The organism is Bradyrhizobium sp. LTSP885, from assembly GCF_000938305.1.
Lineage (GTDB): Bacteria > Pseudomonadota > Alphaproteobacteria > Rhizobiales > Xanthobacteraceae > Bradyrhizobium.
In genome coordinates this window covers 1-57,349 of sequence record NZ_JYMT01000034.1, presented here as the reverse complement: position 1 = coordinate 57,349, position 57,349 = coordinate 1, and the positions used below count along the sequence as shown (strand labels likewise).

Annotated in this window: 52 protein-coding genes, 1 tRNA gene and 1 pseudogene (1 of these 54 cut by a window edge); 35 read left to right on the top strand and 19 right to left on the bottom strand. The window is 62.5% G+C overall.

The features are described from left to right. The 8 genes in view from UP09_RS21045 to dhaK are tightly spaced (at most 45 nt apart) and all read left to right on the top strand, a layout consistent with a single transcriptional unit that may run on beyond the window. Positions 1–322, top strand: the end of a protein-coding gene (locus UP09_RS21045; RefSeq protein WP_044540199.1) for an ABC transporter ATP-binding protein. 776 nt of this gene lie to the left of the window's left edge; only the last 322 of its 1,098 coding nucleotides appear in the window; its start codon lies beyond the left edge, outside the window; the stop codon is at positions 320–322. Next, on the top strand, positions 315–1,340 hold the full coding sequence (locus UP09_RS21040) for an ABC transporter ATP-binding protein (protein ID WP_044540198.1): 1,026 nt from the start codon (positions 315–317) through the stop codon (positions 1,338–1,340). Before UP09_RS21045 ends, UP09_RS21040 begins: the two co-directional genes overlap by 8 nt. Positions 1,341–1,352: 12 nt before the next feature. Further along, positions 1,353–1,976 (top strand): dihydroxyacetone kinase subunit DhaL, encoded by a 624-nt coding sequence (gene dhaL / locus UP09_RS21035; RefSeq protein ID WP_044540197.1) that lies wholly within the window; start codon positions 1,353–1,355, stop codon positions 1,974–1,976. Next, positions 1,973–2,365, top strand: coding sequence for a dihydroxyacetone kinase phosphoryl donor subunit DhaM (gene dhaM, locus UP09_RS21030; protein WP_044540196.1), 393 nt, complete (start codon positions 1,973–1,975; stop codon positions 2,363–2,365). The genes dhaL and dhaM overlap by 4 nt, the downstream gene beginning before the upstream one ends. Before the next feature lie 31 nt (positions 2,366–2,396). Continuing rightward, the gene (locus UP09_RS21025) at positions 2,397–2,699 is read left to right on the top strand and encodes an HPr family phosphocarrier protein (protein ID WP_245302098.1); all 303 of its coding nucleotides are present in this window, start codon (positions 2,397–2,399) and stop codon (positions 2,697–2,699) included. A 1-nt stretch (position 2,700) separates the two neighbouring features. After that, a complete protein-coding gene (gene ptsP, locus UP09_RS21020; RefSeq protein ID WP_044540194.1) occupies positions 2,701–4,320 on the top strand; it encodes a phosphoenolpyruvate--protein phosphotransferase in 1,620 nt (539 codons plus the stop codon). Continuing rightward, on the top strand, positions 4,313–4,735 hold the full coding sequence (locus tag UP09_RS21015) for a hypothetical protein (RefSeq protein ID WP_044540193.1): 423 nt from the start codon (positions 4,313–4,315) through the stop codon (positions 4,733–4,735). The genes ptsP and UP09_RS21015 overlap by 8 nt, the downstream gene beginning before the upstream one ends. Positions 4,736–4,780: 45 nt before the next feature. Then, positions 4,781–5,764: a dihydroxyacetone kinase subunit DhaK gene (gene dhaK / locus UP09_RS21010; protein WP_044540192.1), complete on the top strand. Its 984-nt coding sequence runs from the start codon at positions 4,781–4,783 to the stop codon at positions 5,762–5,764. A gap of 83 nt (positions 5,765–5,847) precedes the next feature. On the opposite strand, the gene UP09_RS21005 is transcribed toward dhaK, so the two are convergent. The 3 genes from UP09_RS21005 to UP09_RS20995 are packed head-to-tail and all read right to left on the bottom strand — an operon-like array spanning position 5,848 to position 9,137. Continuing rightward, positions 5,848–7,254 carry an MFS transporter gene (locus tag UP09_RS21005; RefSeq protein ID WP_044540191.1) on the bottom strand — a complete coding sequence of 469 codons (1,407 nt, stop codon included), beginning with the start codon at positions 7,252–7,254 and terminating at the stop codon, positions 5,848–5,850. A gap of 44 nt (positions 7,255–7,298) precedes the next feature. Next, entirely contained in the window at positions 7,299–8,342 is a 1,044-nt protein-coding gene (locus UP09_RS21000; protein ID WP_044540190.1) for an L-idonate 5-dehydrogenase, read from the bottom strand. A 60-nt stretch (positions 8,343–8,402) separates the two neighbouring features. After that, on the bottom strand, positions 8,403–9,137 hold the full coding sequence (locus UP09_RS20995; RefSeq protein ID WP_245302096.1) for a GntR family transcriptional regulator: 735 nt from the start codon (positions 9,135–9,137) through the stop codon (positions 8,403–8,405). A 114-nt stretch (positions 9,138–9,251) separates the two neighbouring features. Here UP09_RS20995 and uxuA point away from each other — a divergent pair, with 114 nt between their 5' ends. Beyond that, positions 9,252–10,469, top strand: coding sequence for a mannonate dehydratase (gene uxuA / locus UP09_RS20990; protein WP_044540188.1), 1,218 nt, complete (start codon positions 9,252–9,254; stop codon positions 10,467–10,469). After that, on the top strand, positions 10,466–11,941 hold the full coding sequence (locus UP09_RS20985) for a mannitol dehydrogenase family protein (RefSeq protein ID WP_044540187.1): 1,476 nt from the start codon (positions 10,466–10,468) through the stop codon (positions 11,939–11,941). Before uxuA ends, UP09_RS20985 begins: the two co-directional genes overlap by 4 nt. Here UP09_RS20985 and UP09_RS20980 read toward each other — a convergent pair whose 3' ends face one another. Then, entirely contained in the window at positions 11,942–12,922 is a 981-nt protein-coding gene (locus UP09_RS20980) for a phosphotransferase enzyme family protein (RefSeq protein WP_245302095.1), read from the bottom strand. Beyond that, positions 12,922–13,737, bottom strand: a complete 816-nt coding sequence (locus UP09_RS20975; protein ID WP_044540185.1) for an HAD-IIA family hydrolase — start codon at positions 13,735–13,737, stop codon at positions 12,922–12,924. The genes UP09_RS20980 and UP09_RS20975 overlap by 1 nt, the downstream gene beginning before the upstream one ends. A 359-nt stretch (positions 13,738–14,096) precedes the next feature. Between UP09_RS20975 and UP09_RS20970 the strand changes: the two genes are divergently transcribed. The 4 genes from UP09_RS20970 to UP09_RS20955 all read left to right on the top strand — a co-directional run bounded on the left by UP09_RS20970 (position 14,097) and on the right by UP09_RS20955 (position 19,473). After that, complete coding sequence (locus UP09_RS20970) at positions 14,097–15,659, top strand: ABC transporter substrate-binding protein (protein WP_044540184.1); 1,563 nt, start codon at positions 14,097–14,099, stop codon at positions 15,657–15,659. Positions 15,660–15,750: 91 nt separating this feature from the next. Then, positions 15,751–16,731: an ABC transporter permease gene (locus UP09_RS20965; RefSeq protein WP_044540183.1), complete on the top strand. Its 981-nt coding sequence runs from the start codon at positions 15,751–15,753 to the stop codon at positions 16,729–16,731. Between the two features lie 2 nt (positions 16,732–16,733). Continuing rightward, a complete protein-coding gene (locus tag UP09_RS20960) occupies positions 16,734–17,651 on the top strand; it encodes an ABC transporter permease (RefSeq protein WP_044540182.1) in 918 nt (305 codons plus the stop codon). 1 nt (position 17,652) lies between these two features. Next, a complete protein-coding gene (locus UP09_RS20955) occupies positions 17,653–19,473 on the top strand; it encodes an ABC transporter ATP-binding protein (protein WP_044540181.1) in 1,821 nt (606 codons plus the stop codon). Between the two features lie 17 nt (positions 19,474–19,490). Here UP09_RS20955 and UP09_RS20950 read toward each other — a convergent pair whose 3' ends face one another. Beyond that, a complete protein-coding gene (locus UP09_RS20950; protein WP_044540180.1) occupies positions 19,491–20,897 on the bottom strand; it encodes an amidase in 1,407 nt (468 codons plus the stop codon). A 199-nt stretch (positions 20,898–21,096) separates the two neighbouring features. Between UP09_RS20950 and UP09_RS20945 the strand changes: the two genes are divergently transcribed. Both UP09_RS20945 and UP09_RS20940 read left to right on the top strand, forming a co-directional pair. Then, the gene (locus UP09_RS20945; protein WP_044540179.1) at positions 21,097–22,053 is read left to right on the top strand and encodes a phosphotransferase family protein; all 957 of its coding nucleotides are present in this window, start codon (positions 21,097–21,099) and stop codon (positions 22,051–22,053) included. Beyond that, a complete protein-coding gene (locus tag UP09_RS20940) occupies positions 22,050–23,009 on the top strand; it encodes a choline kinase family protein (protein ID WP_044540178.1) in 960 nt (319 codons plus the stop codon). The genes UP09_RS20945 and UP09_RS20940 overlap by 4 nt, the downstream gene beginning before the upstream one ends. 24 nt (positions 23,010–23,033) lie before the next feature. Here UP09_RS20940 and hisN read toward each other — a convergent pair whose 3' ends face one another. The 3 genes from hisN to UP09_RS20925 form a co-directional block, all read right to left on the bottom strand. Further along, positions 23,034–23,807 (bottom strand): histidinol-phosphatase, encoded by a 774-nt coding sequence (gene hisN, locus UP09_RS20935; RefSeq protein WP_156164710.1) that lies wholly within the window; start codon positions 23,805–23,807, stop codon positions 23,034–23,036. Between the two features lie 100 nt (positions 23,808–23,907). Further along, positions 23,908–24,927 carry a helix-turn-helix domain-containing protein gene (locus UP09_RS20930; protein WP_044540176.1) on the bottom strand — a complete coding sequence of 340 codons (1,020 nt, stop codon included), beginning with the start codon at positions 24,925–24,927 and terminating at the stop codon, positions 23,908–23,910. A 13-nt stretch (positions 24,928–24,940) separates the two neighbouring features. Then, positions 24,941–25,777 carry a DeoR/GlpR family DNA-binding transcription regulator gene (locus UP09_RS20925; protein WP_082070223.1) on the bottom strand — a complete coding sequence of 279 codons (837 nt, stop codon included), beginning with the start codon at positions 25,775–25,777 and terminating at the stop codon, positions 24,941–24,943. Between the two features lie 370 nt (positions 25,778–26,147). Here UP09_RS20925 and UP09_RS20920 point away from each other — a divergent pair, with 370 nt between their 5' ends. The 5 genes from UP09_RS20920 to UP09_RS20900 are packed head-to-tail and all read left to right on the top strand — an operon-like array spanning position 26,148 to position 32,753. Continuing rightward, a complete protein-coding gene (locus tag UP09_RS20920; protein ID WP_044540272.1) occupies positions 26,148–27,491 on the top strand; it encodes an aspartate aminotransferase family protein in 1,344 nt (447 codons plus the stop codon). A gap of 31 nt (positions 27,492–27,522) precedes the next feature. Beyond that, positions 27,523–28,890, top strand: coding sequence for a glutamine synthetase family protein (locus UP09_RS20915; RefSeq protein ID WP_044540175.1), 1,368 nt, complete (start codon positions 27,523–27,525; stop codon positions 28,888–28,890). Positions 28,891–28,935: 45 nt separating this feature from the next. Beyond that, positions 28,936–30,321: an aldehyde dehydrogenase family protein gene (locus UP09_RS20910; RefSeq protein WP_044540174.1), complete on the top strand. Its 1,386-nt coding sequence runs from the start codon at positions 28,936–28,938 to the stop codon at positions 30,319–30,321. Between the two features lie 9 nt (positions 30,322–30,330). Further along, positions 30,331–31,503, top strand: coding sequence for an iron-containing alcohol dehydrogenase (locus UP09_RS20905; RefSeq protein ID WP_044540173.1), 1,173 nt, complete (start codon positions 30,331–30,333; stop codon positions 31,501–31,503). A gap of 23 nt (positions 31,504–31,526) precedes the next feature. Beyond that, on the top strand, positions 31,527–32,753 hold the full coding sequence (locus UP09_RS20900) for a M20 family metallo-hydrolase (protein ID WP_044540172.1): 1,227 nt from the start codon (positions 31,527–31,529) through the stop codon (positions 32,751–32,753). A gap of 28 nt (positions 32,754–32,781) precedes the next feature. Here UP09_RS20900 and UP09_RS20895 read toward each other — a convergent pair whose 3' ends face one another. Beyond that, positions 32,782–33,975 carry a M20/M25/M40 family metallo-hydrolase gene (locus UP09_RS20895; protein ID WP_044540171.1) on the bottom strand — a complete coding sequence of 398 codons (1,194 nt, stop codon included), beginning with the start codon at positions 33,973–33,975 and terminating at the stop codon, positions 32,782–32,784. 374 nt (positions 33,976–34,349) lie between these two features. Here UP09_RS20895 and UP09_RS20890 point away from each other — a divergent pair, with 374 nt between their 5' ends. Next, positions 34,350–38,204: a caspase family protein gene (locus UP09_RS20890; RefSeq protein ID WP_082070222.1), complete on the top strand. Its 3,855-nt coding sequence runs from the start codon at positions 34,350–34,352 to the stop codon at positions 38,202–38,204. 343 nt (positions 38,205–38,547) lie between these two features. On the opposite strand, the gene UP09_RS20885 is transcribed toward UP09_RS20890, so the two are convergent. Continuing rightward, positions 38,548–39,168, bottom strand: coding sequence for a hypothetical protein (locus tag UP09_RS20885; protein ID WP_156164701.1), 621 nt, complete (start codon positions 39,166–39,168; stop codon positions 38,548–38,550). Positions 39,169–39,215: 47 nt separating this feature from the next. Further along, positions 39,216–39,665 carry a hypothetical protein gene (locus UP09_RS20880; protein ID WP_156164700.1) on the bottom strand — a complete coding sequence of 150 codons (450 nt, stop codon included), beginning with the start codon at positions 39,663–39,665 and terminating at the stop codon, positions 39,216–39,218. Between the two features lie 264 nt (positions 39,666–39,929). Between UP09_RS20880 and UP09_RS37715 the strand changes: the two genes are divergently transcribed. Next, complete coding sequence (locus tag UP09_RS37715; protein WP_156164699.1) at positions 39,930–40,469, top strand: hypothetical protein; 540 nt, start codon at positions 39,930–39,932, stop codon at positions 40,467–40,469. Positions 40,470–41,191: 722 nt separating this feature from the next. Here UP09_RS37715 and UP09_RS20870 read toward each other — a convergent pair. Then, positions 41,192–42,211 (bottom strand): LysR family transcriptional regulator, encoded by a 1,020-nt coding sequence (locus tag UP09_RS20870; protein WP_197082711.1) that lies wholly within the window; start codon positions 42,209–42,211, stop codon positions 41,192–41,194. Between the two features lie 122 nt (positions 42,212–42,333). Between UP09_RS20870 and UP09_RS20865 the strand changes: the two genes are divergently transcribed. Genes UP09_RS20865 through UP09_RS20840 form a run of 6 tightly spaced genes read left to right on the top strand, consistent with a single transcriptional unit; the run spans position 42,334 to position 47,137 of the window. Next, positions 42,334–43,239, top strand: a complete 906-nt coding sequence (locus tag UP09_RS20865) for an amino acid ABC transporter substrate-binding protein (protein WP_044540165.1) — start codon at positions 42,334–42,336, stop codon at positions 43,237–43,239. Positions 43,240–43,289: 50 nt separating this feature from the next. Then, positions 43,290–44,006: an amino acid ABC transporter permease gene (locus UP09_RS20860; RefSeq protein WP_044540164.1), complete on the top strand. Its 717-nt coding sequence runs from the start codon at positions 43,290–43,292 to the stop codon at positions 44,004–44,006. 2 nt (positions 44,007–44,008) lie between these two features. After that, a complete protein-coding gene (locus UP09_RS20855) occupies positions 44,009–44,668 on the top strand; it encodes an amino acid ABC transporter permease (protein WP_044540163.1) in 660 nt (219 codons plus the stop codon). A gap of 56 nt (positions 44,669–44,724) precedes the next feature. Then, positions 44,725–45,453, top strand: coding sequence for an amino acid ABC transporter ATP-binding protein (locus tag UP09_RS20850; RefSeq protein ID WP_156164709.1), 729 nt, complete (start codon positions 44,725–44,727; stop codon positions 45,451–45,453). Positions 45,454–45,464: 11 nt separating this feature from the next. Further along, positions 45,465–45,905 carry a RidA family protein gene (locus tag UP09_RS20845; protein ID WP_044540161.1) on the top strand — a complete coding sequence of 147 codons (441 nt, stop codon included), beginning with the start codon at positions 45,465–45,467 and terminating at the stop codon, positions 45,903–45,905. Beyond that, positions 45,902–47,137, top strand: coding sequence for an aminotransferase class V-fold PLP-dependent enzyme (locus UP09_RS20840; protein WP_044540160.1), 1,236 nt, complete (start codon positions 45,902–45,904; stop codon positions 47,135–47,137). Before UP09_RS20845 ends, UP09_RS20840 begins: the two co-directional genes overlap by 4 nt. Before the next feature lie 134 nt (positions 47,138–47,271). Here UP09_RS20840 and UP09_RS20835 read toward each other — a convergent pair whose 3' ends face one another. Then, positions 47,272–48,216 (bottom strand): MBL fold metallo-hydrolase, encoded by a 945-nt coding sequence (locus UP09_RS20835; protein ID WP_082070220.1) that lies wholly within the window; start codon positions 48,214–48,216, stop codon positions 47,272–47,274. Positions 48,217–48,309: 93 nt separating this feature from the next. On the opposite strand from UP09_RS20835, the gene UP09_RS20830 reads away from it, so the two are divergent. From UP09_RS20830 to UP09_RS20810, 5 genes are all read left to right on the top strand, one after another. Further along, on the top strand, positions 48,310–48,885 hold the full coding sequence (locus UP09_RS20830; protein ID WP_044540159.1) for a TetR/AcrR family transcriptional regulator: 576 nt from the start codon (positions 48,310–48,312) through the stop codon (positions 48,883–48,885). Between the two features lie 15 nt (positions 48,886–48,900). Then, positions 48,901–49,341: a VOC family protein gene (locus tag UP09_RS20825; protein WP_044540158.1), complete on the top strand. Its 441-nt coding sequence runs from the start codon at positions 48,901–48,903 to the stop codon at positions 49,339–49,341. Between the two features lie 125 nt (positions 49,342–49,466). Further along, complete coding sequence (gene serA, locus UP09_RS20820; RefSeq protein WP_044540157.1) at positions 49,467–50,711, top strand: phosphoglycerate dehydrogenase; 1,245 nt, start codon at positions 49,467–49,469, stop codon at positions 50,709–50,711. A gap of 51 nt (positions 50,712–50,762) precedes the next feature. Then, complete coding sequence (locus UP09_RS20815) at positions 50,763–51,443, top strand: NAD-dependent epimerase/dehydratase family protein (protein ID WP_044540156.1); 681 nt, start codon at positions 50,763–50,765, stop codon at positions 51,441–51,443. A 261-nt stretch (positions 51,444–51,704) separates the two neighbouring features. Then, positions 51,705–53,204 (top strand): carboxylesterase/lipase family protein, encoded by a 1,500-nt coding sequence (locus tag UP09_RS20810; RefSeq protein ID WP_044540155.1) that lies wholly within the window; start codon positions 51,705–51,707, stop codon positions 53,202–53,204. Between the two features lie 106 nt (positions 53,205–53,310). Here UP09_RS20810 and UP09_RS20805 read toward each other — a convergent pair. Together UP09_RS20805 and UP09_RS20800 are read right to left on the bottom strand one after the other, a co-directional pair. Beyond that, positions 53,311–53,386, bottom strand: a tRNA-Ile gene (locus UP09_RS20805). Between the two features lie 49 nt (positions 53,387–53,435). Further along, positions 53,436–54,005 carry a DUF4238 domain-containing protein gene (locus tag UP09_RS20800; protein ID WP_044540154.1) on the bottom strand — a complete coding sequence of 190 codons (570 nt, stop codon included), beginning with the start codon at positions 54,003–54,005 and terminating at the stop codon, positions 53,436–53,438. A gap of 250 nt (positions 54,006–54,255) precedes the next feature. Here UP09_RS20800 and UP09_RS20795 point away from each other — a divergent pair, with 250 nt between their 5' ends. After that, the gene (locus tag UP09_RS20795; RefSeq protein WP_044540153.1) at positions 54,256–54,693 is read left to right on the top strand and encodes a hypothetical protein; all 438 of its coding nucleotides are present in this window, start codon (positions 54,256–54,258) and stop codon (positions 54,691–54,693) included. Between the two features lie 27 nt (positions 54,694–54,720). On the opposite strand, the gene UP09_RS37710 is transcribed toward UP09_RS20795, so the two are convergent. The 3 genes and pseudogenes from UP09_RS37710 to istA form a co-directional block, all read right to left on the bottom strand. Next, positions 54,721–54,867, bottom strand: coding sequence for a hypothetical protein (locus UP09_RS37710; RefSeq protein WP_156164697.1), 147 nt, complete (start codon positions 54,865–54,867; stop codon positions 54,721–54,723). A 5-nt stretch (positions 54,868–54,872) separates the two neighbouring features. Then, on the bottom strand, positions 54,873–55,736 hold the full coding sequence (gene istB / locus UP09_RS20790) for an IS21-like element helper ATPase IstB (protein ID WP_044536175.1): 864 nt from the start codon (positions 55,734–55,736) through the stop codon (positions 54,873–54,875). After that, a pseudogene (gene istA, locus UP09_RS20785) lies at positions 55,666–57,235 on the bottom strand (IS21 family transposase). The gene istB and the pseudogene istA overlap by 71 nt, the downstream one beginning before the upstream one ends. Positions 57,236–57,349 lie beyond the last annotated feature (114 nt).

Here is a 57,349-nt window from a genome sequence, read left to right as displayed (position 1 = left end):
TACGCGGATCACGGTCCCAGAGATCCGCGAGGATCGCACCAGCGCCGAGCTGGCGCTCGGGGTGCGCCCAGAGCATATCCGCTTCGCCGACGCGGCGCCGGTCCGCGGCGAGGTGTTCGGCGCGGAATATCTCGGCACCACGCAGATCGTCACCGTCGACACGGCGCATGGACGTGTCGCGGCGCGGCTGCCCTCCAGCGCGTCGGTGCAGGTCGGCGAAACGGTGGGTCTTGAATTCCAGTCCGAGAGGCTCGCGCTGTTCGATGTCGGCAGCGGCCTCGCAATTCGGACCGCTAGTCAGGAGAGCGCACGCCATGGCTGACGTCGTCCTGCGCAACATCAGCAAGCGCTTCGGCGCGATTGAGGCGGTGCGCGAACTCTCGCTGACGATCAACGACGGGGAATTCATGGTGCTGCTGGGGCCGAGCGGCGCCGGCAAGACCACGACGCTGCGGCTCATCACCGGTCTCGAGAGTCCTGATGCCGGCTCGGTCATGATCAACGGGCGCGACGTAACGCATGAAGCGCCAGGGTCCCGGGATATCGCGTTTGTCTTCCAGCAATATTCGCTGTATCCGCATCTCACGGTCTATGACAATTTGGCGTTTCCGTTGCGCTCTCCCGCGCATCGCGTGCCGGAGCCGTTGATCCGCAAGCGCGTTGAACAGACGGCAGAGCTGTTGCATATCGGAAGCAAGTTGAACAACCGCGCAACGCGCCTGTCGGGTGGCGAAATGCAGCGGGTGGCGATCGGCCGGGCGCTGGTTCGCGATCCCGCGATCTATTTGATGGACGAGCCGCTCTCGTCGCTGGATGCGAAGCTCCGCGCCGAGCTTCGCCTCGAACTCAAGCGGATCCAGCGCGAGCTTGGCGCGACCATTCTCTACGTGACCCACGATCAGGTCGAGGCCATGACGATGGCCTCACGGATCGGCGTGATCAGGGATGGTCAGTTGCTTCAGCTCGGCACGCCGCGGGAGATCTACGAAGATCCCTCCAGCCTCTATGTCGCCTCGCGCCTAGGCACGCCCCAGATCAATGTCCTGCCGGCCCGTCTGTTGTCCGACGTGCCGGTGCCGCCGGGAACGGAGACGGTCGGCATCCGCACCGAGCACCTCCAGATCGGTCCACGCAATGGCGGGCAGATGGTTGGCCGCGTCCATCGCGTCGAGCACCTCGGCGAGCAGAATCACGTTCACCTGGACTATAGGGGCGCGATGCTGGTGACGCTTGCGGATCCGCATCAGCCGTTGCAAACCGGGCAGGAGGTCGAATTACACCTGATGCATCCGCTTTGTTTCGATCACGCGGGGCAACGAATCCCTGCGATGATTCACTAGAGGACCAAGTCGATGTCACTGCAACCCGAGACGTTCAGATCGCTGATCAAGGTGGCCGCCGAGCAGGTCATTGCCAGCGCGCCGGAGTTGACGACGCTGGATCAGGCGATCGGCGATGGCGACCACGGATCAAACATGAAGCGCGGATGCGAGGCGGTGCTTGGCAAGCTCGACGCGATCTCCGCGCAGCCGCTCGATGAAGCGCTGAAGATGATCGGCAAGACCCTGGTGATGACGGTCGGCGGCGCCTCCGGGCCGCTTTACGGCAGTTTCTTTCTCGCCGCCGGCGAAGCGCTCTCGCACGACAAGCATTTGCCGGATGATCTCGCCGACGTCTTTGGCAGTGCCGTAGACGCGGTCAGCGCGCGCGGCCGCTCGCACGTCGGCGAAAAGACGATGCTGGATGTGCTTGTTCCCGTGCTGGAGACGCTGAAGGCCGCGGCCGGACAGCCGGATCTGATCGCGCGTATCAGGACCACCGCAACCGATGCGCTCGCACGGACCGCGCCGATGCAGGCCACCAAGGGACGTGCGTCGTTCCTCGGGCCGCGCAGCATCGGACATCTCGATCCGGGCGCACGCTCGAGCTGCGTACTCGTGCAGGCAGTCTGCGCGAGCCTGGAGGGGAAGCAATGACTGAAACCGTGAGTATCGTGATCGTCTCGCATTCCCAGGACATTGCCAAGGGCACCGCCGACATGGTGCGGCAGATGGTCGGTAGCGAGGTCAAGGTGGCGTTCTGCGGCGGCAATCCCGACGGCGGATTGGGCACCAGCGTTCCCCTCATTATGGACGCCATCAACGATGCCTGGTCGGCGAAGGGCGTCGCGATCCTGGTCGATCTCGGCGGCGCCGAGACCAATAGCGAGATGGCGGTCGAGATGCTGGAACCCGCGCGCCGCGATCTCGTCGTCGTCTGCAACGCGCCGATCGTCGAGGGCGCCGTGATGGCGGCAACCGAGGCGGCGGGCGGCAGCTCGCTGGCCCAGGTGAAGGCCGTGGCCGAGGAACTCTCTGCCGACTGATCTGTCGGCGAAGCGATAATGGAACATGAGCATGCTTGATAAAGCGGACGAACAGATCTTCACCGGCAATGTACGGCTGGTGCACGCGGTGGGCATGCATGCGCGCCCGGCGGTCAAGCTGACCAAGCTCGCCAAGAAGTTTCAGGCCCAGATTTCCGTCCGGGTCGAAGGCGCGCCCGAGTGGATCAATGCCAAGGGTGTGGCCAAGATCATGGCGATGCGCGCCGCTCACGGCAGCACGATCGAGATCAAGGCGTCGGGCAGTGACGCGGAGGCCGCCGTCGCGGCGCTGGTCGAGCTGATCGCAACCGACTTTCCGGACGGGGCTCCGTAGCATGCAGGGTGGCGCCGCAGGACTGGCCTATCGCGGCAGGACCGCCTCGATCGGCTTCGCCCATGGTCCATTCGTCCGGGTCGATGCCGGCACGAACGGCGCGCGCGTCGTGGGCAACCTGGCTGAAGAGGCGCTCGCGCTTCGTGCTGCGATCGATAAGGCAAGCGGACAGATCGCGGATCTGGCCGAAATCGCCGGTGGCGAAGCTGCTCAAATTCTCGAGTTTCAGGTCGCGCTGCTGGAGGACGAGGACCTCGTTGAAGCGATCTTCGCCTCGATCGGCGAGGGCGATGCTGCTGACGTCGCGTGGCGTACGGCGCTCGACGCGCAGATCGCGGATTACAATGCGGCGCCGGACGAATATTTGCAGGCGCGCTCCTCGGACCTTGCGGATTTGCGCGACCGCGTCATCAACATTCTGCGGGGAGGCGGGGGCCAGCCTCAGGCAATTCCGAGCGGCGCCGTCGTCTGCGCCGAGGATTTGCCGCCCTCGCGATTCCTGGAGATCGACTGGTCCGGCGGCGGTGGCCTGGCGCTGTTGGGCGGCAGCCCCACCAGCCATGTTGCGATGCTGGCGCGTGCGCGCGGCATTCCGATGGTCGTTCAACTCGGCGCGATTCCGGATGCGGGAGCAACCGCGCTGCTCGACGGCGAGGGAGCGACGCTCGAACTCGATCCCAGTGCCGAGCAGGTCCGCCTGTTCGAGAAGCGGCACGAAAGCCATCGCAAAAGCAGGGCGTCCGCGCGCGCGATCCTGCGCCGGCCGACGGCATCGTGGCGCGGCGAGCCGATCAAGCTGTTCATCAACATCCAGCGCGTTGCCGATCTCGATCACGCGGACGCGCAATATGCCGATGGCATCGGCCTGATGCGCACCGAGTTCCTGCTGACCGAGCGGGGCGCTCTGCCCGACGAGGAGACCCAGTTCCAGGCCTATGATGCGGTATTGCGTTGGGCCGCCCGGCGCCCGGTGACGATCCGGACCTTTGACGCCGGCGGCGACAAGCCGGTTTCAGGCTTTACGCTGGATGGCGAAGCCAATCCGTTTCTCGGGGTTCGGGGCTTGCGGCTTTGCCTGGCCCGGCCCGAAATATTTGCTGTTCAACTCCGCGCGCTGGCGCGGGCCGCGGTGCGTGGAAATCTCAAGGTCATGTTTCCGATGGTCACGTCGGCGGACGAGCTCGAGGCGGGACGGCAGCTGTTCGCCGACATCGTGCAGCGCTTGCAGGCGGACGGCGTTGCCGCGATGCTTCCCGAACTGGGGATCATGGTCGAGGTCCCGGCGGCGGCGCTCGCGATAAGGAGCTTCAAGGCCGCGTTCTTCTCGATCGGCTCGAACGATCTCGCGCAATATGTGCTTGCCTGCGACCGTTCCAACGGAGCCCTCGCGCCGCTGATGGATCCGCTGCATCCAGCCGTGCTGGAATTGATCGCGAGGACGGCCGAACACGGGCGGCGCGCCGGGATCAGCGTCAGCCTGTGCGGCGACATGGCTGGCGATCCGCGCTGCCTCCCGGCCTTGCTGAACTGCGGCTTGCGCGAACTATCCGTGAATGCATCGGCGCTTGCGCAGATCAAGCAGACCATCGACCGGCTGAGCAGCGGAGGCAGCCTTGGCTGACACGGTGAGCGACGAACCGGCCGAAGCCGGCGCTGTTGCGGTCTACAAGCGGATCTTCAAGGAGGTGCTGGAGAGCCGCCCGTCGGGCATGCGGCTGCGCCTTGCGCACGCCATCGGAAAGAATCGCAGCTTCGTCAGCCAGATCAGCAATCCAGCCTATCCGGTGCCGATACCTGTGCAGCATCTCAATACGATCTTCGACGTCTGCCACTTCCCGCCACAGGCGAAGACCGCCTTTCTACGCGCCTATGCCCGCGCACATCCGCGCCGGATCGGCCGATTGAGCGAGGGATCGCACGAGCGGACCTTGACGCTGCATTTGCCGGATCTCGGCAGCGCCAAGCGCAACACCGAACTCGATACGTTGCTGCAGGAGTTCACGCGGCGCCTGATTGCCATCATGCGGGAAAAATAAGCGTGAGGCCAAGGCAAGAAACCGGGACGGAACGGGGAGGAGACAATGAAGAAGTTCATCAATTCGGTCGACAGCGTGCTCGCAGAGAGCCTCGACGGCTTTGCGGCCGCGCATGCGGATCTTGTCACGCTCGGAGCAGAACGGAAATTCGTGCGGCGCCGCGAGCTGAATCCGAAGAAGGTGGCGCTCGTATCGGGCGGCGGCAGCGGGCATGAGCCGCTGCATGCAGGATTCGTCGGCTATGGTATGCTCGACGCCGCCTGTCCGGGTGAGGTTTTCACCTCGCCGACGCCGGATCGGATCGTCGAGGCGGCACAGGCGGTTGCGGGCGAGGCCGGCGTTCTGTTCATCGTAAAGAATTACGCGGGCGACCGCATGAACTTCGAAATGGCGGCCGAGATCGCCGAGGGCCGCACGGCGACCATCGTGACGGATGATGACGTGGCAGTCGAGAAGTCGACCTACAGCATCGGGCGCCGCGGTGTGGCCGGCACCCTGATTGTCGAGAAGATCGTCGGCGCGGCCGCGGAGCAGGGCGCCGATCTCGCCGCCTGCGTGGCGCTTGGCGAGCGCGTCAACGCCCGAACCCGCTCGATGGGAGTCGCGCTGACCAGCTGCACGGTCCCGGCGGCGGGCACGCCAACCTTTGTGCTCGGCGAGGACGAGATGGAGATGGGGGTCGGCATTCACGGCGAGCCGGGACGCCGCCGGGTCAGGCTGGAGCGGGCCGATGCGATCGCGTCCGAGATGACGACAGCGATCGCGGATGATCTCGACGCGCGCGCCGGGACCGAGGCCCTGCTGCTCGTCAACGGATTTGGCGGCACGCCGACGATCGAGCTCTATCTGATGTACAATGCGGCGCGGCGGCTGCTCGAGCAGCGCGGCTTGCGCATCGCCCGCTCGCTGGTCGGCAGCTACGTCACCTCGCTGGACATGGCCGGCTGCTCGCTCACCGTCAGCCTGCTCGACAGCGAGACATCAGCGCTCTGGGACCATCCGGTGCGCACGGCCGCGTTGAGATGGTGATCGCGGTTGCCGGCGGTTCCGTCCCGCCTGAAGAATCGGTGGCGCGCGCATCCGCTTGAATGCGCGCGCCGGTCTCGATCGACTTAGGCTTCCTTCTCGGATTCCACGTAGCCATACACCTCGGGCAGGATGAATTTTGCTGCCAGGAAGCCGATCAGCGACAGGATTGACACCGCAAAGGTGGCGCCGGCCTTGCCGAGCGAGGCATTGACGAGCGGGAAGACGAACGCACCGAAGAATGCGGCGGCCTTGACGAAGACGTAGCCGAACCCGGCCGCCGTCGCCCTGAAGCGGGTCGGCGCCACCATCGAGGCGATCGTCATGCCGTTGGACGCGTCCCAGTAATGGCCCCACATCAGAATGCAGGCGCCGACCACGATGAGGATCTTCCAGTCGTTCTGGATGGCGAACCCGCCGAGGATGAGGCCGGCGAACGCGAGGCCAAAGCCCCACATCGCCACGCCGCGATGACCGATCTTGGGCAGCATCAGCGGCGCGACGAAGCCTGACACGGTGGCGAGGCAAAAGATCAGGGCTGTCACCAGATTGGTCCCGGTGATGTCGCCGCTGCTGGACACGCCGACGCCGCTCAGCACAAGGATCACAGGAAGATAGAAGCCCCAGGCGGTGAACTCGGCGCCCTGGCAGGCGTTGGAGATCCAGGCAAAGATCGTCGCGCGTCGCTTGATCGGATCCGCCCAGATCACCTTCAGGAAATCGCCGAGCTTGGGCTTTGGCAGTTTCTGGTCCTGGTCGGGCAGCATATCGAGCGGATCATCGAACAGCCGCTTCGAGACTTCCTTGGCTTTCACGAACTGGCCACGCTGCAGCAACGACAACGGGGTTTCCGGCAGGTCGAGCCGGCCGATCAGCAGGATGGCCGCGGGCACGGCGCCAAGCGCCAGCGCAATGCGCCACAGCAGCGAGTGGTCCATTCCCCACACGTACATCAACGTGATCACGAGAATCGAGAACACCTCGCCGAGACCGAACATGAACTGCCAGCGGCTGCCCATCTGCTCGCGCTTGCCCTTCGACATCGATTCCATGATGTAGGCGTAGCCGTTGGCGATGTCGCTGCCGAGCGGAATGCCGATCAAGAGACGCACGATGATCAGTTCCCAGATGTCGCGCACAAAAGCCTGGGCGATCGCCAGCACGATGAACAGCACCATGGTGCCGATGAACACCGTCTTCCGGCCGAAGCGATCGGCGAACACGCCGCCCAGCAGGGCGCCGACCAGCGCACCGCCCTGCACGGCGGCTGTCACCAGACCGATTTGCGCCGGTGTCGGGTTGAAGTCCGTCTTGATGAAGATCAGCACAAAGGCGATCGCGTAGAGATCCCACGCCTCGATCAGGATCGTGGCGATCATCATCCAGCCGCCTTGGGTGCTCGACGCTGTACCGGGCTTGTTGAGCAGGCGCTGGGTGGCTTCGTCCGAAAGCCGTCGGACGTCGTCGGCGTCCATCGTGGTCGTCATACTCATCTGTCCCTCCCGTTTTTATTTTCTTGGCTCAGGTCCCGCGGATTTTACGTCGCGAAACTCAGTTGCACCTTCATCTGCGATGTGCGGTCGCGCACGACGTCGAAGGCGTCGCGAATCCGGTCCATCGGCAGGGTCGCGGTGATGATCGGACGGACGTCGATGCGCCGCTCGGCGATCATCCGTGCCGCGACCGGATATTCGGCATGGAAGCGATGCGTGCCGGCGAGGCGGATCTCCTTGCCGACCAGGGCATTGAACGGGATGTGGGCTCCGCTGCTGACGCCCACCGCCACAATCGTTCCCCGCGGTTTGACGACAGGGAACATGGTCCCGAGCGCGACCCCGGCCCCGGTACATTCGAAGCCGACGTCGAAGGTGCCCTTGTCGGCGGAATAGCGCTGCGCGAGGCTATCCGGCTCGGCGAGCGCATTGACGGTCGTAGTGGCGCCCATCCTGATGGCGGCGTTCAGCGGCGCGTCGGCGATATCGACCGCGACGATCTCCTGGGCGCCGGCGAGCTTTGCCGCCCCCACCAGCAGTGCGCCGATCGGCCCCGCGCCCATCACAAGCACGCGCTTGCCGAACACGCTGCCCGCATTGTTGATGGCGTGCAGGCTGACCGAGAGCGGTTCGGCGCAGGCGGCTTCGTTCAGCCCGACATCGCCGACCGGGACGCACTGAAAATCCTCGACGATGATCTCGTCGCGAAAGCCGCCATTGCAATGCGGCTTGCGCATCGCGCTGCCGAAGAACTGCATCTCGAGGCAATGCTGCTGTTGTCCGATCTGGCAGAACCGGCAACGGCCGCAGGGCAGGCTGGGACATAGCGCCACGCGCTGTCCCGGCTTGACGTTGGCGACCTCGCCGCCGACGGCTTCGACGGTGCCGGCGACTTCGTGGCCGAGGATGATGGGCTCGCTGACCCTGATCGTTCCGATACCGCCATCCCGGAAATAATGGATGTCCGAGCCGCACAGGCCGCCGGCGCCGATCCGCACCCGAACTTGTCTGGGACCGACATTGCCAATCTCGCGCGTTTCAATGCGCACATCGCCGATCCCGTGGAGCACGCAAGCCCGGGTCTTCATGGTCAATCCTCGCCTTGTTGTCTTGCTGGCGTCACCGATCGGTGGGTCAGCTCCGAAAGCTTATGCTGACGTGAAAAAATCGGGGTGTTGCGCTTCGATCGATGGAAGATCATCCATGATCAGCCGCAGATGTTCGCGCATCGCGCGCTCGGCCGCATCCGGCGAAGCCTTCTCGATCGCATCGACGATAGTGGTGTGCTGGCGCACGAGTTTGCTTTGCGGGAAGCTCCGCAAGGACAAATGGCGGACGCGGTCCATCTGAAGCTTGACGTCTTCGATGACTTTCCAGCCGTACAGCCGGCCAGCGGCATCCGCCAGGGTCCAGTGAAACTCCTCGTCCAGCCGCATGAAATCATAGAGTTCGCCGACCGGTACGGCGCGTTGGGCGACGAGCTGCTTGCGTAGCCTGGCAACCAGGCCGGCATCGCCTTCGGCGGCCAGCTCACGCACGATATTCGCCTCGATCGCCTCGCGAACGAAGCGCGCGTCCATCACCGCGGTCTTGCTGATCTTGCGAACGAAGGTGCCGCGCTGCGGCCTGATCTCGAGCAGGCCTTCCTCGGCAAGCTTGATGAAGGCTTCGCGCACCGGCTGGCGGCTGATCGCAAATCGCCGCGCGATCTCGGCCTCCGACAATGCGGTCCCGGGAGCGATTTCACAGCGGATGATGCGCTGCCGGAGCCCGGCATGGATCTGCGGTCGGACGGGAATGGTCAGATCCAACGCCCAGACGAGATCGCGCGGCTCTGCCGCGCCATCGATCGAGATCTTGTCCGGGTCCACAATCATTCCCATGCTTTGTCATAGTGCTGACTACCATACTAGTCAACCGAAATCTGGCGTGCTAAACGGATCTCACCCCTAGGTATTCGCGCCCGCACCCGCGCCGGTTCGGAAGGAGACAGCATCATGAAACAGACGTGGCGATGGTTCGGGCCGCACGACCATGTCTCCGTCGACGACATGATGCAGGCCGGCGTCGAGGGCGTCGTCAGCGCCCTGCATCACGTGCCGACCGGCGAGGTCTGGACCTCAGGCGAGATCGCAACCCGCCAGCAAGCGATCGGCCGCATGAAGGATGGACAAGCGTCCGGCCTGCGCTGGGACGTGGTCGAGAGCCTGCCGGTGTCGGAGGACATCAAGAAGCAAAGCGGCAACTGGCGCGCGCACATCGACAACTACAAGACCAGCCTTGAAAACCTCGCGGCCGCCGGCATCGAGGTGATCTGCTACAATTTCATGCCCGTGCTCGACTGGACCCGGACGCAGCTCCATTGGCGCTTGCCCAACGGCGCCACCTGCATGCGCTACGACTTCGTGGACTTCGCGGCCTTCGACATCTTCATCCTGGCCCGGCCGGAAGCGGCGGCCGACCTTCCCGGCGAGGTGGTCGAACAGGCGCGCCGACGCCATGCCGCGATGACCGCGCCGGACAGGGAGATGCTGGCGCGCAATGTCGTGTTCGGATTGCCCGGCGCCGCCGATAATTTCACGCTGGCCGATGTGAAGGCGCATCTTGCGGACTACCGCGACGTTTCGGCCGAGCGGCTGCGCAAGCATTTGGTCGACTTCCTCGGTGAGGTCGCCCCGGTCGCCGAACGGTTGGGATTGCGGCTGTGTTGCCATCCCGACGATCCGCCGTTTGGGTTACTCGGCCTGCCGCGGATTATGTCGACCGAGGCCGACTATGCCGCGGTCATGGCAGCGGTGGATTCGCCCGCAAGCGGCATCACGCTGTGCACGGGGTCACTCGGCGCGCGGCCCGACAATGACCTGCCGGGCATGATGCAGCGCCTCGGCAAGCGCGTGCACTTCCTTCATCTGCGCAACGTCAAGCGCGAGTCGAACGACATTCGCGGCTCCTTCTACGAGGCCGAGCATCTCGGCGGCGACACCGATATGGTTGCGGTCATCGCCGCCGTTCTGCGCGAAGAGCGGCGGCGCAAGACGGAAGGCCGCACCGATTGGTCGATTCCATTCCGCCCCGATCATGGCCATGATATTCTCGATGACCTCAACCGCAGCGGGCAGCCCGGCTATCCCGCGATTGGCCGCCTGAAGGGGCTCGCCGAACTGCGCGGCATCTTCACCGCCCTGTCACATCCGTCGGTGAGCTTGCCGGCATGAACGCGCCAAAACGCCTGTCGTCGCTTGCCGACGTCACCGGCGCCGCACGTCGGCCGACCTACGATCCGGCCCGGCACGGCCATGGCATCGTCCATCTCGGAATCGGGGCGTTTCATCGCGCGCACCAGGCCGCCTACACCGACGCCGCGCTCGCGGCCGGAGGCGGCGATTGGCGGATCGTGGGAGCGAGCCTGCGCAGCGTCGAGCTCGCCGATGCGCTCAATCCGCAGAACGGTCTCTACACCTTGATTGAGCGCGGTGCGTCCGAGGTGCGCGCCAGGGTGATCGGCAGCATCGCGCACGTCATCGCGGCCAGCCGTGCCCCCGCCGATTTGATGACAAGCCTGATCGACCGGCGCACGCGCATCGTGACGATGACGGTGACGGAAAAGGCTTACGGCGTCGACCGTGCGACGATGACCGTCGATCTCAGCCATCCGGTTGTTGCCGCTGATTTGCAATCGCCGGACAATCCGTCCGGCGTGCTCGGCCTTTTGACCGAGGCACTGCGGCGTCGGCGCATCGAACATGTCGATCCCTTCACCGTGCTTTGCTGCGACAATTTGCCTGACAATGGCGGGTTCGTCCGCTGCGGGATGATTGATTTCGCCCGCCGGCGCGATCCGGCGCTGGGCGACTGGATCGCCGAGAAGGTCTCGTTTCCATCGTGCATGGTCGACCGCATCACGCCGGCCTCCACCGAGCAGACGCGCGAGGATGCGCTGCGCCTGACGGGCTGCATCGATCAGGCGCCGGTCGAGACCGAGCCGTTCGCGCAATGGGTCATCGATGATCGCTTCCCGACTGGCCGTCCGGCCTGGGAGGCAGGCGGCGCGCTGTTCGTCGATGATGTCGAGCCGTACGAGGCGATGAAGCTGCGCATGCTCAATGGTGCGCACTCGATGCTCGCCTATGCGGGCTTTCTGAGCGGCCGGCGTTACGTTCGCGACACGGCAGGGCCCGCGGGCTTTTGTCCCCTGATCGAGCGGCACTTCAAGGCCGCGGCTGCGACGTTGCCTCGGTTGCCCGCGATCGACCTTGATGCCTATGCGCGGCAGCTGCTGTCGCGGTTCGCCAATCCGGCAATCGCGCACGAGACTTACCAGATTGCGATGGACGGCACCGAGAAGCTGCCGCAGCGGATTCTTGCGCCGGCACTCGAGGCGCGCGCCAAGGGCCTTGACGTCCGGCCGTTTGCTTTCGCGATCGCGGCGTGGATGCGCTACTGCCACGGGCGACTGGACGATGGCACGCGCTACGTGCTGCGTGATCCACGCGAGGACGAGATCGGCCGCCTGTTGTCTGATGTCGTTGCACCATCAGACGTCGTCGATGCCTTGCATGCGCTTCCGAACTTCTTCCCGGCCCCGTTGCGGACGGATCCGGTCTGGCGAAACGCGGTCAATTCCTGTCTCGGCACGATGATGGGTGAGGGCATGCAGGCTGCGCTTGCCGCGGAGATGCGGACCTGATCAGAACCCCCGGAGAAACCGCTCGCCCATCGCGACGGTGTCGTGGGTATGATCCGTTCCCAGTCGGCGTGCCGTCTCGGTGTCCGAGTGCGATGAGATCCAGGCCGTTAGCAGTATTCGTCTCAGCATGACGAAGACCGGCAGCATCGCCTCGTCGTCCTTCGACACCGACGCGACCGTTCGATATCCCTGCAGCCAGGCCTCCTGCAGCTCGGCCACAACTGACTCATGTTCCATGAAGCTCACAGCGGCGGCGAAATCGTAGAAGAACCAGGAAAAGCCGCAGTCGTCGAAGTCGATGATGCCGAGCCGTTCGCCGTCGACCAGCAGGTTGGCGAGGCGCAGATCGGCATGAACCAGGCCGAAGCGCTCGCTCTGCTGACCATACGTGCTGATACGGTCGGCGAGCGAATCAGCAACCCTCTGCAGCAACTGCCTTTCGGCATTGCCAAGCCCCAGCGCCGCGCGCCAGTCGCCCCAGAGCGGACGTGTGCCGAGCATGGCATCGAAGTCCCAGGTCTTGCGCTGGAAGGCGGGTGGTCTGGTCCACGATCGGCTGTGCCGGTGAAGCTGTGCGGTCAGCATGCCAAGCTTGACAAACCAGCTCGGGAGCGAGCCCGACTGATCGGGCTCGTATCCGCTCATATACTCGAATGCGACGACCTGCCGCATCGATCCATTCAGTTGGACCGAACAAAGCAACAGGCCGTCACGGTCGGCCAGCGGCCGCGGCGTTGCGATGACGTCATCTGCGATCAGCGCTGTTATCCACGACAGTTCCGAAACAATCTCCGCCGGCGCGTGGTAACCGATCCGCTGTACGCGCAGCACCAGCCGCTGTCCCGAGAACGGGTCCTCCGCGAGGAAGGTGGTGTTCTCGGAATGGCTAAGGAACGTGAGCGTGGCGTGCTCGGACAGGTTCCACTGCGGCAGCGCGGCGGCGAGTTCAGACCGCATCGTCTCGATGATGGCTGACGTCATCATCTGAAAGCTCCGGTCTCCTCCGCCGGCGAGGCGACGAGATCGAGCAGGCTCGCGATGACCAGATCTGGCACCACGCCCGTCACCGCATTGAATGGCACGTCGCTGGCGAGCAGGACCGCGCGCAGGCCGGCGGCCTGGCCCGCCACGATATCGGTCTTGATCTGGTCGCCGATCATCACCGTCTCCTGTTTCGATGTTCCGAGATGGCCGAGCGCTTGTTTGATCATGAACGGATCGGGCTTGCCAACCACGATCGGGACCGCGGTCGGTACCGCAGCAGTCACCGCCGCCGTCAGGACGCCGACGCAGGGGTCGTAGCCATCATGCACGGGCGTCAGCACATCGGGATTCGTGGCGACGACGGTAGCTCCCGCCAGCGCTGCGCGGATCGCCGTACGCAATTTGGCATAGGTCAGGCGAGAGTCAAAACCGAGAACCACGACCTCCGCGTTGGTCTCGGTCAAACGAAATCCTGAGAGCTCCAGTGCCTCGAGCAGAGGCTGCTCGCCGGTTGCAAACACCGGCGTTCCCCTTGGCCAGCGCTGCTGAAGCAAGAAGGTCACCGCCGAAATGGTGTTGAAGACCTGCGCTGCCGTGGCCGGAATGCCCATGCCGCTCAGCTTGGCTGCAAACTGCGCCGCTGATTTGGTCGAATTGTTGGTGACGAACGCGTAAGGCACGCCCTGTTGATGCCAAGCCTGAAACGCCTGAACCGAGGCCAGAATTGGGTGATCGTCGCGGTAGGCCACGCCATCGAGGTCCGAGATGATGCCGCGAATTGGGAAGTCCGCACGAGAGTGACGCTGTTGCAACCTGGTGGTCCGTCCATGTCAGATGATGTCTTGAATCTCATGCCATCATAGGTCGCCCGCGCCGGATTGTTGTTCTGGCCGTCCATCATTCCTGTGCTGCATAGCGGAAGGGCGTGCTGCCCTGGAATTGAGCGGTGCGCTGCGGCGCTGTGCGATTCACAGCATGGAAGGTCGATCCCGGGAGCGTCAGCAACGGAATCGTGGAGCAGCAGGATTCAGGCGTTCGCGCCGTTTGGTCTACGCTTTGCAGGTCGCCAGGCAGGTTGTCGAGTGAGTTGCCGAGGGCCGATAGAAGCGGCCGAAAACGTCGCGACCATAACAACAATTTCAACGTTGCTGAAATCATCAAGGGACAGGACATGATCAACCGCAGAGACGTGATGTTGGGTGGACTTGCCGGCGCCGCCGCGCTCGGCTTGGGACGGGTCAATCCCGATTTTCTGATGAACTCCGCCTTCGCGGCCGAAGGGAAGACGCTCCGCTTCCTCGGTGCGGAGGCCCTGACCGGCAACTGGGACCCGACCACGCACACCAATCTCGGTCAGCTGATCGCCGAGGGATTCGTGTTCGGTTACCTGACGCGGGCGCCGATGAAGCCGGAGAAGCCGGACGAGCTGATATTCGAATTGGCTGAATCGATGAAGCCGATCGACACCACCACGATGGAAGTCAAGCTGCGCAAAGGCATCAAGTTCCACGACGGAACGCCGTTCACGGCCGCTGACGTCAAGGCCTCTTACGAATATGGCTGCCTGCCCGATCGTCCCGCGCAATGGTATCCGGGCCTCGTCACGATCGACGTGATCGACGACTACACTTGCCATATCAACACCAAGGCGCAGGGCTACCCGGCAACGCTGTATTATTATCTGTCGTCCTTTCTCCCGATCATGGCGGCCAAGGACGTTGCCAACAAGGCGCAATTGTCGGCGCGCATGAACGGCACCGGGCCGTATAAATATGTCGAGCAGAAGGGCGACACGACGGTCCTGACCGCAAATCCGGACTACTTCCTCGGCGCGCCGAAGATTCCAGGCGTCGAATATCACTTCGTCGGCGACACCACGACACGAACGCTCTCGCTTCTGAACGGCGAGGCCGACATCATCGAGCGCCTGGAACAGGAGCAGGTCGAGACCATCTCGAAAGACCCGCGCTTCAGCATCCACAAGGCAGTGTCGGTCGAGAACAAATATCTGTTCTTCCGCTGCTCGAAGAAGCCGTTCGACGATCCGCGGATCCGCCTGGCGGCATGTTACTCGATCGACCGCAAGCAGGTCCTCGAAGTGCTCGGGATGTCCGGCACCTACTCGAAGGCACATATTTCCCCGGTGAAGTTCGGCTACGCCGAGGTCGCCGATTACCCGGAATTCGATCCGGACAAGGCGCAGAAGCTGCTCGCGGAAGCCGGCTTCCCCAAGGGGCAGGGTCTGCCCGAACTGACCTATTACACGTCGGTCGGCTTCTACCCCAAGACCAAGGAATATGCCGAGCTGATCACCGGCATGCTTCAGGAGCAGGGATTCAAGGTCAATCTGCAGACGCTTGAGGTCGCGGCCTGGGGCAATCTGCTGTATGACAAGCCCGGCGGCGGCGAGGGCAACATGATCGATTGCGGCTGGTGCACCGGATCGCCCGAGCCCGATCTGGTGCTGCGCACCCACTTCCATTCCTCATCCAAGCGTATCACCGGCATCGTCGACAAGGAGATCGATGCGGTGCTCGACAAGGAGCGCGACGCCAAGAGCATCGAGGAGCGCAAGAAGATCTTGCAAACCGAGACGCTTCCCACCATCGCCAGGAAGGCTCCGGCGCTGGCGCTGTTCACGTCGGTCTTTATCCACGCCTACAGCAAGAAGCTGGACGGGCTGTACATCTATCCGAATGGCCAGCAAGATATGACAAAGGCCACGCTGGCCTGACCGCTGCATGGCGTGACGAATGTTCCTGCAGGCCGGATCGCTCCGGCCTGCCCAATACCCCGTACGATGAAACGCAAGGCAGCTGTTCTCGATGTTGATCCTGGAATTCCTGGTTAAACGGATCGCGCAGGGCCTCCTGATCGTTTTCATCACCTCGCTGATCATCTTCACGCTGCTGCGCGTGGTTCCCGGCGATCCGGTGCGCCTGATCGTCGGCGGCATGGCGCCACCCGACGTGGTCGAGAAGGTCGCGACCAAGATGGGATTGCGCGATCCGATCATCGTGCAGTACGGCCGCTACATGCGGGGCATGCTGCAAGGCGATCTCGGGCAGTCCTATCTGCGCCCGCGCAGCGGGATGATCGCCACCGGCGGGCAGTATATCGATCCGACCAAGTCCGACATGGCGCCGGTGACCGACCTTATTCTCGAACGCTTGCCATTCACGCTGCAACTCGGCGGCATGGCCTTGCTGTTCGCGCTGTTGATATCGTTTCCGGTCGGAATTGCCGGCGGGCTGCATCAACACGGCTGGCAGAATGCGCTGGCCTTCGGCATTCAGTCGCTGTTCGTATCGATCCCGAATTTCTGGCTGGCGATCGTTCTGATCCTGTTCCTGTCGGTCAAGCTCAAGCTGCTGCCGGCGCTTGGCTATCAGGGGTTTTCCTACGTCCTGCTGCCGGCGCTGGTGCTGTCGGTTGAGATCGCGCCCTTCATCATTCGCACGCTGACGACGTCGCTTGGCGAGGTGATGCAGGCGACCTTCATCGACGAGGCGCGGGTCCGCGGACTATCGCGGCGCCGCATCGTCTATGCGCATGCGTTACGCAACGCGGCGGTGCCGCTGGTCAATCTGCTCGGCATCCAGCTCTCGACGCTGATCGGCGGCGTGCTGGTGATCGAGTATATTTTCGATTACCCGGGCCTCGGGAACCTGACGGTCGTCTCGGTCGTCGGGCGCGATTTCCCGGTGATTCAAGGCATCGCGATCACCACCAGCGCCGTGTTCGTCTTCATCAATATCATCGTCGATCTGGTCGCCTACATGATCGATCCCCGGGTGGAGATCTGATCATGGCGGTCACCACCATCATCGCAGCCGAACCGGAGCCAAAACTGGCGCTGATACGGTCGGTCAACCGGCGGATTCTGCTTGGCGCATGGCGGACGCCGAGTTTTCGTATCGGTTTCTTTATTTTCTTTGCGCTGTTGCTGGCTTCCGCAATCTACCCGGAGCTGTCGTCGGTCAGCGCAACCAAGATGATCGTGAAGGATAAGTTCCTGCCGCCGTTGTATCTTGGCGACAAATGGGTCTGGGAGCATCCGCTGGGCACCGACCAGCTCGGCCGCGACATGCTGATGCGATGCCTGATCGGGCTGCGCTACTCGCTGCTGGTGGGCATCGTCACCGTGGTCCTGATTTTCATCATCGGCTGCGGCCTCGGCCTGTTCGCGGGTTTCAAGGGCAAATGGTGGGATACCGTGATCATGCGGATCACCGACGCGCAGCTGTCGATCCCGATGATCATTCTGGCCATCACCATCCTCGGTGTGTCCCGGCCGACGGTGGCAACCATCATCATCGTTTTGGCGCTGTCGGGCTGGCCGCTCTATGCGCGGGTCGCTCGCAGTGCGGCGGTGGCCGAGCGCGGCAAGGAATATGTCCGCGGCTTGCGCGTCCTGGGTGCAGGGGACTGGCGCATTCTGCTGCTGTTCGCCGCTCCCAACATCCTGCCGCCGATCGCGTTTGTCGCCGTGCTCGACGTCGCGCGCATGATGATTTTCGAAGCCATCCTCGGCTTCCTGGGATTGGGAATCCAGCCGCCGACGCCGAGCTTTGGCAGCATGATCGCCGATTCCCGCAAATATCTGCTCAACGCGTGGTGGATCGCCACCATGCCCGGGATATTTCTTGCGGTCGCGCTGACGTCGATCAATCTGATGGGATCGGCGCTTGAGAAGGCGCGCAACCGAATCTACGGAGGTCTTTGACATGGATCTCTCGCTCATACTCGAGGTCAGCGATCTCACCGTCGGCCCGGTGACGCCGGGATCCGCTGCCATTCTCGATCGCGTCAGCTTTCGCCTGAACACATCGGATATTTTCGGAATCTACGGCGAAAGCGGTGCCGGCAAAACCATCCTTTCCCGGGCGCTGGCGAACTGGCTGCCGGAAAGCCTCGCATACCGGGCAGGCCAGGTGGCGTTCGCCGGCCATGACATTCTCAAGCCCGGAATCCGGGAGGTCCGCACCGGCCGCGACATCGCCTATATCGGTTCGAAGCCGCAGAGCTCGCTCGATCCGACCGTGCCGGTCGGAAGCCAGATCGCCGAGAAGCTGCATAGCGTTCGGCCGGAGTGGAACAAGCGGGAATGCCGTGAGCGGGTGATGCAGTTGCTGAGCGAAGTCCGAATTCCTTCGCCCAAGGAACGCTACTGGGACTACCCCTCGAAATTTTCTGGCGGCATGATGCAGCGGGCGATGATCGTCGATGCGATCTGTGCCGAGCCTGCGGTCCTGATCGCCGACAATGTCACGCAACCGCTTGATGTCACCATCGCGGCGCAGATCGTGGAATTGCTGCACGATCTGTGCCTGCGTCACAAGATGGCGACCATCTACCTGTCGTCCTCGCTGCCGACGCTTGGCCAGTTCGGCGACCGGACAGCGATTCTGCACCAGGGGCGGTTCGTCGAGCAGCAGGCATTCGCCGAACTGCTGGCCGCTCCGGCCACGGACTATACGCGCAAGGCGATCGCCAGCGTTCCACGAATGTGGTCGACTGACGACGGACCGCTTGCCAGGCGCCAGGCACAGGGCGAGGTGCCGCTGATGCAGGTGCAGAACGTTCACCGGACCTATCGGGCGCGCAAACGCGGCACCTTTAACTCCTACAGCAACATCCAGGCGGTGCGGGGCGTCACGCTGGACATCATGCCGCGCGAGAACTTTGGCATTGTCGGTGAATCCGGCTGCGGCAAATCGACATTGACCCGCCTGCTGGCCTGGCTGGAAGTACCCGACCAGGGCAGCATCCTGCTCGACGGCACGTCGCTTGGCGGCCTGTCCCGAGGTGAACTGATCCGGAAGCGGAACGAATTCCAGCTTCTGCTGCAGGACCCCTACAACGCGTTGCCGCCCCGGACCACGGTTGGCCGCATGATCGAGGAAAGCCTGCTCATTCGCGGCAGAATCCCACGGGCGGATTTGCGCCGCCGCGTGATCGCGGCAATGGCGGAGGTCGGCCTTGCGGCGGAGCTCTACGATCAGTTGCCCAACGCACTCTCCACCGGTGAGCGGCAGCGGATCTCGATCGCGCGGGCACTGATCCTGGATCCCAAGCTCCTGATCCTCGACGAGACATTGTCGGCGCTGGACCAGCGCGAGCAAGGCAGATTGATCGACCTGTTCGCCAAGCTGCAAGAAAAGAACGACCTGACCTACGTCTTCATCTCGCATGACCTGGCGATGGTGCGGAAAGTCTGCACGCGGATTGCGGTGATGTATCTCGGCGAGATGGTCGAGATTGCCGACAATCGCGAATTGTTCTTCGACCCCCAGCATCCCTACACCAAGGCGTTGCTGTCGGCGGCTCCGACGCTCGAGGACAAGCCGTTCGATCCATCGGACTTCCTGCTCGAAGGCGAGCCGCCCAGTCCGATCGATATTCCGGTGGGATGCAGCTTCGCCTCGCGCTGCCCGAAGGCGTTCGGCCGCTGCCGCGTCGAAACCCCCAAACTCGTCGAGCATTCTCCGGGACGTCTCGTCGCCTGCCATCTGCTCGACAGCGGCGAAGCGAAGGCGGCGGCGTAGGCAGGTCGACTCCTGGCTCAAGCGCGCGGCTGGAAGGGCCAGTCCATCGTCACCGGCCGTAAATCCTCGAGGACTTTCGTTACCTGCAATACGCCGAGGTCGTCGAACCGGTGGCCGATGATTTGAACCCCGATCGGCAGATGCCTGTTGTCGAAGGCCATGCAGACCGTTGAGGCGGGCTGGCAGGTCTGGTTGAACATCGCGGTGAACAGCGTGTGCTCGAGCGGTTTCTCCCGGGACACGCCCGGCTCTTCGGCCGGGAAGTTCACCACCGGCAGCGTCGGTGCGATGACATAGTCCCAGCCTTCAAACGCCGCGAGCAATTTGGCCTTCATCTTGCCGATCTGGCTGAGCGCCCGATAGACATCGGCGCCGGAATGCCGCGCGCCGCCGAGGCACCATTCGCGGACGTAAGGGTTGATATCGCCGGCGCCGTCGCTATGCGCCGGCAGTGCGCTGTATTCGAGATAACCGCGCACCTGCAGGAACAGGTCGATGGGTGCAATGGCGTCATCGTCGAGCGGCGAGATGAACGGCTCGACAACAGCGCCGGCGCCGGCCAGCAGTTGTCCGGCCGCTTCCACCGCGTTGCGCACCTCCGCTTCGGGCTTCGCGCCAAAACCCATGTCGGTGAGGATGCCGATCTTCAATCCCCTGACGTCGCGACCGAGTTTTTCGTGATACCGCACACCGTCCGCTGGAAGGCTCCAGGTGTCACGCTCGTCCTGTCGGGTCAGCACCGTCAGCAGGCGGGCGATGTCGTCGACGCTGCGCCCCATGGGGCCGGCCATCCGCATGGTATCGGCCGGCAGATGCGGAACGCGGCCGTGTGTCGGCTTCAGCGAGGCGAGGCCGCAGTGCGACGCAGGCAGCCGAACCGAACCCGCGATATCGGTTCCGACCGAAACGAAGCCGGCACCGGCAGCGACCGAGGCTCCGGCACCGGCCGATGATCCGCCGGTATTCCAGGCCAGCCCCCATGGATTGCGGGTGATGCCGTGCAGCGAACTGATGCCGGATGCCATCAGGCCGCAATCCGGCATGGTCGTCTTGGCAAAGATCACCGCACCGGCCTCGCGAAGCGCAATGGCCGGCGGCGAGTCGTAGGTCGACGGCGGCAATGAGCGGTTCGCCCCGATGCCGTGGAGATAGGGCCATCCAACCATGGCGACGCTGTCCTTGACCGTCATCGGAACCCCGTCAAGCGGCCCCAGCGCGGCCTTGGCCTTCCATCGCGCTTCCGATTGTCGCGCGCTTGCGATGGCCTGTTCGGGACGGAAGCTGAAGAGGGCGTTGGTCGCGCCGTTCACTGCCTCGGCATGCGTGATGATGTGGTTGGTCACCTCGACCGGCGAGAGCTCTCGCGACGCATAAGCCTCAGCCAACGCGGCGAGGCTCATTCCGATCAGTTCTTGCGCAGCCATGCGTCCTCCAGAAAATCCGAACAACGCTCCGGACCTGTACGTCGGATAGCGAATATCGCCCGTGCAGGGGTAGGCCGTCGCTTCCAACGGCATGATTTGGTGGAGCGCGAGGCATCCCTTTTGCATCCTTCTCGATCAAACTGCAGCGGACGCCGACCCGGCCTGGCCGGCCCCGATATATGAGAGACCAGACGCAGCTATGACCGAAACGGCAGTGGAAGCGACCGCACTCCGGGACCGCGTTGCGTCCCTTCCCGGCTGGGGGGACGGCGACATCGGGATCGAACCTGCTATCCCTATTCTGGCGTCACCGAGTTGGCGGGGCGTCGACGGCTTCCCCTGGCGCGCCACCCGGAAATCGACTGGCGAGAGCGTTTTCATCAAGGTGATGGATCGCGACGCGGCGCTTTACGTCGATATTCCCTGTGCCTTCGAAGCCGCGCAGCGGGCCTCCGATCTCGGTATCGGGCCCAAGGTGATGTCGGCTGACGTCGAGGCCGGCATCCTCGTCATGGAAGACCTGAACCAGGGCTGGCGGGTCGGAACCCTCGAGCGGGTGCTGGAGCCCGCGATTGTGGATGCGGTGATCGCCGCACGCCGCCTGTTCCAGGCGGGAAAGCCTCTGCCCAAGCAGAAAGGCGTCTTTGACGAGATCGAGCATTTCTATGCGGCCACGACGGCGACCAACGCCCAGCTTCCGACCGACGTCGACTGGCTGGTCGATGAGCTGCGCTTTGCCGCTTCAGCGCTTCAGCGGCTCCACGTCACGCCAGTACCGATCCATGGCGACGGCAATGTCTCGAACATCCTGATCAGTGATGCCGGCGAGGTGCGCCTGATCGATTGGGATCGCGCCACCACGGCAGATCCGCTGGAAGATCTCGGCAGCTTCCTGGTTGAAGCCTTCGCCCAGGAGCCCGAGGCGCGCGACGCCTATATCCGCTACGCCGGGACATTCGATGAGGCGGCGTTCAACCGCGCCCGCATCTATGGCGTCGCCGACGATCTGAGATGGGGATTGATCGGAGCGCTTCTGGCCGCCAAATCGGCGCGCAATACGCTCGAGTTCTACAAATTTGCCAGTTGGCGCTTCCTGCGCTGCCGCATGGCGGTCCGCGAACCGCGCTTTGGCGAGGTGCTCCGGAGGATTGCATGACCGTTCGTAGAAAGCTCGGAGCGGCAACAAATGTCCACGAGCGCAATGTCGAAAGCGCGATCGGACGGGTGCCGCAATGGCGCGGCAGCGAGGCGAGCTATACGCCGCTGGTCGGCGGGCTGATGAACCAGAACTGGCTGGTCGAGGTCTCCGGCGATCCGCGCCGCTACTTCATCAAGGTGCCCGGCGAGGGCTCCGAAATGTTCATCGACCGGGTTGCCGCGAACGAAGCGGCACGCAATGCCCACGCCATGGGGATCGCACCCGAGGTGATCTTCTTCGATGCACAGGACGGCCTTGAAGTCAGCGAATTCCTCGAAGGCTATCGCGCCTGCACCAACGGGGATTTCGGCGACGCCGCGATCCAGTCCGACGTTCTCGACCTGTACCGACGCCTGCACGCCGGGCCGAAGCTGGGCCTGACCAAGACGATCTTCGACATGATCGAGGAGCATGTCGAGCAGGGTCGGGAACTGGGTTCGCATTTTCCGCACGACATGTCCTGGATCATGCATCGCTATGGTCAGGCCAAGGCCGCATTTACCGCATCCGGCCTCGATCTCGTACCCTGCTTCAACGACCCGATGCCCGGGAATTTTCTCATTGCCGCGGAGCCTGCCGCCGGTCCCAAGCCGATGCGGCTGATCGACTATGAGTTCGCCTCCAACAACGAGCGCAGCTATGAACTCGGCGTGCTCTTCGCCGAGATGTTCTACGACGAACAACTGACCGAAAGCCTGATCGAGCAATATCTGGGAGCGGTGCGTCCCGACATGGTCGCGCGGGTCATCGTCAACCGGGCGCTTGCCGACGTCAAATGGGCAAGCTGGGCGGTGGTCAATCGCAAGCTCAAGGAGTGGGACTTCGACTACCAGAAATACGGCGTGTGGAAATACATGCGCGCGCGTGACGTGATGTACGATCCCCGCTGGGAGAGCTGGTTGCGGATGGTGTGAACCGTCCGCTTACTCCTTCGATTGCTATGGCTTGAGGATCGCAAGCGCCTGCCGCAGCAGCGTCTCATTGGCAGCCGCGATCACCCGTCCGTCGGAATGACGGGTGAGCGGTTGGCCTTCCCAATCGCATATCATGCCTCCGGCACCCTCGATGACCGGCACCAGTGCCATGAAATCAAACGACTTCAGCGAGCATTCGACCACGAGATCGCAATGCCCGGAGGCCAAAAGGCCGTACTGATAGCAGTCGCCGCCAAATCGTCTGAACATCGCCTTGCGGCTGAGCGCGTCGTAGCGCGCCCAATCCTCCGGCGAGAAGAAATCCGGCGATGAAGTGTAGATCTGGGCATCTTCCAGATTGACCGCGCGGCTGACGCGCGCCGGCAAATCATTGAACGTCGTGCCGTCACGCGTGCCATACCATCGTTCCGCCAGCGCCGGCATGTCGATCATTCCGGCGATGACTGCTCCATTCCTCTCGTCCGCAAGCGCGATCAATGTGCCGAACAGCGGCATTCCGGAAATGAAGCTTTTGGTCCCGTCGATCGGGTCGATATACCAGGTGTAGCGATCGCCCGGCGTCGATCCGGTTTCCTCGCCGAGGATGCCATGCTCGGGAAATCGTGCCGAAATCAATCGTCGCAATTCCTGTTCGATGGCGCGGTCCGCGATGGTGACCGGCGACAGATCCTGTTTGCGTTCGAAGTTGATGTCGGACCTGAAATGCGCCAACGCAATCTGGTCGGCTGCATCGGCAAGGCCATGGAAAAACGAGCACAGCTCGCTTTCGGGCACCATGTCTTGAATATCGTCCAAGGGTAGCTCCAAGGGTAGCTTCAAGGGTCGCTCCGAGGAGGAAGCGCGGCAATCGCGGTGGCGCGGCGCAGGGGAACGGGGTCTATACGGTTTCGTGCAGCGTCCGCCGCTCCCAATAGGGGGAGGCAAGCCTGCCGCGCGCGGTCGACGGCAGGCGCGGTGCAAGCAGGCCTTTCGGCGGCGTGGGCCGCGGATCCGCCTTTGGAGCGGGGGAGGCGTTGTGGGTTTGACGGACGTCCCGCGGCGCAACGTTGAAATGGCGGCTGAAGCAACGCGAGAAGTGCGAGACGTTCTTGAAGCCGACCTCGTAGGCGACCTCCGATACCGTGCGGTGACCCTTCGGGTCGGCAACGAGGATCTCGTAGGCGCGCTGCAGGCGCTTGGTCTGGACGAACTGACTGACCGTGGTCTCGTTGTCGTTGAACAGGCTGTAGAGATAGCTCAGCGAAATCCGGCTGCTGGCCGCGATCTTTCTCGGTGAGAGCGATTGGTCGCTCAGATTGCTATCGATGAAGTCGACGATGCGGCGGCGCAGATGGTAGCGCGCGTTGCGAACGTCGGTTGCGGCGCCCCGGTCTTCCGACCCGATCGTCAGCGCGACGAAGCTGATGATTTCGGTCGCAAGCGCCTGGGGATTAGGCGGCAGACAATTGATGAACAGCTCCGCGACGCTCCGGATCATGCCGACCAGCAGGCGCGTCATCTGCTCGTTCGGTTTGAAGCGCCGGCTGACATGGTCCTCGATCGAAACCAGCCGTCCGCGCAATTCGGCGGCGGGAATCCGCATCGTCAGCAGGTGCGAATTCTTGTCCGACGTGAGTTTGTAGTAGGCGAGCTCGCTGAGCAGGACGTACTCGCCGGGCCGTGCGAAGCCGGTGCGCCCGTCCTGGCTGAACGCCACGCTTCCGGCCAGCGGGAGGACCAGCACATAGGACGCATCGTGCACGTTGCTGACGCGCTCCCAGTTGCGGGCGAAAGGCCGTTCCGGCCGGATGAATTCGAGATCGATGCGCCCGATCCGGGTCTGCTGCGACGCCAGGCGTTCGGGTTCGTCGTCGAGGCCGATGCGCTCATCGCAGGGAAGAGATGTCAGGCGTGCCATGGCTTGGTCTTTCTCAGCGTTGGGCAACGATGGTTTCTGTCCCGGCTTCACGGAGGGCGGTTGCGAGCGATCCCTCCGGTTGGCGATCGGTCACGAGGCGGTCGATATCGGTCCAGTGCGCGAACACCGTCAGCGCCCGCTGGTCGAACTTGCTGTGGTCGGCGACGATGATGGCTTCCGCGGCCCGCTTCACCATCGCGCCATAGATCGCGCCGGCTTCGTCATCGGCATCGTTGATGCCGCGGGCGCTGATCCCCGTCGCGCCGACGATGGCGCGGTTGGCCTCGTAACTATTGATGCTGGCGATCGTCTGTGTGCCGAATACATAGCCTTCCGCGGCATGATAACGGCCGGGACAGCACAGCACGCGGATCGATGAATTCACGGCCAGCGCGGCAGCGATCGCGAAGTCATGCGTGATCACCGTGATATCGTGGGCGCTGGCTGCCAACCGTCGCGCGACATGGAATGTCGTTGCGCCGGCAGCCAGCATCAGAACCTCGTTGGGCAAGATAAGATCGGCGATGGCGGAGGCGATGGCCTCGCGTTCGGCGATCATGATCGCCCTGCGATCGGTGAGCGTGGGCTCCAGCGCGAACGGGCGGGATGCTCCGCCATAGGTGCGGTTGATGAGCTTCTGTTCCTGAAGCTCCATCAGGTCGCGCCGGATGGTTTCGCCGGAGACGCCAAGTGCGGCCGCGAGTTCCGAGGCCCGCAAGGTCGGGGCTGCCGCCAATTGCGAGATGATGTGTTGGTGACGGGAAAGCTTCGACAGGCGATCGCCTTCCCCTTTTCGCGGCCGCTTGTCGGTCGCGGAGACGTCGGTCGCTTGTAACCGCTCGGTCGTCATTGAGATGTCCCTGCGGCCGCGTCGGTCGCCACAGGATCGGGCAGCGCGCGGCCGTCTCTCAGCCAATCCTTTCTCAAGGCATGTTGGATGTCCACACTAATAATGTGGCAAATCCCCCAAAATATAGACGGTAGGATGCCCGCATGCTGTGCAGGCAGAATCGGATTATTACATAATATACTGATTTAATGAGATATTATCTCGTTCTCATGAAGTGTATGACTGAGGTTCCGATGTGTCGTGACCGCGGGCTGCTTTATTATTGTGGAAGAAGCCACATTGTTCCAAACTGTTGATTGGAGGCAGTTGCGGCATGATAGCTGCGGGTGGCTGCCAGTATCCGCCGGCGCCGGTCAAGGAGGGGCGCGCGATGCGAGAGGACAAGGGAATCTTGGCGCTCAACGCCTTCGAGCCGAGCAGGGTGTCCACGATGGACGCCGGCTTGCGGGACGCCGTCCAGCGCCGCCTGCGCTCGTTCGGCTCCGCGTCGGTGCTGTTCTATCAAGAGCCGCTGCGGATGGAGCGCGCGGACGGCGTCTGGATGTTCGACACCGAAGGCCGGCGTTATCTTGATCTCTACAACAATGTCCCCTCGGTCGGGCATTCCCACCCGCGCGTCGTTGAAGCGATCAGGCGGCAGGTCGGTCTGTTGAACACCCACACCCGCTATCTCAGCGACGTCGTCGATACCTATGCCGAGCGTCTGCTCGCGACCTTCCCGCCGGATATCGATCAGCTGGTCCTGACCTGTACCGGCAGCGAAGCCAACGACCTTGCGCTACGGATCGCGAAGCTGGCGACCGGCCGCGCAGGTTTTATCGTCACGGAGACCGCCTATCACGGCAACACCGCCGCGGTGACCGACGTGTCGCCATCGTCCCGCCCGGGGCAGCCTTTGCCGCCCCACGTTCGTACCGTGTCGGCGCCGGACGCGTTTCGTGCCGCCGGCGGTGATCTCGGCAAAAGCTTTGCCGCGGATGTCGGGCGGGCTATCGCAGAGCTCGAGCAAAGCGGCGTCGGCTTCGCGGGGCTGCTGGTCGATACGATCTTTTCCAGTGACGGCGTCTATGCCGATCCGCCCGGTTTTCTTGCGCCGGCAGTTCAACTCGTGCATGAAAAGCAGGGCCTGTTCATTGCCGACGAGGTCCAGCCCGGGTTCGGGCGAACCGGGGCTGCGCTGTGGGGTTTTGCCAGGCATGGCGTCGTGCCTGACATTGTCACGATGGGAAAACCGATGGGCAACGGCTTCCCGATGGGCGGTGTCGCGACGCGCGCGGTGCTGCTCGACCGGTTCGCCGCAGAGACCAAGTATTTCAACACGTTCGGCGGCAATCCGGTGGCCGCGGCGGCTGGGCTCGCGGTGCTCGAGGTGATCGCCGATGAGGGGCTGATCAACAATGCGCAAGAGATCGGCGGCCACCTGATGAACGGGCTTCGCGAGATCGGCAATCGCCACATCCAGATCGGCGACGTCCGCGGCAGCGGATTGTTCATCGGGCTCGAGCTCGTCCACGACCGCGACACCAGGACGCCGGCACCTGACGTCGCAAGCGAGGTCATCAACCGGTTGCGTTATCGCGGCATTCTGATTGGCGCGGCCGGTCCGTTCGGCAATACGCTGAAGATCCGTCCCCCGCTTTGCTTCACCAAGGACAATGCGGACATGTTCGTCGCCGCCTGCGACGAGGTTCTGCGTGAGGTTTGTCCGGCCTGATCATCGTCCAGCCCAAAGAGACTCCGAGCCCATGGATTCCAGAAGCGTAAAAACCGCCGCAGATGCCCGCTCGCTGGTCGAGGCGCGTGGCCTGTCCCACGTCAAGGTCGGGGTGGTGGATCTCGACGGCGTCATTCGCGGCAAATACCTGGCGCGCGACAAATTCTTCAACGCGCTGGAGCATGGTTTCAACTTCTGCGACGTGATTTTTGGCTGGGACTCCGCCGACCAGCTCTACGACAAATCCACGTTCACTGGCTGGCACACCGCGTTTCCCGATGCGACCGCGCGGATCGATCCGGCTACCTGCCGCGACGTGCCTGATGAAGACAACATGCTGTTCTTCCTCGGCGAGTTCGAGGGCACCGCATCCGAGCTGTGTCCGCGCCGGCTGCTTGGTCGCGTCATCGATCGTGCCGCTGCGATGGGGCTTTCGGCCACGGTCGCGGCCGAGTTCGAATTCTTCGTGTTCGACGAAACGCCGCACAGTGTCAGGGAAAAAGGCTATCGCGGCCTGAAGAACCTGACGCCGGGCTGGTTCGGCTATTCGATGCTGCGCGCCTCGGTCGAGTCCGAGTTTTATCAGTCGCTGCTCAAGCTTTGCGACGACATGGATATGCCGATCGAGGGGCTTCATACCGAAACCGGGCCGGGCGTTTTGGAAGCGGCGATCCACTATACGGATGCGCTCGCCGCAGCCGACCGCGCGGTGCTGTTCAAGACCTTCGCCAAGGTCTGGGCGCAGCGCCGGGGCAAGATGATGACCTTCATGGCCAAATGGTCGAATGCCTATCCGGGGCAGTCGGGCCATCTGCACTTTTCGCTGCGTGATGCCGAAGGCAAGCCGGTGTTTCATCAGGACGGCCGCCCCGGCAACATGTCGGACACGATGCGCTGGTTCGTCGGCGGCCAGCAGGCCCTGATGCCCGAATTGCTGGCGATGGTGGCCTCTACCGTGAACAGCTATTCGCGCCTGATCCCGGGGTTCTGGGCACCGACCGATGCCACCTGGGGAATCGAAAACCGGACCTGCGCGCTGCGTGTCATCCCCGGCTCGCCATCGAGCCAGCGGGTCGAGTACCGGATTGCGGCCGCCGACATCAATCCGTATGTCGCAATTGCCGCAGCGCTTGGTTCCGGCCTCTGGGGAATCGAAAACAAGATCGAACCCAGTGATCCCATCACGGGGAATGCTTATGACGTGACGCATCCCCCCGCGCGCGCGTTGCCGCGCACACTGACGGAGGCCGCCGACCGGCTGATCGGATCGTCGGCCGCCCGCAACCTGTTCGGTGACGTCTTCGTCGATCATTATGCGATGACCCGGCATTGGGAGGAGCGCGAATTCCGCAAGGCGATCACCGACTGGGAACTGGCGCGTTATTTCGAAATCATCTGAAGCAGGCCTTGGCAGGTCTTTGGCCTCAAACCGAGTGGACTCAACGTGAACGATATTGTCTGCATCTCGCCGGTCGACGGCAGCGAGCTCGCCCGGCGGCGCGTCGCGACCGACCGTGACATCGCCGAGGCTCTGGCTGCCGCAAGGCAGGCGCAGCGGGAGTGGTCGCAGGTGCCGCTGGCCGAGCGAAAGGCCAAGGTGCTTGCGTTCCTCGAGGCGTTGCGGGCGCAGAACGACGCGATCGTGCCCGAGCTTGCGTTGCAGATGGGCCGGCCGGTGCGTTACGGCGGCGAGTTCCGGAGCCTGGAGGAGCGCGTCAGAACTCTCGTTGAACTGAGCGACGCCGCGCTGGCACCGACACTGCCCGCTGAACGGGCCGGCTTCCGGCGCATGATCAAGCGCGTGCCGGCGGGAATCGTGCTGGTGATCGCGCCCTGGAATTATCCTTATCTGACGGCGGTCAACTCCGTCGTTCCGGCGCTGCTGGCCGGCAACGCCGTGATCCTGAAGCATGCCGCCCAGACCGTGCTGGTTGGCGAGCGTTTTCAATCCGCCATGGACCAGGCCGGGTTGCCGAAGCACCTGTTCACCACGCTGAACCTCGATCATGCGGCCGCCGAGAAGCTGATCGCGTCCCGGTCCATCGACCATGTGAATTTCACCGGCTCGGTCGCCGGCGGCCGCGCGATCGAACACGCCGCGGCCGGTACCTTCACGACGATTGGCCTTGAGCTCGGCGGCAAGGACCCGGCCTATGTCAGGCCGGACGCCGATTTCGATTTCGCGGTCGAACAGCTCGTCGACGGCGCGTTCTTCAATTCGGGCCAATGCTGCTGCGGCATCGAGCGTATCTATGTGCACGAGCAGATCTACGGCCGCTTCGTCGACGCGTTCACTGACCTGACCTCGCGCTATCAGCTCGGAAACCCGCTGGCGCAGGAGACGACGCTGGGCCCGATGGCCGCGGTTCGTTTTGCCGACACGGTGCGTGCCCACACCAGCGAGGCCCTCGCGAACGGCGCGCGCGCCCTGGTCGACCCGAAGGGTTTTTCGGCCGACAGGACCGGCACCGCCTATCTGATGCCGCAGGTGCTGGTCGATGTCGACCACACCATGCGGGTGATGATGGAGGAGAGCTTTGGCCCGGTGGTCGGCATCATGAAGGTCTCGTCGGATGAAGCGGCGGTCGCTTTGATGAACGACAGTCCCTATGGCCTGACCGCCTCGGTCTGGACCGCGGATGCCGATGCCGCCGAGCGGATCGGCGACGGCATCGCCACTGGCACTGTCTTCATGAACCGTTGCGACTATGTCGATCCGTCGCTCGCCTGGACCGGCGTCAAGGATACCGGCCGCGGCGCGAGCATGTCGCGTCTCGGCTTCGAGGCGCTGACCCGCCCCAAATCGTTTCACCTCCGCATCGAACACTGAGAGCACGACATGGCAGCTCAAATCACCGGGGCCTGGAATTTTCCGACCCGAATCGTCACGGGTCCCGGGCGCATCGCCGACCTTCCCGACGCCTGCCGGGCCAACGGCATCGCAAAGCCGTTGCTGGTGACCGACCGGGGTCTTGCGGACAACGATCTGATCACCGGCATTGTCCGGCGCGTTCGCGATGCCGGAATTCCGATCAGCGTGTTCTCGGACGTGAAGGGCAATCCGACCGAATCGAACCTGAACGCCGGCGTTGCTGCCTTCAAGGCCGGCGGTCATGACGGTGTTGTCGCGGTGGGCGGCGGATCGGCGCTGGACGTCGGCAAGTGCGTGGCCTTCATGGCAGCGCAGTCCCGCCCGGTGTGGGATTTCGAGGACGTCGGCGATTGGTGGACCCGCGCCAATACCGATGGCGTCGCCCCGATCATCGCAGTGCCGACGACAGCCGGGACCGGCTCCGAGGTTGGCCGCGCCGGTGTGATCACCCGCGAGGATACCCATGAGAAGAAGATCATCTTCCACCCCCTGTTGATGCCCAGGATTGCCATCGAGGATCCTGAGCTCGCGGTCGGGCTGCCGCCGTTCCTGACGATGGCGACCGGAATGGACGCGCTCGCGCACTGCTTCGAGGCGTATTGCGTGCCGGCGTTTCATCCGCTCGCCGACGGTATCGCGCTCGAGGGCATCAGGATTGTCGACACGTACCTGCCACGCGCGGTCGAGAATGGCGGCGATCTCGAAGCCCGAGCCTACATGTTTGCTGCGGCGTCAATGGGCGCCACGGCGTTCCAGAAGGGGCTGGGGGCGATCCACTCGATCTCCCATCCGGTCGGGGCGCGCTACGATACCCATCACGGCCTCACCAACGGCGTGGTATTTCCGTATGTCCTGGTCTGCAACAGGACGGCGATCGCCGACAAGATTCCGCACATTGCCCGTGCGCTCGATTTGCCCGGCCGCGATTTCGATGCGGTCCTCAACTGGATCCTTGCGTTCCGGAAAAAACTCGGCGTCCCGCATACGCTGGCGGAGCTTGGCGTCAAGGAAGAAAATGCCAAGGCGATCGCGGCCGACGCGGTGAAGGATCCGACCGCAGGCTCTAATCCGCGGCAATTGACCGAGGCGGAGTTCGAGCAGCTGGCGCTTGCGGCGATCCGCGGCGACCTCGGAGGCTAGGCCGTGCTGCGGATGGAGCTGAGATGACCGAGTTGCATAATCTGATCTCGGCCTTTGCGGCGATCGGGGCGACCGGAGATGGTGGGGTCTGCCGCCTCACGGCAACGCCGTTGGACAAGGACGCGCGTGATCTTTTCCTCCGCGAGATCGCCGGTCGCGAACTTCTTCCAAGGATCGATGCGATCGGAAACATGTTCGGCGTCGCGGTGCTGGCGCCAGCTTCGAAGGAAATTGTGATCACCGGTTCTCATCTCGATTCGCAGCCGACCGGTGGCCGCTATGACGGCGTCTACGGCGTGCTGGCGGGGTTGCTCGCGGTGCAGGCGGTGCGGGATCGCGCCCTAGCTAATCCCGGCAGGGCGCGACGCAATCTGGCGGTCGCGAACTGGACCAATGAGGAGGGCGCGCGTTTCCAGCCGAGCCTGACCGGCAGCTCGGTGTTCGCCGGCAGCTTATTGCTGCAACAGGCTTACGCCTGCGAGGACGGTGACGGCGTCACGCTGGGTGACGCACTGGCCGCGATAGGCTATCGGGGCACGTCTCCGCTCACGTTCGAGCCGCTGCGCTATGTCGAGCTCCATGTCGAGCAGGGCGATCACCTGGAACGCGAGGCGGCGGATATCGGGGCCGTCTCCGGAGCCTGGATGACGCGGAAGATCTCGGTGGTGTTCGAGGGCGATGTGTCGCACACCGGCCCGACGCCGATGGCGAGGCGCCGCGATGCGCTCCGTGCCGCGGGCCGCGCCATCGAAGCGCTCTACAACGAGGTCGAGCGTGCCAATGCGGGCGTCCACGCATCGGCTGCGAAGATCAGCGTGTTTCCGAACTCGCCCAACGTCGTCGCCGGCCGGGTTCGGGTCTGGTTCGAGATCCGGCACGAGGATGAGGCGGTGGTACTTGCGCTCGGCGATCGTTTCCTGGCGCGGATCGCGCAGGAGGCTTCCGCGATCGGTGTCGATATCTCGATCGCCGCAGATGAACGAAGGGCCGCGTCGACGCTCGACCCGGCCAGCCTCGAACTCGTGCGCGGCGTCGCCAGCGATCTCGGAATGAAGACGTTGACGCTGAAGACCGTCACCGGACATGACGCACTGGCGATCCAGAAACGTATCCCGTCATCGCTGATCTTTGTTCCGAGCAAGGATGGTCTGAGCCACAATCCGCGCGAGTTCACCGCGCCGGAGGCGCTCGACAAGGGTTACGAGGTTTTGGTGGAGACGCTGTGGCGCATGGTGACGGCCGAAGGCTGACACGCGGGCGCCGGCCGCAGCGCCAGGCTCACCGCATCGTCGCGAGCTGCACGGCGAGCGCGCAGGCCCGGTCGTACTCGTCGAGATTGATCCACTCGTCGATCGTGTGCACCTCGTTCTGCCCCGCGCCGAAGGTGACGGTCGGAACACCGTGGCGGACCATCCAGTTGGCGTCGAGCCCGCCATTCGCGGTGCGGATGATCGGCGTTCCGCCGATGCCGGACACCGCGGCAGCCGCGCGCTTGACCGCGGGCAGGCTGTCCTTCATGTGGAATGGATAATAGTCGGTCTCGGCCTTGAACTTGACGCGGCCTGATTTGCCGGCGCTGTTGGTGACGCGCTTTGCAGCCTTCTCGAACGCCAGCTTGTAGGCTTTGGTGATCTCCTTGAAGAACGTCCGGTCGTGGCTGCGGCTTTCGCCGCGCACGTGCACATAGTCGGAGACGACGTTGGTGGCGTCTCCAGCTGGCCGGCCGTCGCCGCCGGTGACGGGGCCGACATTGCTCGTGCCCTGCCGCTTGCCCTTCACGACCTTGCCAAACCAGCCGCCGGCCCTGACGTCGGCGAGCGCGAGCGCAAGGATCATGGTCGAACTGATCCCGCGCTCCGGCGCGACGCCGGCATGCGAAGCCCGGCCAAAAATCTCGACGTGCCAGCGATCCGCGCCGACGGCGCCGATGGTGACGTTGGAGGCCGAGCCGCCATCGTAGTTGAAGGCCATGACCGGTGAGCCAAGCTCAGCGGTCCTGACGTGGCGCGCGCCATATAGCCCGCTTTCCTCCCGCACGCAGAACAGCAGCGTGATCGGCGGATGATCGAGCTTCTGCTTCGCTAGCTCGGCCGCCAGCGTGACGAGAACGCCGCAGCCAGCGCGGTTGTCGCCGCCGAGCGCGGTTTTCGCGTCGTTGACGATCTTGCGGCCGGCAAGCTTCGGCTTCGCCCCGGCGCACAGCGGCACGGTGTCCATGTGGGTCATGAACATGATGCGCGGCTGGTTGTGCATCGCGCCGCGGCCGGGCAGATCGACAATGAGGTTGCCGGTTTCGGTCGGCACCGGAATGCGCGTGTTGGCGTCGTCGAGCCGGATCGCGCCCGCCGGCACGCCGCCCTCTTTCAACGCCGCGGTGAGCTCGCGCCCGATCGCGGCCTCCTTTCCGGTCACGCCCTCGACAGCGAGGAAGCGCATGAGGCGGTCAGTGGCGGCCTTGGTGTCGACAGACATGACGAATCCTTTTGATAGACGATGCTTGCGAGCATCCTTCGGCGCCCAGCTTCGCAAGGCTCATCGGGGCAGGTCAAGTTCGTTGCTCTTTGGTGCGATCGTTTCCGGCGCGAAACAGGCGGGCTCGAGTCTGCAACCAGACCGCTGCGAGCGGCAGAATAAAGGCCGACTCTGTTGATTTCGCTATGCTTTCATTCCGGCTCGATCGTCTTATTGTAATTTTGCATCAAACAATCATAGGATGTGATCGCGCGGTCAAGCGTGGCGCGCCACCACGTGGTAACAATAGCTCTTCGCTTGGACTGCTAAATCTTTGGATGAAGTTTCATTCCGGCTATTCGCTTTCAATGCGCCCGCATCGAGAAAGGTAGCTCATGCATTTTCGACCCGCTGGCTGGACCCTTCCTGTCTTACTGTTCCTGCTTCAGACGTCGGCCTGCGGAGCAGCGGACTTTGACTGCGCCAACGCGCGATCAACGCTTGATTTTGCCATTTGTGATTCAAGGGAGGCAATGGCGGCGAATGACAGGCACACCGCCGCATGGAAAGCTGCGATTGCAAGGACAACAACTCAAGAAGAAAAGGCGAGCCTGTTAGTCGATCAAAGGGCCTGGAATAAACATCTGGCGGTTGAATGCGAAGCGACGGGTCGTCTCAAGCCTACCCCCGAGCAAAGGCCTCGCATGGTTCGCTGCGTCGTAAACAACATTGAGGATCGCATAGCCTTTCTTGACAAGTACGGAAAAGCGAAAGGCGTGCCCAATGACGCATCTTCGGCTCCTCAGGGTCCGCAGTCGGTGCAGTCTCTCGCGGATTTAAGACTGGATGTGAGGATCGACGGTTTCGGCGTTGATCGGGTGGGTGAGGTTATCGGCGCCACTTGGCGCGTGAGGGAAGGCGCACTCTCAAAGCCCGATCTGACGATCAAATATGAGGATAGGACCAACTATGATGTCCAATCGGGCAAGACGCTCACCGAGAAGCTGAAGGTAATTGGAGATCCGTCGCTGGCAGAATTGGGCAAGAGGTGGAGCGATGATGCCCGCCTTGACATGCTGGTCGTCTCAATGCCGAACACCGTACGACTGGAGGGCGATGGATTCCTGACGATTCCGCCCGGTGAGCGAGCCCCATTCGGTATTGAGGCGGACAACGACCAACTCCGTGTCATCTTTCCTCTCTACCTGCCCGAGTCGAAGACCGAAGGTTCTCTCAATATCCGTCCACTAAAGTCTGGAGCGTTTCATCTCAGGGCAATGCTTCTAACGGCGACGTCGACAGGCGTGCTGCGTCGAACCGACGTGCTCTTTGACAGCACACGAGAGCTGCAGGACCGCTCTCCTGCGATAGTAGTGCAGGATAGAGTCTCGCCGAGCGCGCCAGGTGAAATCTGGAACTCTCCAAACCTGCAATATCAGCTGCGCGTGTTCGAAAGCCACTTTGAGGTCTTGAACGCGGCTTCCGGTGGGCTGGTCCTTGATCTATCCGGGACCAATCCCAGATTTTCTCCGACATCGCGTTTCCTGTCCTATCAAGAGGCAGGTCGGCTCTTTGTCGTCGATGTTTTTGCACGAAAAGCAGTTCTGGCGATGAGCACCAGATATGATGAGGGCGTGGACTCCCTCTCGTTTGTGAGGGGAGACTCTTATCTTGTTGCTGGAGGGACAAGTTACGGGAAAGTTGGCTTTTGGCCCACGCTTGTGGATGGGAAGATCGATCAAAGCTTTGAAGACCTGATCGAATCGCCAAGCGTTCAGAATGGAGAGGGCGTGAGCGGAGACACCAACGTGTGTCACGCTTGCATCACCTACCCGTTCGAAGTCTTGTGGAGCCTTGACGATGGTTGCCTGTTGATGGCCAATCCCGCGTCTCTCACCGAGAAGAGGAGGAACAATATATTCTCCGCAGGGCTACAGGGGTTTTGGATCACCAGCATCCTGGATCACAAGATCAGGATGCTGAGAGCGGATAAGATTGGCAATCCGTTCTTTACGAGATTGCGGGTGCCGTCCGATCTTGGGATTACGTATTATTCACTGTGGAAATCGAATGAAGCACAACCCGAGGACATTCGCGTCGCGCAATGGATTTTTGCAAAAGATCTCACGCGAATGGACAAGGCGGCGTCCGCCGGGACAATAAGTTTGCCCAGTCTTACGGCGAAGCCCGTTCTGAGAGAACTGGACTTCACCCGGTCGGAAAAGTCGGAGGAGCGAAATTCGAACAAGGCGCTGGTTTCCGTACGAAAACTTGGTGCAAAATTCGATCGTGACTATCCCGCCACGGAGAGCCAAACCAGAAAGTTTCCGACCGAGGAATCAAATTTTGGGGCGGACAATGCCCGCGGGACGAAAACAAGGCGGCCTGGCTTCGATCAGATTGTGGCTCGGCTAAGTTCAAGTGTTCCGGCAGTCCACGGCACCTTGACGAAGCCTCCTCGGTACTATCAGAACGACTACGACTCGGCTGATTTTGGCTACGGTCTCGATTTCTCCTATTGGCTCTGGAAAGAAGACGGTGGGGCCTATCTGATCACGACCGAAGCCTACGACTCGGCCGGCTCAAGTGGGGTCTATACGGGCAGGATTTGTATCTTCAGATATGTGCGATCAGCGGATGACGCCGCGGCACACTGCTCGATGGCGGATTGGAATCAAAACTACGACACAAACCCGAAAACCGCCGGAAAGACGTTTGGCGAGATTGAGCGCGGCGTCTATGGAGTGGGGGGCGCGCCGCAACCGATGAAGGCTGTTCGGGTCGGCGAAGAAATGTTTGCACTGCTGGCGCCTTTGGATCACATCATCGCGCTGGTCGGAGGTCGGAATTTAGAGACGGTTGCTACGATCCGGGACGTCCCTGGTGCCGGCTCAGTTCAGTCCTTGCGCCTGTCGATGGACGGTCGCGTGTTGCTGCAATTGAATACGGATGGCCGCTTGTATCTCTATTCGGTCGCGGAGCAGAAACGTATTCTCTCCGGCGTCTCGATTGACGGCGAACTGGTGCTCTATACCGACGATGGTTTCTACGATGGGACGCCCGATGGCGCACGGTACGTCTATCGCTATTTTAGCGGTCTCGGCGAACATCATGCCTTCAGCCAATTCGCGTCGCAGTTCCGTCGTCCGGAATTGATCCAGGCGATACTGCGTGGTGATAACCCTCCGCACCCCTCGGCGGATATCGTGGCGCCGCCCAGCGCTGATTTCGATCTCGTCCCCGCCGGACAAGTGGGGCGCTTCACGGCGCGTGTGCGTGTCCGCTCGGATATTGACCTTAAGACGCTACGATTGTTTGTCGATGGGGCGCCTCTCGAAGAGCTCGGCCTTTCGGGCAGAAGTGCCGAATTTGAACGTCCAATCCAGATCCATGAAGGCACGCATTGGGTGACGGCAGTCGCTTACAATGCCCTCGGCTTCTCGAGCATACCAAAATCGGCGGTGGCCAGGGGACCGGCAGGGGCAGGCTCAGAGAGCAAACTCTTCTATGTCGGGATTGCGGTGGACAAATATCCGAATTTTCCGGACCGGAACCTCAAATACGCCAATCGGGACATGCGGCTTATTGCCGATACAGTCGCGCAGCATTCCAGTCCGCAATTTGGATCGATTGTTACGAAAGAGTTGCAGGACGAACAAGCGAGCAATGCGGCGATACTTGCGACGCTGGAGGGCGTTGTCTCGCAAACAAGCGCCATCGACACGCTCCTCGTTTCGTTTGCGGGACACGGCATTCGCGCCGGTGACCGCTTCTATTTCTTGACGAGTAGGACCTCGCAGGAAGATATCCCTGGGACAGCGCTGCTGTGGGACAAGGTCGCTGAAGTTCTGTCGCGCAGCAAGGCGAGGGTCATCGTGCTGTTGGACGCTTGCCACTCCGGTGCGGCGTCGCAGGATGCGGTCGTGCCAAATGACGACTATGCCGCCGCTCTCACGCGCAACGGTAAAGCAGGCATGGTCGTGCTGGCAGCGTCCAAGGGACGGGAGTTCAGCCAGGAGGACGACGACCTGCTGGGTGGGCACGGCCTATTCAGCTATGCCGTGGCCAGGGCACTGGGGTCTGATCGAAAAACCGCGGATCGAAACGGCAACGGTGTGATCGAACTAAGCGAACTCTATGCCTACGTGAAGAGAACTGTCTCCGAGATAAGTAGCCGCATTGACCCGAATCTCCAGCAAACCCCATGGCTCTCCCGCGATGAAATCATCGGGGAAGCCCCGGTGATGTAAGCAGGTGCGGTCGCGGTGCAAAATGATCTCCTCAGTGGGTCGGCGAGTGAGCCGCCAATTCCTGGTGTCTTGACAGCATTTGTCTAGAGCCCTTTCCGTTCCGATGGAATCGGAACGGGACTCTAGATTCTTGTGTTGACGCGTTTTCTTCACGCGAACCGGTATCCACTTCGCTCGAAAACGTTCTAGAAGCAGATCCGATCGGCCAATCGGGCAACGGGAGAGCAGATTGGTGCTGAAATTCGCCGTCGGCAGTTTGTCTCTCGAACACGTCGTCAGGCCTGGCGCGCTGGGCATGTCGACGGAGCTGCAGCAGCTGCTCGTGAAGTTGGCGGCCGACCCTTTAGTGAAAGAGTTGCCTTATCCCGGCGTATAAGGCGGCGACAGCCAGTATGAGCGCGGTCAGTGCCTTTATGAAATTTTCCGTGGTGTTTATTCGGCCGGTCGCAGCGGCGGGGTTTTGAGCCAGAGATTTGGCGGCTCTTGACGCCAGATCCCCTGGTTCAAAAGACGGGAACGTGCTCTGAAGAAAGCTCGCCGCGACATGACCTGCGAGTGTCGCTGAAATCAAATTTATCGAAAAGTCTATCACGTCTTGCCATTCACGGCTGGAGGTGGGGATGAAGGGGCCTCCTCCCCGCGCGATCCAGACGGTGCCGGACATGCCCAACAAAGTTGCCAGGGTGATAACGACCGCTATCAGAAACGATGTAGCGATCGCCATTTTAGCCTGGGACGAGAGCAAGAATCCAACAGCGAGCGCGATACAAAAAACGATCACCTGAAAATATGCCAGGCTAGTATCGAGCCGTATGTCGATGACGTAGTGCGCAACCAAGATCAAGACGATCGGAAGCAAAAGATACGGCATAAGAACCAGTATACGGGATTTGCCTGGCGCCTCCGGCTTGGAATCGTGCCCCGCAGGTTTAACATCTGGATCTTCGGTTCCGTCTTGACCCATCGCAAGCGGCTCTTTGGCTTTACTACATTGAGAATTTCGTCGGAACGCTATTCCGCGATTTGAAGTGTCAGTTCGACCGAGCCAATTTCACCGTTCGTGTCTTCAATATCGACCCATAGTCTGTGGCTTCCCGGAGGAACCTCCGCATCCGGCATGTTGATGCCTTCTGCGGTCGCGAAAGGAGCGACGCGCGTGGATAGATCGATGGTCGGCTTTTTCAGGTACGTTACGCTTAGCGTATTCAAGTCGACCTTCGCTCCGCCATGGCTTCGAAATCTCAAAACAAGCCGTATCGGCGATCTTAGCGGACCGAGGTCGGATCGAGGGGATATTATTTCGATAGTTGGACCAAGAAAGACGCCGCGCCGCGACATGGCATTCGTCGGCAGCTTTGCCTCTTCTGCAGTTATCAAAACTCCGGCTGCGGCCTGGTTGGCAAAGCCGATAACCATGCAAACGAACGCTATCGAAACGCAAGAGATGACTTTTGCTTTCACCGAAACTCCGTTTCCATCCGCCTGCCGAGTTCTTTGGTGAGTGATCTGGACTATCTCGTTCCAACGGGTCTGCCTGGGTCCCGTTGTTGTGTCGGTCGGCGCTTTCGTGGCAGGTCTGCCAGGGGCGCTGCCGCAAGCTATTCGTAGCATATCACACCTTGTCGGCCAAGAAGCTGAAGTAGCCCTCGATTGTGGACCAGGGGTTTAGCCGACTTGTTTCTCCGGGTGTCCCCTCGATTTGCTGAGAACGCGAGTCGACCCGACATGACCGCCGCGATCGGGCAAGATGTTCTTCGATTCTCGATCACCGCGCATCTCGAGTTCGAATCGGAAGCAGACGTTGGGTTCTTGTTCAACGTAAGTTGCGTCTCAAGTTGGTCTCGCGGAGCATCACTGCTGATGAAGGGATTCAGCGGCGCAATGAATAACACCGACCGATCGTTTGATGCACCGGTGGGCTTGACGCGGCTGGACCGTCATCGTGCTTTGGTCCGAAATGGCCCGGCACGGGCAATCGCGGCCTGCCGTACGATGCCCTTCGGCCTGCTTCATGGCAGCGGCTTCTGGATCAGGCTGACGCCATCTTCGGTGAGCTGGACTCCGTTCGCCTCCAGCCCTTTGACAACCTTATCGATAGTCGCCGTGTCTGCACGTGCGGCCTTGCGGCCGATGGCTTGCAAGCGATTGATGGTCGCCGGGCTGACGTTAGACGATCGGGCGAGAGCGGCGCTATTGAGGCCAATGAGGCCCATCGCGGCGCGCAAGTCGCTTCGCGTCACCGTCAACGCTTTCGCCTTGCAGTAGTCATGAGGTTCGGACCACACCGTCTTGTCCGAGCATACGCTGGCGCAGTCACCCGTCGTGTCCTCCGGGGGCGCATCCCTGGCAGGTGCTCGTGGTTCCCGGGAAGTCCTTCCCTTTGGCCGCCAGAGCGGCAATCGAGGAAGACCCAACGAGCGCGGCGGCCAATGACGCATGAGCCAAAATGCGGGTAACGGACTTCATGGCGTACTCTCTCCTAGATTGTGTTTGTCAACCATTCTACCACGAGATTGCCGCGCAAGGCTTGTGAACCGGGCCACAAAGCCCGGTTCACAACCACGGCACTGGCCGGTGGGCGCCAGTGCGTGGGGGCCTTTGCTGTGCGGGTGACGTGGTGCGGTAGACCGCAGGGCAATCGTGGCTACGGCCACGTCCCATAGCCCGGCGATGACGACGTGGAAACGTCTGCTGCAGAAGTCCGCCCAACGCCATATGCGATAGTCCGGGGCGAGGGGCGTTTACACAATTTCGGTATAATGGAATAATACCGCTGGTTTGCACGACATGTCAAGTTGTCGTGTCGAACGCCGGCAACCGCCGGCTTACTTTGCATGGGGTTGTTTTCGATATTTTGGCAGTGCGCCCCTGCGGAGGCAGGCTATCACATATGGCTATCAGCCCACGTTCCCCGGCTTGTCCCGGCCATGACGACGTGGACATGTCAGTTGCAGAAGCCGCGAATGCCATATGCCGGAAGCCGCCAATCAAACCCCATGGCGCCCGCTGTGAACGCTGGAAGCAAGCTCCGGCAGTTCGACCACCGAGCGGGTGGTGACGAGGTGTGACCAGAGCTCTTCCGCCCGCCGGCTGAGCCGTCGTTGCGGCCGATAGATGCGGATGTCGAGATCGACATCCAGTTCCGGCAACCCCGTGCGAACGAGACGACCGCGGAGGATATCCTGATGGGTCGTGGTCAGCGGCAGCCAGGCGACGCCGAGCCCGGACAAGGCCATCGACCGCAGTCCATCGGCCAATGAGTTTTCATAGATGCGATTGAGCTGAGGCAGACCCGTCACATCGGCCAGCTTCTGGTCGACCGCCCAGCCGAGCGAGCATTCGCTGCTGTACCCGAGATAGGAGATCGAACGACGCGGTTCTCGCGCCAGATCATGCATCGGCTGTTTGTCGTCGTCGACGGCTGACAACGGTACGAGCTTCTCTCGGCCAATCGTCAGCCATTGGCATGTCGAGATTGACAGCGTCCTCTCACCGGCCGAATTCAGCCTGTCGGATTGATCCATGTAACAGACAACGAAATCGACGGCACCGTCGTCAAATGCTTCGCAGCATCCCGGGAGGTTGTCGGACAGGATCGTCAAGCGGGTCGATCCAATTGCCTTTTGAATCTGCGGCAGCCACTTCGGAAAGAACGTTACGGACAACAAATGGGGGGCTGCGAAGCGGACGCTGCGCGTCGCTTTGTCCTGGTCCTCCCTCAAGGTGCGTCGGGTGGCATTCAGCCGTCCTATCACATCGTTCGCCGTGGCCAGCAGTTGCAAGCCCGCCTCGGTCAATTCGACGGGAGATTTGCCGCGGTTGAGCAGTGGTGCGCCGGCCCAGTGCTCGAGCGATTGCAGCCGGCGGCTCAGCCCGGATTGACTGATACCGCGCAACTCGGCGGCCCGCGTCAGGTTCTTGGTCCCCGCTACGGCAGCCAGATCCTCAAGCCAACGGACATCGAGCACGACTGCAGCCCTCCGGTCATCTCTGCTGGCGACCACCATAGCTGGTTTCCGCCGATGCGCCGATGCTGATTCCGCATCGCATCCGCGCGCATTCGCATTGGCCATCCTCAGCGCCTGCGACGTAGGGTCCCTACGGGTTGACCGGGCGGGAGAGGCATCCAATGAGACTGGGCAAATTCGGTGTGGCGACATTGGCATCGATCGCAATCGCGGCGGGCCTGGTCACCGCGGCTTCCGCGGCAACGCCTCCGGCGCAGCAGGGGCCCGGCAACAGCGTCATTCTCAAACGGATATTGGAACGTGGCGCCATCAACATTGGCCATCGCGATGCCTCGGCGCCGTTTTCCTACATCAACGACAAGCAGCAGGTCGAAGGTTATTCCATCGATCTCTGTCTGAAGGTGGTTGATGCCGTGGAACAGCGACTGAACAAGCCTGATCTCAAGGTGACGTTCACGCCGATCAACGTGACCAATCGAATTCCACTTGTCGCCAACGGAACGGTTGACCTTGAATGCGGGACCACATCGAATTTCCTGGCTCGCCAGGAGCAGGTCGAGTTCTCGCCGATCTATTACGTCACCGGCACGCAGCTGCTGGTGAAAACAGCGTCAGCGACCAGGGAGATCGAAGATCTCAAGGGCAAGCGCGTTGCCGCCCTGCAGGGATCGTCGAACGAGGCGGTGGTCCGCAAGCTCAATGACGAGAAGGCACTCGGCATCGAGCTGATCTATGTGAAGGACCTTCCCGAGGGCGGGCTGCTGGTCGAGAATGACCGCGTCGACGCGTTCGTCGCGGATGGCGTGCAGATCAAGGTCTACGCCGCGAACAAGGCGAGGCCGGCCGGCTCGCTTGCGGTCGTCGGGCGCCTGCTCACCTACGACCCCTATAGTGCGATGATGCAGCGCGGCGATCAGGATTTTGCTTTGCTGGTGCGCGCGGCCTTCGCCGATGCGTTCCGGTCGGGAGAGGCCGAGAAGATCTATGCCAAATGGTTCGATCCGCTCGGTTTGAAGATCGATGGCGAGCTTTTGGCCGCCTTCCGGGTTCAAGCCTTGCCGCGCTGAACATACGTTCGTCCCCCGAACTGGGCTCCGCCTTTCCGAGCAGGCATTCGATGCAATATCGCTGGAACTGGAACATTCTGTTCGTTGAGCCATATTTCGGATGGCTGCTCGCGGGCGTGAAATGGACGCTCCTGGTTGCTGGAGCGGCGTGGATCATCGCGCTCGCGATCGGCTGCACCATTGGCGTGATGCGCACGCTACCCAGCCGGATGGCCCGCGCCATCGGCACGGCGTACGTCGATCTGTTCCGCAACGTCCCGCTGCTGCTGCAGCTGTTCCTTTGGTACTTCGTGCTGCCCGAACTGCTGCCTGCCTCGCTCGGACACTGGGTCAAGCGTGACCTGGCAATGCCTGAATACTGGTTCTCCGTGGTTGGCCTCGGATGTTTCACCGCGGCGCGTATCGCCGAGCAGGTCCGCGCCGGGATTGAATCGGTCGGCCATGGTCAGCGGATGACGGCCGCGGCCTCAGGTCTGACCACCGCGCAGGCCTATCGCTACATTCTGCTGCCCCTCGCAGCGCGCAACGTGCTGCCGCCGTTCACATCGGAAGCCCTCAACATCATCAAGAACTCGTCGCTGGCACTGACTATTGGCGTTTTGGAGTTGACCGGCCAGAGCCGCCAGATCGAGGCCAATACCTTCCAGGGTATCGAGGCTCTGACGGCGGCGACCGTCCTGTATGCCATGTTGACGCTCTGTGTGATCACCGGAATGCGTGTCGTCGAACGACAGGCCACGATTCCCGGTACCCTGGCGCGGGGCTGAGCATGCGGTATCTCGATTGGAGCGTCATAAGTCACGCCTGGCCATTCCTTTGGCAGGGATTGCAGACCAGCTTCCTTCTGCTGGCGCTCGCGATGGCGGGGGGCATTCTGCTCGGGACGCTGATCGCTGTCGTGCGCCTGTCGGCGTCGCGTCCGCTTGCCGCAGTCGCCGCCTGCTATGTCAACGCGCTGCGCTCGATCCCGCTGATCATGGTGATCTTCTGGTTCTATCTGTTGGTGCCGCTGTTCATCGGGCGGCCGGTGGGTACGTTCACCTCCGCCCTGATCGCCTTCACCCTGTTCGAATCCGCTTACTATTCCGAAATCATGCGCGCCGGCATCCAGGGCATCTCGCAGGGCCAGATGGGGGCGGCGCTCGCGACCGGCATGAGCCGAATGCAGGCCTACCGCTATGTGGTCCTGCCGCAAGCCTTGCGCCGCATGACACCTGTCCTGCTCACCCAGAGCGTTGCGCTGTTCCAGGATAGCTCGCTGGTCTACGTCATCGGGCTCCACGACTTCATGACATCGGTGGGCATCGTGGCAAATCGGGAGGCCCGCCTGATCGAGCTCTATTTGTTCGCTGCTTTTGTCTACTTCGTGATCTGCTTCTCGGCCTCTCGTGTGGTGAAGCGGCTTCAAGACCGGATGACCGTCGCATGATCAGTGCCCTGACCGTCAGAATTCCCACCGCGGTCGCACCGCGCGTGCAGCCCACCATGATTTCGATGAACGGAGTCTCGAAACGCTTCGGCAGTTTCGAAGTGTTGAAGAATTGTTCTGTTGACGTCGGCAAGGGCGAGGTCGTCGTCGTGTGCGGACCGTCCGGGTCCGGCAAAAGCACGCTGATTCGCTGCGTTAACGGCCTGGAGGCATTCCAGGCCGGCTCGATCACGGTCGACGGCATCAAGCTTGGCCACAGCACGACCGATCTGACCAGGCTGCGCCGCCGGATCGGCATGGTGTTTCAGCATTTCGAGCTCTATCCCCATTTGAAGGTCGTCGACAATATCACGCTCGCGCCCATCAAGGTGTTGGGTCGCGCTCGCGCCGAAGCCGAGGCGAAGGCGATGGCGCTGTTGAAGCGCGTCGGCCTTGCCGGGAAGGCAGACGCCTATCCAGCTCAGCTTTCCGGCGGCCAGCAGCAGCGGGTGGCGATCGCGCGCGGCCTTGCGATGGATCCGCTCGTGATGCTATTCGACGAGCCGACGTCGGCCCTCGACCCCGAAATGATCAATGAGGTGCTCGACGTGATGACGGAGTTGGCGCGCGACGGAATGACCATGATCGTCGTGACGCACGAGATGGGCTTCGCGCGCCGCGTCGCCAACCGCATCATCTTCATGGATCAAGGACAGATCGTCGAGGACGTCGAAACGCAACGGTTTTTTGCCAATCCAGGCTCCGAGCGTGCGAAGCAATTCCTGTCGAAAATCCTCAATCACTGAAAGAGACGGCCATGGCTGCGAATCTAACGAAGGCGAACCAACCGGGTGGCGACTACGTATCGGTCGTCGTTCACGGCGGCGTTGCCTATGTCAGTGGGCAATTGCCACGTCGTGGCGATGAGCTGCTCTTCAGCGGCAAAGTCGGCGCCGAGATCGACCTCGCGACGGCGCAGCGGGCTGCAGCCATCTGCGCCGAACTGTGTCTGGCGGCACTTGCGGACGCCGTCGGCGGTCTCGACCGGGTCGAACAGATTCTCCGGGTCACCGGTTACGTCGCGTCCGCGCCCGGTTTCGTGCAGCAGTCGCAGGTGATGAACGGCGCCTCGGAAATATTCGTTGCCCGTCTTGGCAGCAGAGGTCGGCACGCGCGAACCTCGGTGGGCGTGGCCGAACTTCCGCGCGGCGCCCCGGTCGAGATCGACGTCATCGCTGCAATCGGGACCGCGCGATGATCGCAGGGGACACCCGGCGAGGCGTACCGGCAGCAGAGGGCGAGAGCGGCGCTTTTATCTACCTGAACGCGGCTGCCGCCGGGCTGATGCCTGAGGGTGTCGTCGCTTCCATCAAGGCTCACCTCGATCTCGAAGCGCGACGCGGCGTGCACTGGGCGATGGCCGACGCGCGGGATGCCCTCGACGAGACGCGCGCCCTGGCGGCGCGCTTGATGGGCGTCGCCCCGACGCATCTTGCCTTTGCCGAGCAGGCAAGCCGGCTCTGGGCGCTTGCCTTTGCATCGATGTCGCTGAAGCGTGGGGATCGCATCCTGATCGCACGGAACGATTGGGGCGGAAACATTCTCAACGCCCTGCAGCGTGCAATCTGTACGGGGGCAGAGGTGGTCAGACTGCCGATGACCGGGGAGGGGATGATCGACGTCGCGGAGGTCGCGGCACTGGTCGATGAGCGCACGGTCGCGATCTGTGCATCGGCGGTTGCGAGCAGTTCTGGATTGCGCCAGCCTGTCGAGGCGCTCGGCGCCATTCCTCGGCCGGATCGCTGCCTCTGCTTTGTCGATGGCGCACAGGCCATCGGTCAATTCGAGCTGACGCTGCCGGGGACGTCAGCCGACATCCTGGTCGCGCCGGGTCGGAAGTGGCTCAGGGGTGGTCGCGGGCAGGCGATGATGGCGCTATCGGATCGGGCGTTGCGCCTTCTGAGGCCGCCGATCATCATCGACCAGGGGGCTGGCAGCTGGTGCCCGGACGACAGTTTCCGCTTGTGGGAGGATGCACGACGCTTCGAGACCTGGGAATTCTCCGCGGCCGGTCGCCTTGGTTTGGGGGCGGCTCTCCGGGAGTTGAATCGAATCGGCCTTGTGAATGTCCGCGCACACAACAGCGAAAAGTTACGCTGTTTGGCCGCAAACCTGCGCGACGCGGACGGCCTCACCGTCTTCGAAGGCGAGGCGGCCGACGCGGCATTCCTGACGTTCCAGCATGCGTTCCTGTCCGTCGATACGATTGTGAGCGAATTGGCATCGCGCGGCATCGCGATCGGGTCTGTTGGCCGCAACTATGCCCGATGGGAACTCGAAGCGCGAGGCCTTGAGAAGATCGCGCGCGTGGCACCCCATATCTATTCGACCGATGATGACATTGAGCGATTCACCGAAGAACTCCTGCGCCTCTCGAAACGGGCCAGGCCGCATCGCGGCAACCGGACCGTCATGAGCGGCGGGCTCTAACTATTGAAAACAGCCACCGATGACGATGGCCGTTTCCGTGTTCGTCGTGCCTGACTATGCAGCAGGCACGAAGGTGTAGCCTGCGCCGTCCGTCACGATCTTGCCGACGGCCGGGAACGGGAAATGGTAGCCGGTCACGAGTGCCTTGTCGGCCACGACACGGTCGAACAGTTTGCGCCGCGTCGCCTCGGCAAGACTGGATCAGCGTCGATCACGCCGTGCCAATTCGGGTGCTTTGCGAACAGGGCAGGCATATTCGTCGTGTCGCTCAGCACCATCAGCTGCTCGTTGCCTGACGCGACATGGAATGCAGTGTGGCCCGGCGTGTGGCCCGGTGCGGCGATGGAGCGGATGCCTGGAATGATTTCGGTGTCCCACTCGTACTGTTTCAGCTTGTCTTTCAGCAGTGGGAACATCGCCTGAAGTCTCTTGGGCAGGCCATGCTGCTTTTCAGGGAGCTTGGCGAAGATGCTCTCATCCATCCAGAACTTGAACTCGTTGCTCGGCACGTAAACCACGGCGTTCGGGAATGTCGGCGTGTTGTCTGGAGCCTTGCTCATAAGCCCGAAAACATGGTCCGGATGGAAATGCGAAACGATCACCCTCGTGATCTGTTCCGGCTTGATACCGGCTGCCGCCATATTGGCGATCATCGCTCCGGCTGTCGGCTGAAACTGACCGCCCGTGCCGGCGTCGAACAGAACCGTTTCGTTGCCAAGCTTGACCAGGGTGACGTTGAACGGAATAGGCACGACGTCGTTCGCGATCCCGGCGGCAGCCAGTGCGGCCTTGGTGTCCTCAACAGACACGTCCTTGATAAACCCGGGATCGTGAGGCTTCTCCCAAACGCCATCGTTCAGGATGAACCCCTGGACCTTGCCGAACTTGAACGGGCGGAAGCCCTTGCCAGCCTCCGGTCCCTTCTGGGCGAGCGCAGCCTCGATGAACGAGACCGGCCTGGGCAGGCCGAATGCTGCTCCTGCACATGCAGCGGTCAACAGCGCGTTGCGGCGGGTTAGATTTAACATCGCTCTCTCCTTACTGTTTCTGCGAAGACGGCCGTTGCGGTCCGAAAACATGGCTGATATCCGTTAATCGCGCTTGTCTAGTACATACTAGTAGGTACAAAATATAATCACGTTCGGTTGATTCGATGCGATCTTGAGGATGTCATGAAGGCGAAGGGTGAGCTGGTTAAGGCGGCCAAGAAACTGATGTGGGAACGTGGCTATGAGGCCACGAGTCCGCGCGACCTGCTGGAAGAAAGCGGCGCGGGGCAAGGCAGCCTCTATCATCACTTCAAGGGAAAAATGGACCTGGCGTCCGTGGCTCTTGGTGAGGTGTCCGATGAAATGCGCGAACTCGCGCGCGAGACCGTGGGAACGGACGGTTCTGCCCTGGATCGTGTCTTCCGCTATCTCGACGTTTCCCGCGACGGCCTCAAAGGTTGCAGGATGGGCAGGTTTGCCGCTGAAGCGTCCATCGCCGAGGCCTCGTTGCGGAAGCCCGTCGAACGCTATTTCCGCGAACTCCAGAACATCCTTGCAGGAGCTCTGCGCGAAGCTCAGGCCGACGGCGAAATTGCAAAGCGCTTCGACGCCGACGAGCTTGCGCTGATGCTCATAACTGTCGTGCAGGGCGGCTTCGTCGTTTCGAGGGTTTATCGCGATCGGAACGCCATCAACCGGGCCACGGAGACGGCCAAGTCACTGCTCAAGTCGCTGCTCAAATCGCTTCCAACCCGATAGCCTATTGGAGGGCTCATGACAGACGAATTCAAAACCGACACGTGCGGTGTCGACCACGTTGGGCTGAGCGTTCGCGATCTCGTCAGCACGCGAAAATTCTTTTGCGATTGCCTTGGATGGCGGGTCGTTGGCGAGCGGGCGGATTATCCCGCGGTGTTTGTATCCGATGGACACGATGTTGTGACGCTGTGGCAGGTCGAATCGCCCGGCAAAGCGCTTCCGTTCGATCGGCGCGCCAACGTCGGATTGCATCATTTGGCCCTCGCCGTCGTCGATCAAATCGGCCTCGATACCCTCTACAGGCGGGTATCGAGCTGGCCTGGCGTCGTCGTCGAATTCGGTCCGGAACCTTCGGGTGCCGGCCCCAAGATCCATTTCATCGTGCGGGAGCCGAGCGGAGTACGGATCGAGTTTGCGTTCGATCCGCGCCTCGAGGACGCACGCAAGGCCCGGTGAGCCGGGTCAGCCGATTGCGACAGCCCTAAGCGAAATTGCTCCATATTATCACGTGGCCGATCGGGATTGCGCGTGGTAGCTCTTGCGGGAGCGACCCCCTGCTACGACGAAGGCTGACCTCGACGATGTTGTCTCTCCCCAAAACCAAGATCCGCGTCCTGCTGCTGGAGGGCGTCAACGATTCCGCAGTCCGGATGTTCGAAACCAATGGCTATACCGAGCTGCAACGTCTGCCCAAGGCGCTGGGACCTGGCGAACTCAAGCAGGCGCTTTCGGGGATTCATATGTTGGGAATCCGCTCACGGACCCAGTTGACCCCGGAGGTCCTGGAGGCTGCGGACCGGCTGCTGGTGGTTGGCTGCTTTTCCGTCGGCACCAATCAGGTCGATCTCGATGCCGCGCGACGCCTGGGGATTCCCGTCTTCAACGCGCCATACTCCAACACCCGCAGCGTGGCCGAGCTGACCATCGCCGAGATCGTGATGCTGTTTCGCCGGATATTTCCACGGTCGATCTCCGCTCATGCCGGCGGCTGGGACAAGTCCGCCGAAGGCAGCCGCGAGGTGCGCGGCAAGACGCTGGGCATCGTCGGCTACGGCAACATCGGTTCGCAATTGTCGAATCTCGCCGAAGCCATGGGCATGCGCGTGATCTATTTCGATCACACCGACAAATTGCGTCACGGCAATACCGAGCCGGTCGAGACGCTGGATGAACTGCTCGCGACCAGCGATGTCGTTTCACTGCACGTGCCGGAGACGCCGGCCACCGCCAACATGATCGGCGCGGCAGAGCTTCGGCGGATGAAGCCGGAGGCTCATCTGATCAACAATTCGCGCGGCACCGTGGTCGATCTCGATGCGCTGGCGAGCGCGCTGCGCGAGGGCCGGCTGGCAGGTGCCGCGGTCGACGTGTTTCCGGTCGAACCGGCGTCGAACCAAAATCGCTTTGTCTCGCCGTTGCAGGGCCTGCCCAACGTGATCCTCACGCCGCATGTCGGCGGTTCGACGGAAGAGGCGCAGGATCGCATCGGCGGCGAGGTCGCCCGCAAGCTGATCGATTATTCCGATGTCGGCTCGACCTTCGGCGCGGTGAATTTTCCGCAGGTGCAACTGCCGGCACGGCCGACCGGCACGCGCTTCATCCATGTCCACCGCAACGTTTCAGGCGTGATGCGCCAGGTCAACGACGCGGTCTCCCGCCACGGCATCAACATCCTGGCGCAATACCTGCAAACCGATCCGGAAGTCGGCTACGTCGTGCTCGAGACCGACGTCGTCGGTGGCGAGGGCGAGGATCTGCTGGCCGAGCTGAAGGGCATTGACGGCACTATTCGCGTGCGGGTGCTGTATGAGCAGAACCGGCATTGAAGCGCGATGTCTTCGCCAATTCTGCCGCGCACGGCCTAGAGGAGGCTCGGAGTGGCATTTCGCGTCCTGATCATCGGCGGCACGGGGCAGGTCGGAGCAGCGGTGGCGCGTGCGCTGGCTGTGGAGCCGTCCTGTGCCGAAGTCGTGATGGTCAATCGCCGGGCTTCTCCGACCGCTGACCGGCGCGTGCGGCAAGTGATCCTGGATACGGCGGATGCTCAGTTTCCAACAGAAGTGACGAAGCTTGCGCAAAGCATGGTTGCGCAGGGCGATCCTGTCTACGGGGCATCCTGCGTTGGCGTCGGCAAAGGCAGCAATCAATGGAGTGATGAGGAGCTGAAGGCGCTCGAGATCGGCGTGGTCGGCGGCTTTGCCCGCGGCTGTCGGGCCGGCGGCATCGTACGGTTTGCTCTGCTCTCGGCCGTCGGAAGCAGCGCGAAAAGCAGGATTCGCTATGTGCGGGTCATGGGACTGAAAGAAGACACCATACGAGAGCTGGGATTCGAACGCCTCGCGATTTTTCGTCCGGGAATCATCGCTGGCAATGTTCACACGCCGGGCTACGTGGCCTGGTTGGGTCGTCTGATCCCGGGCTCTTTCGGCACGATCGAGCAGGACGACATCGGGCGCGCATTCGTCGCTGAATTCGTCGACAGCTCGGCCCCGGACGGGACGGTGTATCTCGAGAACGCAGCGATGAGGCAAAGGTCTCGCGCGATGACTCGCGGATGATGAAGCATCCTGTCTCGTGATCACGGCGACAGTGCACCTGGTTGACAACGAGTGCGGCCGTGGCTGGCCCACCCAATTCCGCTTTCAGACTTGACCGGGCGGCCGCCAGATCATCGCGGCCTCGAGAAGGCAAAAGGCGTGGACCCCGGAGGATATGCTGTTTAGAATTTGCCCGTGATTGCGGTTCAAGCCGTCGCCGACAGTGGACCATTCGATGCGCTGAGCGGCGCCCAGTCCATGAACTGACATGGTGGAGTCGTCATGCGGCGGCCTTGCTGGTTCCCAGTGTTTGCAACCGGCGCCTTGTTGATATCAGGCGCCCACCTGCATGCCCAGGCGGAGCGGTTCGTCTTCGCCCTCACGCTGGAAGGGCAAGTGCTTGGAATAGCCGATTCCGACATCGCCAGGTTCATGGGCATCCCGTACGCGGCGCCGCCGACCGGGGCGGCGCGTTGGCGCGCGCCGGCCAAGGCCCCCGAGCGGACGGAGATCCTCACCGCAAACAAATTCGGCCCGTCCTGCCCGCAAGCATCGCCGCAGGCTTTCGAAGCTCCAGCCGGCAACTCCGAGGATTGCCTGACCATCAACGTCTTCACGCCCGCCCGCATGGACGAGCGGCTTCCTGTCATGGTCTGGATCCACGGCGGCGGGCTCGTCTCCGGGACGGCAGCAGATCCGCTCTACGACGGATCCGCGCTGGCGCGAGACGGGGTGGCCGTCGTCACTTTCAACTATCGCCTCGGAGCGTTGGGCTGGCTGGCCGGCGGAAGCTTGTCGAAGGACGACGAGGACGATGGCATCGGCAATGACGGCATGAAGGACCAGATCGCGGCGTTACGCTGGGTTCACGACAACATCAACGCCTTCGGCGGAGATCCCGACAACGTCACGATCTTCGGCTCGTCGTCGGGCGCGACCGCGGTGGCAAGGCTGATGGCCTCGCGGCGCGCAACCGGGCTGTTCCAGAAGGCGATCATCCAGTCCGCGTCGTTCCGGGAGCTTGCGCGCGATCGCAACGCCGCAGAGAGCGCGGCGCAGGCCTTCGCGCAGGCGCTCGGCGTCAGCCAGCTCGAGATGCGGCAATCGGAACTGCAAAAAATTCTCGCCATGCAGGGGAAGCTGGCGAAGGATCCCGCCCTTCGGCCCGCTTATACGATCGACGGCACCTCAGTGGACGAACAGCTCCAGGATGCGATCGCGGCCGGTCACGAGCAGCACATTCCCTTACTGATCGGCAGCAACGGCTTTCCGTACGCGCCTGATACGCAGAGCATGCCCGCCGCGCTGCTGCAGCAGCTGTTGCCGATGACGAGCGGGCTTGCTCCCGATTCCTCCGGGCAGAAGGACGCGCCTGCGCGACTCCGCACGGACTGGATGTTTTCAGAGCCGACGCGATTCGTGGCGCGCAGCCACGCCGGGCACGGCTCCGTCACCTACAGATATCTGTTCGACTACGTCCCGGACCGGGCAGACCCGCCCGAAGCAGGCGAGGATGGGCAGGAAGTGCGATTCGTCTTCGGCACACTCGGCGTTCGCTCCGGACCGTACAGCCACAGGGACCGTGAGGTCTCCAACACGATGCGCACCTACTGGACCAACTTTGCGAGATATGGCGATCCGAACGGCGCGAGCCTGCCGGCGTGGCGCCCCCAGTCCGAGCGGGACGACCTGCTGATGATCTCCAACTCCGGAATAACATGCGGTCCCGATCCCATGAAGGAGCGCCTGGACCTGATCGAGCAGCTCAGCTCGGGTCGTTGAGGTGAGGGGAGGGGCGCGCCTGCTCCGGCGTGGCAGCCTTCACTCGCTTCGCTACGATAGAAATCACGTGGCTTGCCTAGCCGTAGCTCGCGAAGCGAGCGAAGGCTGGTGGGCCCGGCAGGACTCGAGCCTGCAACCAGACCGTTATGAGCGACCGGCTCTAACCATTGAGCTACAGGCCCCGCCGCCTGCGGGCCGCGCGGAGCGCGGGCGGAGCAAATCAATTGAGTGTCACCGTAACTCCGCCTCCGTCGCGGTGATGTGAATCATGACGTTCCACACACGCTCGAGGAAAGGACTCAGCTCGAGCGTGCGCTCCTTGATGCCTCGGGTCCGCATGTACTGCGTGCAGAGGAAGTTGAGGAAGGTGATGCACTCCGCGTCGTCGGTGTAGAAGCCGAGGTCACCGGCGAGCGCGCGCTCCAGCGCTGGCGCAAATGAGGATTCGATGCTCGCATGATAGTCTTCGAGCACGTTCGACGCGTGCTCGTCGAGCTGCGCTTCGATCTTGGGCCAGTTCGGGCTTCCGCGGAACGGCTCCGCCAGTTCGAACGGCCCGATCAGCATTGCGACCAAGCTGCCGTGCGTCCGGACCGCCGACGGCCGTCCTTGCCCGAAAAGCACCTTGAGCAGCGCAAGGTCTTGAGGCGTCAGGCGCTGCAGCTTGTAGAAGTCCGTTTGCACGGCGAGCACGCGAGTGCCGCTCGGAAAGACGCGGTCATCGCCGTCCCTGGTCCAGGGGCGGAGGTAGTTCTGCCAGACGTGGTGATGGCGGCGCTTGGGCCGTTGAGGCCCGTTCATGGTCGACCGGGAATGTTGAGGCGAACGACGGCCGCCGGGCGGCCGTATGGTCCCGACTATACGACGAAGCGGGCGAAACGGCGGCCTGGGACCAAAATTCCGCCCGATCGACCTGCGAACGCGTCGGCGGAGTCGAACGCTGATTGCGGTGGAGGCCCGCCGCCATTAACCTTCGGGATACGGTGCGCATCGGTCGGTCGAAGGATGCGCGTCACGACAATTTCCGAAAGATTTCCGAGCCGCACGCCTCATGATGTCGTTCAAGGAATTCATGGCCCGTCGCGCCCGGCCGCAGGTCCTAGTCTATTACGACTACGGGGACGCGCAAGCCGCGAAGAACGCCGCCTACCTGATCGAAGGCGGCAAGACCTGGGACATCGACAAGAAGTGGAGCGTCCGGCAGGACCGCACGCATCACGACCCGACCACGACGCACACGCACATCAGATTCAAGGGTAACGACTACGCCATCCTGCACAGGGACGGTTCGCCCAGCCACAACATGCCGGCGGACGGCGTGCCGAACTGGGTCATGGATCGGATCCGGAAGATGGGTCTGATCGAAAGCACGTTCATCGTCGAGGCCGCCGGCGGCGGCCCAGCGGTCCCTGCCTGGGTGATCGAGAGGGCCGAGCTCCGTGCCTTCATCAACGACACCATCGGCGACTATCTCGGCCGCTTCAGATAGGCTGATCGGTCCCAACGGGCCGCCGCGTCAATCCTCCGACAGGACGTGGGCGCAATAGTCGCACATACGGTCGCTGTCGGGGGCGACGTTGAACGGCGTCAGCGGCTCCGAGCACATCTCGCACTTCGTCAGGCCGTCCTCGCAGAAGGCGCACGCGTTCTCGTCCCCCGCCATGACTGTCAATCGGCGTTCAAATTTGACCCCGCATCGGCGTCCAATTTTGACCCCTTTGGGCGACGGGTTTTGGCGGTAGCGCTCGCGCCGTCGGAGCTGGTCGGGGTTGCGGAGACGGTGCGAGCGCGGGTTGCGTGATCGTCGTCGCGGCTCTTGAAGCGCCAACTGTCGTTGCCGGTCTCGACGATATCGCAATGGTGAGTCAGACGATCGAGCAGCGCGGTGGTCATCTTTGCGTCGCCAAATACGCTGGGCCATTCCCCGAAGGATAGGTTGGTGGTGACGACGATCGACGTGCGCTCGTAGAGCCGGCTGACGAGATGGAACAGTAGCTGGCCGCCGGATTGAGCAAACGGAAGGTAGCCGAGTTCGTCGAGGACAATGAAGTCCATCCGGGTCAGATGCTCGGCGATGCGACCCTGCCGTCCATTGCGGGTCTCGATCTCCAGGCGATTGACGAGGTCGACTACGTTGTAGAAGCGGCCGCGGGCACCAGATCGGATGCAGCTTCTGGCGATGGCGATGGCCATATGTGTTTTGCCGGTGCCGGTACCGCCGACCAGGACGGCGTTACGTTGCTGGGCGATGAAGCCGCCGCCGGCGAGATCATTGACCAGCGTCTGGTTGATAGGAGTGCCCTCGAACTGGAAGTCCTCAAGGTCCTTGGCCAGCGGCAGTTTGGCGATGGTGAGCTGGTACTTGATCGAGCGCGCCTGCTTCTCGTTGATCTCGGCGTTGAGCAGGTCGCCGACAATGCGTTGAGGTTCGTGCTGGCGTTTGACAGCGGTCGCCATGATCTCATCGAAGGCGGCCTTCATGCCGTAGAGCTTGAGCTCGCTCATGAGGTCGAACAGTTGAGTACGTTCCATCAGATGGTTCTCCTGAGGTTGTCGTAACGGGCACAGTCGGCGATCGGGGCATGGCGCAATGTCAGCGCAGCCGGGGTGAGGATGTTGGCCGGTGGCGCAGGATCACGCTGGCGGGCCAGGATGTTGAGCACGACATCGGCGGAATGAACGCCGTGAGTGATCGCCTCGGCGCAGGCGGCTTCGACGGCCGGCAAGCCGTCGGTCAGAACTGCGTTGAGGATGTCGACCATCTGCCGATTGCCATCGTCGGCGCTGGCGAGCTTGCGCCGTACACGTTCGATCGCGGCCGGCAGTACCCAGTCCTTGAAGGGAGCGCCGTTGCGCAAGGCACCGGGTTTGCGAGCCAGCACCGGCACGTAATGCCAGGGATCGTAGACGGTATCGCCGCGGCCGAACGAGCGAGCATGCTCGGCAACGATGCGCCCGTCCTGGCGGATCACAATGCGGTCGGCGTAGGCGTGAACCTCGACAGGCCGCCCGACAGCGCTGGCCGTGACCGAGTATTTGTTGTTGTCGAAACGCACCAGACAGGTCTTCGAGACCGACGCCGGCACCGCGTGGAATCCGTCGAACCGGCCGGCATAGGGAACGAGCTTCGGTCGCTCAGCTTCGAACACCTCCCAGACCGTCTGTTCGATCAGTTCCGGATGCCGGTGCGCTTTGGCGTAGGCGATGCACTTGTCCAACAGCCACGCGTTCAACTCGTTGAGGGTTTTGAACCGCAGCCGTGGCGTGAAGAAGCGCTCCCGGACAAGTCCGACCTGGTTCTCGACCTGACCCTTCTCCCAGCCCGACGCTGGCGTGCAGGCAACCGGATCGACCAGGTAGTGGCTGCACATCTGCATGAAGCGGCGATTGTAGAGACGCCCTTTGCCGACGAAGATGGTCTCCACCGCCGTCTTCATGTTGTCGTAGATGCCGCGTCCGCAGGTGCCCTTGAACAGAGCAAATGCCCGGTCGTGGGCGTCGAACACCATCTCCTGTGTCTCGCGCGGATAGCACCGCACAAACAGCATCCGGCTGTGACAGAGCCGGACATGGGCGGCCTTCACGATCACCGTTACGCCATTGAGCAGGACGACCTCGTGGCTCCAGTCGAACTGATAGGCTTCCCCAGGCGCAAAGCTCAGCGGGACATAGGCTGCAGCCGTCGATTGCCCACGCTCTTGGCTCCACCGCCTGGCGTAACGCCGAACGGTATCGTAACCGCCATCATAGCCGCGCCCGCGCAGCTCTTCGAAGATCCGGATCAACGTCAACTGTTCGCGAGCAGCCTTAGCTGCGTTCCCCGCAAGCAATCCGTCGAGCTCCGCTGCCCATCGTCCCAGCTTCGGCCGCGGTTGGACAACACGCTCGTACTCGAATGAGGTCTCTCCCGACCTCAGCACCTTCCGGACCGTGTTCCGCGACACCTTCAGGTCCCGGGCGATCTCCTTGATCGTCTTGCCCTTGATGAAGTGTTCGCGCCGTATCCGGGCAATTGTCTCCACGACCAGCATCCCCGACCACCTGCTTCATTACAAAGCAGGCAGCGCAACAGACCAACCTGTAGGGGGTCAATTTTGGACGCCGATCCCCCGGCTTAGGGGGTCAATATTGCAGGCCGAATGACA

Coding starts and splice junctions, on each gene's coding strand:
- UP09_RS21040 (WP_044540198.1), top strand. CDS start 315: ATGGCTGACGTCGTCCTGCGCAACATCAGCAAGCGCTTCGGCGCGATT.
- dhaL (WP_044540197.1), top strand. CDS start 1,353: ATGTCACTGCAACCCGAGACGTTCAGATCGCTGATCAAGGTGGCCGCC.
- dhaM (WP_044540196.1), top strand. CDS start 1,973: ATGACTGAAACCGTGAGTATCGTGATCGTCTCGCATTCCCAGGACATT.
- UP09_RS21025 (WP_245302098.1), top strand. CDS start 2,397: ATGCTTGATAAAGCGGACGAACAGATCTTCACCGGCAATGTACGGCTG.
- ptsP (WP_044540194.1), top strand. CDS start 2,701: ATGCAGGGTGGCGCCGCAGGACTGGCCTATCGCGGCAGGACCGCCTCG.
- dhaK (WP_044540192.1), top strand. CDS start 4,781: ATGAAGAAGTTCATCAATTCGGTCGACAGCGTGCTCGCAGAGAGCCTC.
- UP09_RS21005 (WP_044540191.1), bottom strand. CDS start 7,254: ATGAGTATGACGACCACGATGGACGCCGACGACGTCCGACGGCTTTCG.
- UP09_RS21000 (WP_044540190.1), bottom strand. CDS start 8,342: ATGAAGACCCGGGCTTGCGTGCTCCACGGGATCGGCGATGTGCGCATT.
- UP09_RS20995 (WP_245302096.1), bottom strand. CDS start 9,137: ATGGGAATGATTGTGGACCCGGACAAGATCTCGATCGATGGCGCGGCA.
- uxuA (WP_044540188.1), top strand. CDS start 9,252: ATGAAACAGACGTGGCGATGGTTCGGGCCGCACGACCATGTCTCCGTC.
- UP09_RS20985 (WP_044540187.1), top strand. CDS start 10,466: ATGAACGCGCCAAAACGCCTGTCGTCGCTTGCCGACGTCACCGGCGCC.
- UP09_RS20980 (WP_245302095.1), bottom strand. CDS start 12,922: ATGACGTCAGCCATCATCGAGACGATGCGGTCTGAACTCGCCGCCGCG.
- UP09_RS20970 (WP_044540184.1), top strand. CDS start 14,097: ATGATCAACCGCAGAGACGTGATGTTGGGTGGACTTGCCGGCGCCGCC.
- UP09_RS20965 (WP_044540183.1), top strand. CDS start 15,751: ATGTTGATCCTGGAATTCCTGGTTAAACGGATCGCGCAGGGCCTCCTG.
- UP09_RS20960 (WP_044540182.1), top strand. CDS start 16,734: ATGGCGGTCACCACCATCATCGCAGCCGAACCGGAGCCAAAACTGGCG.
- UP09_RS20955 (WP_044540181.1), top strand. CDS start 17,653: ATGGATCTCTCGCTCATACTCGAGGTCAGCGATCTCACCGTCGGCCCG.
- UP09_RS20950 (WP_044540180.1), bottom strand. CDS start 20,897: ATGGCTGCGCAAGAACTGATCGGAATGAGCCTCGCCGCGTTGGCTGAG.
- UP09_RS20945 (WP_044540179.1), top strand. CDS start 21,097: ATGACCGAAACGGCAGTGGAAGCGACCGCACTCCGGGACCGCGTTGCG.
- UP09_RS20940 (WP_044540178.1), top strand. CDS start 22,050: ATGACCGTTCGTAGAAAGCTCGGAGCGGCAACAAATGTCCACGAGCGC.
- hisN (WP_156164710.1), bottom strand. CDS start 23,807: ATGGTGCCCGAAAGCGAGCTGTGCTCGTTTTTCCATGGCCTTGCCGAT.
- UP09_RS20930 (WP_044540176.1), bottom strand. CDS start 24,927: ATGGCACGCCTGACATCTCTTCCCTGCGATGAGCGCATCGGCCTCGAC.
- UP09_RS20925 (WP_082070223.1), bottom strand. CDS start 25,777: ATGACGACCGAGCGGTTACAAGCGACCGACGTCTCCGCGACCGACAAG.
- UP09_RS20920 (WP_044540272.1), top strand. CDS start 26,148: ATGCGAGAGGACAAGGGAATCTTGGCGCTCAACGCCTTCGAGCCGAGC.
- UP09_RS20915 (WP_044540175.1), top strand. CDS start 27,523: ATGGATTCCAGAAGCGTAAAAACCGCCGCAGATGCCCGCTCGCTGGTC.
- UP09_RS20905 (WP_044540173.1), top strand. CDS start 30,331: ATGGCAGCTCAAATCACCGGGGCCTGGAATTTTCCGACCCGAATCGTC.
- UP09_RS20900 (WP_044540172.1), top strand. CDS start 31,527: ATGACCGAGTTGCATAATCTGATCTCGGCCTTTGCGGCGATCGGGGCG.
- UP09_RS20895 (WP_044540171.1), bottom strand. CDS start 33,975: ATGTCTGTCGACACCAAGGCCGCCACTGACCGCCTCATGCGCTTCCTC.
- UP09_RS20890 (WP_082070222.1), top strand. CDS start 34,350: ATGCATTTTCGACCCGCTGGCTGGACCCTTCCTGTCTTACTGTTCCTG.
- UP09_RS20885 (WP_156164701.1), bottom strand. CDS start 39,168: ATGGGTCAAGACGGAACCGAAGATCCAGATGTTAAACCTGCGGGGCAC.
- UP09_RS37715 (WP_156164699.1), top strand. CDS start 39,930: ATGACCGCCGCGATCGGGCAAGATGTTCTTCGATTCTCGATCACCGCG.
- UP09_RS20870 (WP_197082711.1), bottom strand. CDS start 42,211: ATGGTGGTCGCCAGCAGAGATGACCGGAGGGCTGCAGTCGTGCTCGAT.
- UP09_RS20865 (WP_044540165.1), top strand. CDS start 42,334: ATGAGACTGGGCAAATTCGGTGTGGCGACATTGGCATCGATCGCAATC.
- UP09_RS20860 (WP_044540164.1), top strand. CDS start 43,290: ATGCAATATCGCTGGAACTGGAACATTCTGTTCGTTGAGCCATATTTC.
- UP09_RS20855 (WP_044540163.1), top strand. CDS start 44,009: ATGCGGTATCTCGATTGGAGCGTCATAAGTCACGCCTGGCCATTCCTT.
- UP09_RS20850 (WP_156164709.1), top strand. CDS start 44,725: ATGATTTCGATGAACGGAGTCTCGAAACGCTTCGGCAGTTTCGAAGTG.
- UP09_RS20845 (WP_044540161.1), top strand. CDS start 45,465: ATGGCTGCGAATCTAACGAAGGCGAACCAACCGGGTGGCGACTACGTA.
- UP09_RS20840 (WP_044540160.1), top strand. CDS start 45,902: ATGATCGCAGGGGACACCCGGCGAGGCGTACCGGCAGCAGAGGGCGAG.
- UP09_RS20835 (WP_082070220.1), bottom strand. CDS start 48,216: ATGTTTTCGGACCGCAACGGCCGTCTTCGCAGAAACAGTAAGGAGAGA.
- UP09_RS20830 (WP_044540159.1), top strand. CDS start 48,310: ATGAAGGCGAAGGGTGAGCTGGTTAAGGCGGCCAAGAAACTGATGTGG.
- UP09_RS20825 (WP_044540158.1), top strand. CDS start 48,901: ATGACAGACGAATTCAAAACCGACACGTGCGGTGTCGACCACGTTGGG.
- serA (WP_044540157.1), top strand. CDS start 49,467: ATGTTGTCTCTCCCCAAAACCAAGATCCGCGTCCTGCTGCTGGAGGGC.
- UP09_RS20810 (WP_044540155.1), top strand. CDS start 51,705: ATGCGGCGGCCTTGCTGGTTCCCAGTGTTTGCAACCGGCGCCTTGTTG.
- UP09_RS20800 (WP_044540154.1), bottom strand. CDS start 54,005: ATGAACGGGCCTCAACGGCCCAAGCGCCGCCATCACCACGTCTGGCAG.
- UP09_RS20795 (WP_044540153.1), top strand. CDS start 54,256: ATGATGTCGTTCAAGGAATTCATGGCCCGTCGCGCCCGGCCGCAGGTC.
- UP09_RS37710 (WP_156164697.1), bottom strand. CDS start 54,867: ATGGCGGGGGACGAGAACGCGTGCGCCTTCTGCGAGGACGGCCTGACG.
- istB (WP_044536175.1), bottom strand. CDS start 55,736: ATGGAACGTACTCAACTGTTCGACCTCATGAGCGAGCTCAAGCTCTAC.